The organism is Aquibium pacificum, assembly GCF_040839445.1.
Classification (GTDB): Bacteria; Pseudomonadota; Alphaproteobacteria; order Rhizobiales; family Rhizobiaceae; genus Aquibium; species Aquibium pacificus.
On the sequence record NZ_JBDPGJ010000002.1, the window covers coordinates 613,123 to 668,177 of the forward strand.

Annotated in this window: 58 protein-coding genes, 1 tRNA gene and 1 pseudogene (2 of these 60 only partly in view); 28 read left to right on the plus strand and 32 right to left on the minus strand. The window is 64.2% G+C overall.

From position 1 onward, the window contains the following. Window positions 1-746 carry the 3' portion of an endonuclease/exonuclease/phosphatase family protein gene (locus ABGN05_RS09340; protein WP_367953734.1) on the plus strand. Its footprint begins 124 nt before the window's first position, so the window shows 746 of its 870 coding nt (coding positions 125-870); the start codon falls outside the window, past its left edge; its stop codon occupies window positions 744-746. Window positions 747-783: 37 nt separating this feature from the next. On the opposite strand, the gene ABGN05_RS09345 is transcribed toward ABGN05_RS09340, so the two are convergent. From ABGN05_RS09345 to ABGN05_RS09355, 3 genes are all read right to left on the minus strand, one after another. Next, window positions 784-1,374: a GNAT family N-acetyltransferase gene (locus tag ABGN05_RS09345; RefSeq protein ID WP_367953735.1), complete on the minus strand. Its 591-nt coding sequence runs from the start codon at window positions 1,372-1,374 to the stop codon at window positions 784-786. A gap of 124 nt (window positions 1,375-1,498) precedes the next feature. Continuing rightward, the gene (gene rpmA / locus ABGN05_RS09350) at window positions 1,499-1,768 is read right to left on the minus strand and encodes a 50S ribosomal protein L27 (RefSeq protein WP_367953736.1); all 270 of its coding nucleotides are present in this window, start codon (window positions 1,766-1,768) and stop codon (window positions 1,499-1,501) included. A gap of 80 nt (window positions 1,769-1,848) precedes the next feature. Then, the gene (locus ABGN05_RS09355; protein ID WP_367953737.1) at window positions 1,849-2,469 is read right to left on the minus strand and encodes a 50S ribosomal protein L21; all 621 of its coding nucleotides are present in this window, start codon (window positions 2,467-2,469) and stop codon (window positions 1,849-1,851) included. Between the two features lie 258 nt (window positions 2,470-2,727). On the opposite strand from ABGN05_RS09355, the gene ABGN05_RS09360 reads away from it, so the two are divergent. Then, window positions 2,728-2,817, plus strand: a tRNA-Ser gene (locus ABGN05_RS09360). Window positions 2,818-3,042: 225 nt separating this feature from the next. Here ABGN05_RS09360 and ABGN05_RS09365 read toward each other — a convergent pair. The 4 genes and pseudogenes from ABGN05_RS09365 to ABGN05_RS09380 form a co-directional block, all read right to left on the minus strand. Beyond that, window positions 3,043-3,303 (minus strand): annotated as a pseudogene (locus tag ABGN05_RS09365) (transposase); the annotation flags it as partial. 220 nt (window positions 3,304-3,523) lie between these two features. Then, window positions 3,524-4,192, minus strand: a complete 669-nt coding sequence (locus tag ABGN05_RS09370) for a hypothetical protein (protein WP_367953738.1) — start codon at window positions 4,190-4,192, stop codon at window positions 3,524-3,526. A 297-nt stretch (window positions 4,193-4,489) separates the two neighbouring features. Continuing rightward, window positions 4,490-5,857, minus strand: coding sequence for a hypothetical protein (locus ABGN05_RS09375; protein ID WP_367953739.1), 1,368 nt, complete (start codon window positions 5,855-5,857; stop codon window positions 4,490-4,492). Between the two features lie 89 nt (window positions 5,858-5,946). Next, a complete protein-coding gene (locus ABGN05_RS09380; RefSeq protein ID WP_367953740.1) occupies window positions 5,947-6,648 on the minus strand; it encodes a hypothetical protein in 702 nt (233 codons plus the stop codon). Between the two features lie 125 nt (window positions 6,649-6,773). On the opposite strand from ABGN05_RS09380, the gene ABGN05_RS09385 reads away from it, so the two are divergent. Both ABGN05_RS09385 and ABGN05_RS09390 read left to right on the plus strand, forming a co-directional pair. Beyond that, window positions 6,774-7,151, plus strand: coding sequence for a hypothetical protein (locus ABGN05_RS09385; RefSeq protein WP_367953741.1), 378 nt, complete (start codon window positions 6,774-6,776; stop codon window positions 7,149-7,151). Then, window positions 7,145-7,690 (plus strand): DUF4760 domain-containing protein, encoded by a 546-nt coding sequence (locus tag ABGN05_RS09390; RefSeq protein WP_367953742.1) that lies wholly within the window; start codon window positions 7,145-7,147, stop codon window positions 7,688-7,690. The genes ABGN05_RS09385 and ABGN05_RS09390 overlap by 7 nt, the downstream gene beginning before the upstream one ends. Here ABGN05_RS09390 and ABGN05_RS09395 read toward each other — a convergent pair. Further along, window positions 7,687-8,088 (minus strand): transposase, encoded by a 402-nt coding sequence (locus ABGN05_RS09395; RefSeq protein WP_367954354.1) that lies wholly within the window; start codon window positions 8,086-8,088, stop codon window positions 7,687-7,689. The two genes, ABGN05_RS09390 and ABGN05_RS09395, sit on opposite strands and share 4 nt — an antisense overlap. A gap of 127 nt (window positions 8,089-8,215) precedes the next feature. Here ABGN05_RS09395 and ABGN05_RS09400 point away from each other — a divergent pair, with 127 nt between their 5' ends. Then, on the plus strand, window positions 8,216-9,235 hold the full coding sequence (locus tag ABGN05_RS09400) for an IS110 family RNA-guided transposase (RefSeq protein WP_367953743.1): 1,020 nt from the start codon (window positions 8,216-8,218) through the stop codon (window positions 9,233-9,235). Between the two features lie 209 nt (window positions 9,236-9,444). On the opposite strand, the gene ABGN05_RS09405 is transcribed toward ABGN05_RS09400, so the two are convergent. After that, on the minus strand, window positions 9,445-9,648 hold the full coding sequence (locus tag ABGN05_RS09405; protein WP_367953744.1) for a hypothetical protein: 204 nt from the start codon (window positions 9,646-9,648) through the stop codon (window positions 9,445-9,447). A 242-nt stretch (window positions 9,649-9,890) separates the two neighbouring features. Between ABGN05_RS09405 and ABGN05_RS09410 the strand changes: the two genes are divergently transcribed. The 5 genes from ABGN05_RS09410 to ABGN05_RS09430 all read left to right on the plus strand — a co-directional run bounded on the left by ABGN05_RS09410 (window position 9,891) and on the right by ABGN05_RS09430 (window position 14,750). Then, complete coding sequence (locus tag ABGN05_RS09410) at window positions 9,891-10,712, plus strand: shikimate dehydrogenase family protein (RefSeq protein ID WP_367953745.1); 822 nt, start codon at window positions 9,891-9,893, stop codon at window positions 10,710-10,712. Between the two features lie 77 nt (window positions 10,713-10,789). Further along, window positions 10,790-11,515: a sugar phosphate isomerase/epimerase family protein gene (locus ABGN05_RS09415; protein ID WP_367953746.1), complete on the plus strand. Its 726-nt coding sequence runs from the start codon at window positions 10,790-10,792 to the stop codon at window positions 11,513-11,515. A gap of 173 nt (window positions 11,516-11,688) precedes the next feature. Then, window positions 11,689-12,678 carry a Bug family tripartite tricarboxylate transporter substrate binding protein gene (locus ABGN05_RS09420; RefSeq protein ID WP_367953747.1) on the plus strand — a complete coding sequence of 330 codons (990 nt, stop codon included), beginning with the start codon at window positions 11,689-11,691 and terminating at the stop codon, window positions 12,676-12,678. 83 nt (window positions 12,679-12,761) lie between these two features. After that, entirely contained in the window at window positions 12,762-13,229 is a 468-nt protein-coding gene (locus ABGN05_RS09425) for a tripartite tricarboxylate transporter TctB family protein (protein ID WP_367953748.1), read from the plus strand. 15 nt (window positions 13,230-13,244) lie between these two features. Further along, on the plus strand, window positions 13,245-14,750 hold the full coding sequence (locus ABGN05_RS09430) for a tripartite tricarboxylate transporter permease (RefSeq protein ID WP_367953749.1): 1,506 nt from the start codon (window positions 13,245-13,247) through the stop codon (window positions 14,748-14,750). Between the two features lie 5 nt (window positions 14,751-14,755). Here ABGN05_RS09430 and ABGN05_RS09435 read toward each other — a convergent pair whose 3' ends face one another. From ABGN05_RS09435 to ABGN05_RS09455, 5 genes are all read right to left on the minus strand, one after another. Then, window positions 14,756-15,505: an SDR family NAD(P)-dependent oxidoreductase gene (locus ABGN05_RS09435; RefSeq protein WP_367954355.1), complete on the minus strand. Its 750-nt coding sequence runs from the start codon at window positions 15,503-15,505 to the stop codon at window positions 14,756-14,758. After that, window positions 15,502-16,587 carry an ABC transporter permease gene (locus ABGN05_RS09440; protein ID WP_367953750.1) on the minus strand — a complete coding sequence of 362 codons (1,086 nt, stop codon included), beginning with the start codon at window positions 16,585-16,587 and terminating at the stop codon, window positions 15,502-15,504. The genes ABGN05_RS09435 and ABGN05_RS09440 overlap by 4 nt, the downstream gene beginning before the upstream one ends. After that, window positions 16,584-17,396 (minus strand): ABC transporter ATP-binding protein, encoded by an 813-nt coding sequence (locus ABGN05_RS09445; protein WP_367953751.1) that lies wholly within the window; start codon window positions 17,394-17,396, stop codon window positions 16,584-16,586. Before ABGN05_RS09445 ends, ABGN05_RS09440 begins: the two co-directional genes overlap by 4 nt. Before the next feature lie 76 nt (window positions 17,397-17,472). Beyond that, window positions 17,473-18,513, minus strand: coding sequence for an ABC transporter substrate-binding protein (locus ABGN05_RS09450; protein WP_367953752.1), 1,041 nt, complete (start codon window positions 18,511-18,513; stop codon window positions 17,473-17,475). Window positions 18,514-18,617: 104 nt separating this feature from the next. Continuing rightward, window positions 18,618-20,045 (minus strand): FAD-dependent oxidoreductase, encoded by a 1,428-nt coding sequence (locus ABGN05_RS09455; RefSeq protein WP_367953753.1) that lies wholly within the window; start codon window positions 20,043-20,045, stop codon window positions 18,618-18,620. 130 nt (window positions 20,046-20,175) lie between these two features. Here ABGN05_RS09455 and ABGN05_RS09460 point away from each other — a divergent pair, with 130 nt between their 5' ends. Further along, window positions 20,176-21,063, plus strand: a complete 888-nt coding sequence (locus ABGN05_RS09460; protein ID WP_367953754.1) for a LysR family transcriptional regulator — start codon at window positions 20,176-20,178, stop codon at window positions 21,061-21,063. Between the two features lie 247 nt (window positions 21,064-21,310). Continuing rightward, a complete protein-coding gene (locus ABGN05_RS09465; protein ID WP_367953755.1) occupies window positions 21,311-21,994 on the plus strand; it encodes a hypothetical protein in 684 nt (227 codons plus the stop codon). On the opposite strand, the gene ABGN05_RS09470 is transcribed toward ABGN05_RS09465, so the two are convergent. Further along, complete coding sequence (locus ABGN05_RS09470; RefSeq protein ID WP_367953756.1) at window positions 21,879-22,694, minus strand: IclR family transcriptional regulator; 816 nt, start codon at window positions 22,692-22,694, stop codon at window positions 21,879-21,881. The genes ABGN05_RS09465 and ABGN05_RS09470 overlap by 116 nt on opposite strands. Before the next feature lie 12 nt (window positions 22,695-22,706). After that, window positions 22,707-23,531 (minus strand): sugar phosphate isomerase/epimerase family protein, encoded by an 825-nt coding sequence (locus ABGN05_RS09475; protein ID WP_367953757.1) that lies wholly within the window; start codon window positions 23,529-23,531, stop codon window positions 22,707-22,709. Between the two features lie 131 nt (window positions 23,532-23,662). Between ABGN05_RS09475 and ABGN05_RS09480 the strand changes: the two genes are divergently transcribed. From ABGN05_RS09480 to ABGN05_RS09495, 4 genes are read left to right on the plus strand one after another with little or no spacing between them, the layout of a single operon-like run. Beyond that, window positions 23,663-24,259: a nuclear transport factor 2 family protein gene (locus ABGN05_RS09480; RefSeq protein ID WP_367953758.1), complete on the plus strand. Its 597-nt coding sequence runs from the start codon at window positions 23,663-23,665 to the stop codon at window positions 24,257-24,259. Then, a complete protein-coding gene (locus ABGN05_RS09485) occupies window positions 24,256-26,016 on the plus strand; it encodes an FAD-dependent oxidoreductase (protein ID WP_367953759.1) in 1,761 nt (586 codons plus the stop codon). Before ABGN05_RS09480 ends, ABGN05_RS09485 begins: the two co-directional genes overlap by 4 nt. A 12-nt stretch (window positions 26,017-26,028) precedes the next feature. Further along, window positions 26,029-26,412: a 5-carboxymethyl-2-hydroxymuconate isomerase gene (locus ABGN05_RS09490; protein ID WP_367953760.1), complete on the plus strand. Its 384-nt coding sequence runs from the start codon at window positions 26,029-26,031 to the stop codon at window positions 26,410-26,412. A 55-nt stretch (window positions 26,413-26,467) separates the two neighbouring features. After that, window positions 26,468-27,295: an inositol monophosphatase family protein gene (locus tag ABGN05_RS09495; RefSeq protein WP_367953761.1), complete on the plus strand. Its 828-nt coding sequence runs from the start codon at window positions 26,468-26,470 to the stop codon at window positions 27,293-27,295. A 12-nt stretch (window positions 27,296-27,307) separates the two neighbouring features. On the opposite strand, the gene ABGN05_RS09500 is transcribed toward ABGN05_RS09495, so the two are convergent. Genes ABGN05_RS09500 through ABGN05_RS09520 form a run of 5 tightly spaced genes read right to left on the minus strand, consistent with a single transcriptional unit; the run spans window position 27,308 to window position 32,052 of the window. Further along, window positions 27,308-28,348: a Gfo/Idh/MocA family protein gene (locus ABGN05_RS09500; RefSeq protein ID WP_367953762.1), complete on the minus strand. Its 1,041-nt coding sequence runs from the start codon at window positions 28,346-28,348 to the stop codon at window positions 27,308-27,310. 12 nt (window positions 28,349-28,360) lie between these two features. Further along, window positions 28,361-29,224, minus strand: coding sequence for a shikimate dehydrogenase (gene aroE, locus ABGN05_RS09505; protein ID WP_367953763.1), 864 nt, complete (start codon window positions 29,222-29,224; stop codon window positions 28,361-28,363). Beyond that, a complete protein-coding gene (locus ABGN05_RS09510; RefSeq protein WP_367953764.1) occupies window positions 29,221-30,396 on the minus strand; it encodes an acyl-CoA dehydrogenase family protein in 1,176 nt (391 codons plus the stop codon). The genes aroE and ABGN05_RS09510 overlap by 4 nt, the downstream gene beginning before the upstream one ends. A gap of 12 nt (window positions 30,397-30,408) precedes the next feature. Continuing rightward, window positions 30,409-31,203, minus strand: coding sequence for an enoyl-CoA hydratase-related protein (locus ABGN05_RS09515; RefSeq protein ID WP_367953765.1), 795 nt, complete (start codon window positions 31,201-31,203; stop codon window positions 30,409-30,411). Window positions 31,204-31,212: 9 nt separating this feature from the next. Further along, window positions 31,213-32,052 carry a 2-keto-4-pentenoate hydratase gene (locus ABGN05_RS09520; RefSeq protein WP_367953766.1) on the minus strand — a complete coding sequence of 280 codons (840 nt, stop codon included), beginning with the start codon at window positions 32,050-32,052 and terminating at the stop codon, window positions 31,213-31,215. A gap of 152 nt (window positions 32,053-32,204) precedes the next feature. Between ABGN05_RS09520 and ABGN05_RS09525 the strand changes: the two genes are divergently transcribed. Beyond that, a complete protein-coding gene (locus ABGN05_RS09525) occupies window positions 32,205-33,269 on the plus strand; it encodes a LacI family DNA-binding transcriptional regulator (protein WP_367953767.1) in 1,065 nt (354 codons plus the stop codon). A gap of 6 nt (window positions 33,270-33,275) precedes the next feature. Here ABGN05_RS09525 and ABGN05_RS09530 read toward each other — a convergent pair whose 3' ends face one another. Beyond that, window positions 33,276-34,088 (minus strand): sugar phosphate isomerase/epimerase family protein, encoded by an 813-nt coding sequence (locus tag ABGN05_RS09530; RefSeq protein ID WP_367953768.1) that lies wholly within the window; start codon window positions 34,086-34,088, stop codon window positions 33,276-33,278. A gap of 280 nt (window positions 34,089-34,368) precedes the next feature. On the opposite strand from ABGN05_RS09530, the gene ABGN05_RS09535 reads away from it, so the two are divergent. From ABGN05_RS09535 to ABGN05_RS09585, 11 genes are all read left to right on the plus strand, one after another. Next, window positions 34,369-35,499 carry an ABC transporter substrate-binding protein gene (locus tag ABGN05_RS09535; RefSeq protein ID WP_367953769.1) on the plus strand — a complete coding sequence of 377 codons (1,131 nt, stop codon included), beginning with the start codon at window positions 34,369-34,371 and terminating at the stop codon, window positions 35,497-35,499. 97 nt (window positions 35,500-35,596) lie between these two features. Further along, window positions 35,597-36,475, plus strand: coding sequence for a branched-chain amino acid ABC transporter permease (locus tag ABGN05_RS09540; protein WP_367953770.1), 879 nt, complete (start codon window positions 35,597-35,599; stop codon window positions 36,473-36,475). Continuing rightward, entirely contained in the window at window positions 36,475-37,449 is a 975-nt protein-coding gene (locus ABGN05_RS09545; protein ID WP_367953771.1) for a branched-chain amino acid ABC transporter permease, read from the plus strand. The genes ABGN05_RS09540 and ABGN05_RS09545 overlap by 1 nt, the downstream gene beginning before the upstream one ends. Further along, window positions 37,446-38,201, plus strand: coding sequence for an ABC transporter ATP-binding protein (locus tag ABGN05_RS09550; RefSeq protein WP_367953772.1), 756 nt, complete (start codon window positions 37,446-37,448; stop codon window positions 38,199-38,201). The genes ABGN05_RS09545 and ABGN05_RS09550 overlap by 4 nt, the downstream gene beginning before the upstream one ends. Before the next feature lie 2 nt (window positions 38,202-38,203). After that, complete coding sequence (locus ABGN05_RS09555; RefSeq protein WP_367953773.1) at window positions 38,204-38,923, plus strand: ABC transporter ATP-binding protein; 720 nt, start codon at window positions 38,204-38,206, stop codon at window positions 38,921-38,923. Between the two features lie 34 nt (window positions 38,924-38,957). Beyond that, window positions 38,958-39,683, plus strand: a complete 726-nt coding sequence (locus ABGN05_RS09560; RefSeq protein ID WP_367953774.1) for an SDR family NAD(P)-dependent oxidoreductase — start codon at window positions 38,958-38,960, stop codon at window positions 39,681-39,683. A gap of 32 nt (window positions 39,684-39,715) precedes the next feature. Next, window positions 39,716-40,654, plus strand: coding sequence for a ketopantoate reductase family protein (locus ABGN05_RS09565; protein ID WP_367953775.1), 939 nt, complete (start codon window positions 39,716-39,718; stop codon window positions 40,652-40,654). 41 nt (window positions 40,655-40,695) lie between these two features. After that, window positions 40,696-41,154 (plus strand): MaoC family dehydratase, encoded by a 459-nt coding sequence (locus tag ABGN05_RS09570; protein ID WP_367953776.1) that lies wholly within the window; start codon window positions 40,696-40,698, stop codon window positions 41,152-41,154. A gap of 26 nt (window positions 41,155-41,180) precedes the next feature. Next, the gene (locus tag ABGN05_RS09575; RefSeq protein WP_367953777.1) at window positions 41,181-42,392 is read left to right on the plus strand and encodes a CaiB/BaiF CoA transferase family protein; all 1,212 of its coding nucleotides are present in this window, start codon (window positions 41,181-41,183) and stop codon (window positions 42,390-42,392) included. Between the two features lie 24 nt (window positions 42,393-42,416). Continuing rightward, a complete protein-coding gene (locus ABGN05_RS09580) occupies window positions 42,417-44,309 on the plus strand; it encodes a bifunctional sugar phosphate isomerase/epimerase/4-hydroxyphenylpyruvate dioxygenase family protein (RefSeq protein ID WP_367953778.1) in 1,893 nt (630 codons plus the stop codon). A gap of 356 nt (window positions 44,310-44,665) precedes the next feature. Then, window positions 44,666-45,463: an NAD-dependent epimerase/dehydratase family protein gene (locus ABGN05_RS09585; protein ID WP_367953779.1), complete on the plus strand. Its 798-nt coding sequence runs from the start codon at window positions 44,666-44,668 to the stop codon at window positions 45,461-45,463. Here the strand turns inward: ABGN05_RS09585 and ABGN05_RS09590 are convergent. The 10 genes from ABGN05_RS09590 to ABGN05_RS09635 form a co-directional block, all read right to left on the minus strand. Then, window positions 45,447-46,760 (minus strand): nucleotidyltransferase family protein, encoded by a 1,314-nt coding sequence (locus ABGN05_RS09590; protein WP_367953780.1) that lies wholly within the window; start codon window positions 46,758-46,760, stop codon window positions 45,447-45,449. The genes ABGN05_RS09585 and ABGN05_RS09590 overlap by 17 nt on opposite strands. Window positions 46,761-46,773: 13 nt before the next feature. Further along, entirely contained in the window at window positions 46,774-47,472 is a 699-nt protein-coding gene (locus ABGN05_RS09595) for a glycosyltransferase family 2 protein (RefSeq protein WP_367953781.1), read from the minus strand. Next, the gene (locus ABGN05_RS09600; RefSeq protein WP_367953782.1) at window positions 47,469-48,209 is read right to left on the minus strand and encodes a glycosyltransferase family 2 protein; all 741 of its coding nucleotides are present in this window, start codon (window positions 48,207-48,209) and stop codon (window positions 47,469-47,471) included. The genes ABGN05_RS09595 and ABGN05_RS09600 overlap by 4 nt, the downstream gene beginning before the upstream one ends. Continuing rightward, window positions 48,206-49,267 carry a hypothetical protein gene (locus tag ABGN05_RS09605; RefSeq protein ID WP_367953783.1) on the minus strand — a complete coding sequence of 354 codons (1,062 nt, stop codon included), beginning with the start codon at window positions 49,265-49,267 and terminating at the stop codon, window positions 48,206-48,208. The genes ABGN05_RS09600 and ABGN05_RS09605 overlap by 4 nt, the downstream gene beginning before the upstream one ends. Further along, window positions 49,257-49,706: a PqqD family protein gene (locus tag ABGN05_RS09610; RefSeq protein WP_367953784.1), complete on the minus strand. Its 450-nt coding sequence runs from the start codon at window positions 49,704-49,706 to the stop codon at window positions 49,257-49,259. Before ABGN05_RS09610 ends, ABGN05_RS09605 begins: the two co-directional genes overlap by 11 nt. A gap of 468 nt (window positions 49,707-50,174) precedes the next feature. Then, a complete protein-coding gene (locus ABGN05_RS09615; protein ID WP_367953785.1) occupies window positions 50,175-51,368 on the minus strand; it encodes a tyrosine-type recombinase/integrase in 1,194 nt (397 codons plus the stop codon). 481 nt (window positions 51,369-51,849) lie between these two features. Continuing rightward, a complete protein-coding gene (locus ABGN05_RS09620) occupies window positions 51,850-53,031 on the minus strand; it encodes an MFS transporter (RefSeq protein ID WP_367953786.1) in 1,182 nt (393 codons plus the stop codon). Window positions 53,032-53,065: 34 nt separating this feature from the next. Beyond that, on the minus strand, window positions 53,066-53,956 hold the full coding sequence (locus ABGN05_RS09625) for a polysaccharide deacetylase family protein (protein WP_367953787.1): 891 nt from the start codon (window positions 53,954-53,956) through the stop codon (window positions 53,066-53,068). Between the two features lie 15 nt (window positions 53,957-53,971). Next, window positions 53,972-54,460, minus strand: coding sequence for a (2Fe-2S)-binding protein (locus ABGN05_RS09630; protein ID WP_367953788.1), 489 nt, complete (start codon window positions 54,458-54,460; stop codon window positions 53,972-53,974). Window positions 54,461-54,470: 10 nt separating this feature from the next. Continuing rightward, window positions 54,471-55,055 carry the 3' portion of an FAD binding domain-containing protein gene (locus tag ABGN05_RS09635; protein WP_367953789.1) on the minus strand. Its footprint extends 294 nt past the window's final position, so 585 of the gene's 879 nt are visible here — the last part of the coding sequence; the start codon falls outside the window, past its right edge; its stop codon occupies window positions 54,471-54,473.

The window sequence follows — 55,055 nt, forward strand, 5'->3', positions numbered from 1 at the left end:
ACCCGCAGAACGCCGGCCGCGACATGGTGGCGGAGTTGCGCCACCTTCTGCCGGACTATTTCTCCATCTATGGCGCGCCCTATTCCGTGGACATGGGATCGGCTCTCGAGAACGGACGCGCCGTCGACCGGCATTTCGAGTTCGGCAACATGATCCTGTCGAAGACGCCGGTGCTTTCCTCGCGCAACCTGCTCCTGCCGCGCAGCCGCACCTTCGACCGGCTCAACCTGCAGCGCGGCGCGCTCGAAGCCCTCGTCGCCACGCCGTCCGGCGCGGTGCGCTTCTATTCGGTCCATCTCGATCACACCAGCCCAAGCGAGCGCATCGACCAGATCCGGTACCTCGTCGCCAAGGTCCTCGCCTATCCGAGCGAGGGCGGCGCCGTGACCGGCACGTCCGAAATGGGATTTCCCGAGCCGCCGCGCCCGGAAGAGTTCGTCCTCATGGGCGACTTCAACCTGGAGCCCGGCGGCTCGGAGTATCTGGAGATGACCGGCATTCCGGACGTGGAGTTCGGCATCGCCCGCCGCGCCGGTCATCCGGTGGACGCCGCGACGCTCGGCGCGTCCGACCCGGCCGGCCGCATCACATGGATCGACCCGAAGCGGCCGGACGACCCGGCCCGCCGCCGCTGCCTCGACTACCATTTCATCCACGCTTCTCTGGCTCCACGTGTAAAGCGCTGCTGGATCGACGAGACGGCGGTCGGCTCCGACCACCGCCCGGTCTGGCTCGAACTCGGCTGACGGCCGGCTCCGGCAGGCGTCGCGCCAGGGGCGGCGCTCACGCTTGCCCCCAGCTTCTCAGGCTCACCCAGGTGCGCCGGTCGAGCTGGTAGCGCTCCACCGGCACCTGGCCGGCGACCAGCGAGTTCAGCATCCCCTGCCCGGCGTACTGGAAGCCGCATTTGTGGATGACGCGCCGGGAGGCCGCGTTGATCACCCGGCAGGTGACGTGCAGCACGTCGATCGCGGTCGCCCGGAAGGCGAGATCGACCAGCGCATGCGCCGCCTCGGTCGCATAGCCTCGGCCCCAGTAGGGCTCGCCGATCCAGTAGCCGAGTTCCAGGCCGTGCGGCCTGGCGTCGAGGCCGGCGCAGCCGACGAAAGCGCCGCTGTCGGAATTGGTGATGGCGTAGACGCAGCCGCCCTTCTCGCGCCGCCTGGAATTCTGGATGAAGGATTTCGCTTCGACCTCGCCATAGGGATGCGGCATGCGGCCGAGCATCTCGGCGATGCGACGGCTGTTGGCGAGTTCGGCGAGTTCGGCAATGTCGTCCACGTGCGGCGGGCGCAGCACCAAGCGCTCGGTGACGACCACCGGGCAGTCTATCCGCAGACTTTCGTCTTCGACGTCTTCCTTCTCGGCAACCATGTCTTCCGTCCTTCCAGACAAAGAAAAAGGGGCGATGGCGGCCCATCTCCCCTGATCCCTATTCTGGACTGTCCAGACACCGGTTCCCGAGATGGGCTGCCGGTGTTGGTAAGTGCGGAACCGGCTACTCCGCGGCCTCGGTCATCGGGTTCACCGATACGTAGGTGCGACCATTGGCTTTCTTCTGGAACGCGACAGCGCCTTCCTGGAGCGCGAACAGCGTGTGGTCCTTGCCAAGGCCGACATTGGACCCCGGGTGCCACTTCGTTCCGCGCTGACGAATAATGATGTTGCCGGCGATGACCTTCTCGCCGCCGAACTTCTTCACGCCAAGGCGCTTGGATTCCGAATCGCGACCGTTGCGCGACGAACCGCCAGCTTTCTTGTGTGCCATTTTCCTGCTCCTTCGCGCTCGCCGAGCGCCTCGTATTCTCTATGGGCGCGAATGCGCCGGGTTTCAACCTCGGAGGCGGATTACTTCGCCAGTTCCTTGGCCTGCTCGCGCCAGTCCGAGATCTGGTCGGCACTGAACGGCATGTTCTCGTCGATGCGCGCGACGTCCTCGTCGGAGAGCGCGGCGATCTGGGCGAAGGTCGTGATGCCTTGCTCCTTCAGCTGACCGGCCGCGACCGGGCCGATGCCCTTGATCGTGGTCAGGTCGTCGCCCTCGCCTTCCGGCGCGGAAAACAGCGGCGCGGCCGCTGCCTGCGGCTTGGCCTCCTCTGCGGCGGCCTTCTTTTTCGCGGCCGGCTTTTCAGCGGCCTTCTTCGACGGCTCGGCACCGCCCGTCAGGATCTCGGAGATCCGCACCGTGGTGAGCAGCTGGCGATGGCCGCGCTTGCGGCGCGAATTCTGCCGGCGGCGCTTCTTGAAGGCGATGACGGTGTCGGCGCGGCCCTGCTCGACGACCTCGGCCGCCACCGAAACGCCGTCCACGAAGGGAACGCCGATGGTCACGTCGTCGCCTTCGCCATGGGCCAGCACCTGGCCGATGCGCACGATCTCGCCGACTTCGCCGGCAATTCTCTCGATCTTGATGGTATCGTTGGCGGCAACGCGGTACTGCTTGCCTCCGGTCTTGATGACTGCGAACATTTTTTGCCTTTCGCTGTTCGGTCCGGCTCGGGACTGGCGCACGTGACTGGCGCACGTGCCGCCCGGCCGTCTTTTTGTCAGTCTGTTCAGGGTTCAAACGACAACCGGCGCGGAAGGTCCCACGCCGGAAGCCACGCCCCGTTAGCGGAAGGGTGGGATCGAGTCAAGATGCGAGACGGCGTCGAGACAGAATAGGCCTTGTCTCGCGTGTAACCCTTCGCTATCTAGCAGCCCGCGCCAAGGCGCCCACGGCCCCGCGGAGAGGTGGCAGAGTGGTCGAATGCACCGCACTCGAAATGCGGCATACTCGCAAGGGTATCGGGGGTTCGAATCCCCCCCTCTCCGCCACGTGCCTATGCTAAGGCATTGATGTCGAAAATAATTTCCCTTTCAGCCGAAGGCGTTCCCCACTGGTTTCCCCACTCTGTTCATTTTCGGCGATGATTTTAGTTCAGCAAGTCGGGCAATTTTGCCTTCCACTCGCTCATGAGCACAAGAGCGCATTCGACCGTCGTGCCGTCATCTTGGACTAGCAGGCTGTTGAAGAACTCAATCGCGTTCGCAGACGAAGCGATCGTATTCCAGCCGCTCCATAAGGAGACGCTCCGAGCGGATCGAGTAGAACGCCTGCAACAGCATCGCCCGCAGCAACTTCTCCGGCGGAATCGACGGTCGCCCGATCGTCGAATACAGCGCCGCGAACTCTCGCTCCAGCGAGCCGAGCGCCTCGTTCACGATCGTCCGGATCGCCCGCAACGGATGGTCGCACCGAACCCGCGCCTCAAGATCGACGTAGCTGAACAGTTCGCCAGTTCGTTTGTCGTCACCGCGCATGCACCGGTCTCCGAATCCCTTCGGAGACAATGAATCACGCCGAATGCCTCGCCGCGAGCGGCTTTTTCAACGGCCTGTTAGTGGACGAAACTACACGGAAAGGTGATGATTGTAGACAAATTCCTTGTCCTTGAAGGTCAGTTCCGTCACGCGACACACTCCCGCATTTGTGGCGCGATAGAATCAGCAAGGGTCGGCCAAGGCAAGCGCCAATGCCTCTTCAAGTCGGCCTGTTTGCGTCCAGCAGTGCCTGCAAAGCGGCATGGGCTTCAGGGGTCAAGGGCGGGCCTTTCGCGGCTTCCTTTTCGAACGAACGCATGATTTCTGCCTGCCTATCGCTGGCGACGTTTCCGTAGCTCGTGAAGGTGGTCAGGACCTGTTCATAGCCCAGATTCTGGCTCCATGCCTTGAACTCTTCCGGCGTCGTGCAACGCCTTTCCCCGAGCCGTGCCAGTGTCTTGCGGAAGGAATGGGGATTAGAATAGGGCAAGCCGGCCGCCGCGAACGCGTCCTTGAAGATACGGCGGATAGGTCCCGCATTACTCCAGTGGGACCGGGAGAGACCAGTGGCGGCAAACTTGCCATTGACCAAGCCCATGTCGGTTGCCGGAAAGAGCGGATCATCCGGGCCGAACAGACATTCGGTTTCCAACGTTTCAAGCCGGCCTTCCACGATGGCGCGCGGTTTTTCGCCGACAGGGAAGAACCATGTGGAGAATGTCTTTCGGTTTTTCGTGCGCACGTCACGCGCGTCCTGTTCGATCTTTCCAGCGTTGATGTCCACGTGCTTCAGGGACATGGAGGCGATAGCGTCGTCGCGCCCGCCGGTCAGGATGGCAAAGGCAAGCAGCGCTCGATTGCGCCTTTCGATCAGCGTGCGTGCCGGCATCCGTTCCAGCGTCCTAGTGATATGCTGCAATGTCGGTGCGGGCCTTTCGCGTTTCGGCGCGTTCGGTGCCGTATCTGGAAGGGCTTTTCGTGGTTACTAAAATCAGAAAGCGGGTCAAGCGGCCGCACACCGCAAAGGCCTTCGTCGAGGGGCTGCCCGCAACCACGGACCGGAAGGAGGACAAAAAGCCAGCCAGAAAAGCCCCCTGACACCGCCCGCTCAACGCGCGACTGTCAGCCGATTTCCCTCTCTGTACACGCTGAAGTCGGCAACGACGACGCCTCACTCTATGCAACGCTATTGATCAATACCCTCGAATACCAAATTCGCATTTGAACTATTCGGGTCGTAGCCAATCACTTTGCACTCTCCCTTGGCCCGCCTCGGTGCAGCTCCGTTGAGTTCTATACGATCCCTACCCCAAGTGCCGGAGACATCATATTGCGCAGGCAAACAGTCCTTCCTGAATGTTCGAGCTGTTCCCTCTATACGCGACTTCTCGCGTCGACCATCGAACAGTAGATTACCATGTGGAACAATATTTGAGAGAGAATCTTTAGTTTGGAAATATTGTATTTTGACGGCTGCTTGGTCTTCGCCAGCCCGAATGGCTGTCAGGAGCATTTTTGAGCCGTTGTGATCGTAGAACCGTTCCGAAATGAGGGCAGCATCTCCTTCGTATTCCTCCATTTCCGCTATCTTGATGAATGAGGGGAGTAGATGCCAGGTGAACAAGCCGTTCAGCATAGGTCGCGAGATTTGATATTCATTTTCGTATCGATAAACGATTGGCGACATTTCATCGTTGGTGACTTGGTGGTCCAGAATTACGCCGTCCAAATCGGTGTCGATCACACATCTATCGGCCATTCCTTCCGTGCCGAGACGGCGACCACCATCGTTCTCGTAGGCGAAGGCCGTATCATTGAGCGCGGAGGATATCCAATCCTCAAGGAGTTGGGCGTCCGTTCGCACATCAACTGGCGTCCCATTCGGGAGAAAGCTCGCATAAATCTTTGATGGATAGGTAGCGGCAATAGGATCGAGTCCACCGTCCGACGTCCAATTATGTAAGTTCGAGCAGAGCAAGTCGGCTGCCAGCGAACCGTGCAGGCGCAGTTCCTTCTCGGCATCGAGACGTATGAACCACCTTCCTGCATCCCCAATCGTGTTCACGTATACGAGGTCCCTTTCCTCGCGTGCATTTAGTGCCGCCCTCACCAGGCTCGGTTGCCAGCCGTGACGAACTGTCAATTCGGAGAACTGAAACGCGGCTGCGAGTATCTGCCGTTCGAGCATGGCAGCGATCGGGACAGGAGAACTTCCGTCTGAGCCAAAAACACGCTCCGGCAGCACAGGTGCATGAAACCCCAATCTGCCAGTGGGGTGTAGCATGCGATCGGGTACGGTTTGTTCGCCGACACGCCGCGCTCCTCCCATGAATCCGATCGCACACGCGGAAACGCACGAGACATTTGGACCGACATAAGTGGCAACATGGTTTTGATGGATCAAATCGGCCATCTTCAAGCCTTCGATCAGGCTGCCGCCGGGGCTGTCGAGCGACACAACGACGGAGCCCGAATCCGTGATCACCTCTTTCAGCACCGCTTCCAGCTTCGCGGCATCGCCCGCGTCAATCTTCCCTCTAACAGAGACCGTCACGACCTCAGCGGACCGGGAATGGGAGAACTCAGCCGCGGCGGCAGGCGCTACGAACATCGGGAGCATGCAGATGAGAACAGTTAATCGTGTCATTCTTCGAGCCACTGTCTGTAGGGCTGGCAGTTTTCGCCTTGCTTGAGCTGATTTGCTTCGGCGACTTGCGGTTCCGTGAGATCCACCGCGTGACCCGGTCCATCCTCGACAAGTCTGCGAATTAGTTCCGACGACCACTCCCGATCCCCAGCCAGCAGCAAGATCTCGACGAAAAGTTGAAGGGTAAGGTTGCGGGTCTGTTGAGATACCTCGCGTTCGCTACCCCCTTCCTTTCGTGCGACATCGGCGAACGACGGCATGGTCAGTTGTATCTCAGCGCCGAGAACGAACCGTCGGTCGGGCGGGAAATAACCTTCCATCCCGATGCCGGTGCCTCCCATGAATGCGATTGCACAGGCTCCGGTGCAGCGAGCATCTGCGGAAACATAGCTCTGGATGTTGTATCCTCGAAGCAAATGTGAGATTTTTACCGCCTCAAAGTAGTCTCCGCCTGCGCTGTCGAATGACAACCTCCCGATTTCGACATAGTGCTCACTGTTGCTCGCTTGTCCTGGCGTAAGCAGTTCGTGCAGACGTTCAAAATCCCCTTCCTCAATGTCTCCAACGAGTTCGATGGTCTTTAGCGACGGGCAGCTACCTATCGCATCTCCATCATCGTACACATTGAATTGAGCCGCGCTGGCGCCACCGCCCAGCAGCGCGACTACTCCCAAGGCTATTGACAGGCGAAATGCCAACACACCCTCCAAGGACGGATAGACGATCCTTCCCTCTGTTGCTCGGTAGGTCAACAGCCGTATTGACGTGAAAGCAGCTTCGTGTTGCCATAGGCGGGCCGGAAACGGAGGCAGGGAAAGGGCGGATGACAGTCGTTCTGTGGCGGCCCTTGCTATGCGCACTCTGTGTCTGCGCCGCAACTGAAACTGTTCGCGGACAAGAGGACGCCTGGAACGTCAAGAACGAGCTGGCAAGATGCGTGATTGAAAACGCCGAAAAGTACATCAGCGGCAATTCGGATGATCCCGTCGTCATTTATGTGGAAGCTTGCCCTGAGCCCTCTACGGAGAAATCACTGGCATTGCTTCTGGAGAACTCCATCGTTCCCGAACTAAAGGCCGATGCAGATGCCGACATAGACGCGATAGTGGTGTTCACACGCTCCGAACTGGCATGCCTCGCAAAAATTCGGATCGAATCCACGGACGAGATTGTTAGTCTCCCCAAGAAGCCCCGATGCTGAAATGGCCTAGCGAGCAGTTCACTCCTTGGGCAGTCGCGTGGACGACAATTATTTCCAATATCACCCTGATAGCGGCGCTCGTCATAGCGTACTGGACATATGTGCAAAGCGCAGAGAACAGCCAGAAGGACAAATCACTCGAGTATGTCGCCGACTTCAATAGGGACGACATGCTGGAGGCGAGGAATGTAGTCTACCGGGTTTGGAAAGATTTCGACTTCAAGAAGAAAGCGCCCGGCGGTTCACGAGAGGTCATTTATGCGATTGTCGAGCGGGTGACGGCAGACCATGATCAACACGGGCCTGAGAAATCGATAAAAACCGCCATCATCAACATCTCCACATTCTTCGATAGCGCTTCGGTGTGCGCCAGGACGGAGGTCTGCGATGGGGGGATACTTCAGACGCAGCTCGGTCCCTATGCAAGATCATTCTATTGTCTCTATGCCGAGTGGATTGCCGCGGAACAGGCTCAATACAACCTTCCGGCCCTCGGTAGCGGTATGATAGAACTCGCTGAAAACGAGGGGAGTTGTTAGGCCGTGTGGACGGAATTGATCAAGATGAAGCCGGCGGAGAGGGCGACGAAGGATGCGAAATTTCGCCTTGCCTTCTCGCAGCGTAGGGCGACGCGCTTGAAGCGCTTGATCTTGCCGACGGCCTGCTCGATGCGGGCGCGGCCTTTGTAGAGCGTCCTGGCGAAGAAGGCCGGCTTGTCCTTCTCGTTGGCCTTGTGTGGAATGACGAGAATGATGCCGCGATCCCGCGCCGCCCGGCGGTTGGCCTTGCTGGCGTAGCCCTTGTCGCCGATCGCCGCGCGCGGCTCGACCTCGGGACCGAGCCCGAGCAGGATCGGGAAGTGCGGCGCGTCGCCCTTCTCGCCGCCGGTCAGGTCGAATGCGATGGGATGGCCGTCGAAGTCTGTCTTCAGGTGGATTTTGGTGGAGAAGCCACCGCGCGAGCGGCCGAGCGCCTGACCGTGCTGCCCCCTTTATGGATGGCCCGCCCCTCCCGCCGAAGCCTGTGTGTAGGATGTCGGTGTTCAAGAGAGGAAGGAGCGGACCATGAGCATTGTGATCCTTGGCATCGACCTAGGCAAGAACAGCTGCAGTGTCGTCGGCCTGGACGAAAGCGGAAAGGTCGTCATTCGACGGCGAATGCGACGCGAGGGGGTGATCGCGTTCGCTACAAAGCTGTCGCCCTGCATCATGGCGATGGAAGCCTGCTGCGGTGCACATCACATGGGGCGATCGCTGGCGGCACTGGGCCATCAGGTCCGTTTAATGTCTCCGGAATATGTGCGCCCTTATGTGAAGGCTCAAAAGAACGATGACCGCGATGCTGAGGCGATCGCCGAATCGGCGACGCGACCCACCATGCGCTTCGTCGAGCTCAAGAGCGAAGAGCAGTTCGACGTTCAAGCCCTGAATCGAGTGCGTGACCGCCTGGTCAGTGAACGCACCTCGTTGACCAATCAGATCAGGAGCCTGCTTTTGGAGCGCGGGCACGTCGTGGCCCAGGGTCACGCCCGGCTGCGTCTTTCGCTGAGTGAACTGCTTGACAACGGCGGCGACGCGCTGAGCCGACGGATGGCGTTCCTACTCGAGGACATGCGTTCGCGCTGGGAAGAGCTGGACCGCCGCATCGCGGCCTTTGACGCCGAGTTCGCAACCATGGCGCGGACCGACGACCGCGCCCGGCGACTGACAGGCATTCCCGGCATCGGAGCGCTGAATGCCACCGCACTGGTAGCCGCAGTTGGCAGCGCGGCAACATTCGACAAGGGACGCGACCTCGCCGCGTGGTTAGGCCTTGTGCCTCGGCAAGCCACAACTGGAAGAAGGCCGAAGCTCCTGGGTATCACGAAGCGCGGAAGCAGGTATCTGCGCAAGATGCTGATCCAGGGCGCACGGTCGGCTATGCCCTCGTTGACCAAGAGCAACACGGCGGTCGGATCGTGGCTGCGCGCACTCCTCGCTCGCACCCACCTCAATGTCGCCGTCGTCGCGCTGGCTGCGAAGATGGCCCGCACCGTCTGGGCGCTGCTCCACCACGGAAGGACTTATCAGGTCGCATCGAAGTAGGGATGAGGAACAAACGTACGGATAACCGCCGGACGTCACGAGCGGCGAGTGGTGAAAGGAAGATGGCCTGACAGTCGATCGGTGTTCCGAAAACCTCCGGCGTAAAATGGCCCAACGAGGCCGGCCCCTTTATGAGGATCGGAACGCGCGGATCTCCATCTTGGCGGCGGCCGCCAGGCCGACATGCCGGATACGTTTGTGCAGACTGTTCACACCATCCTCCAATTGTCGCTTGCAACCGGGGCGGGCCATACGTTTTTGGCCGCCGCCGACACATGGGCGCGGATCACCGTCGAATCGAACATCTGCACCAGGTGCGCCGCGGACGAGAGCGACGCGAGGTGGTCGAAGAAGGTCTCGAACACGCCGGCCTTGCTCAGCCATCCCGCCGCTACCGTGGTAGGTTTTCGCACCGCCGCGCTCAGATGTGCGGAACGAGGCTAGTTCGAAGTGACGAATGAGTTCATACATTTGCGTGTATCGAAATAACCGACTATGGGGGTCGAAAGTGAAGATGAAGCGTCAGGCTCTGTTCGGATCGCTAGCCTGTTGAGCTCCTGTATGTATGACAGATGAATGAATTGCGCCCTGTGGAGAGTCAGTCCTGCCGCTCTCTGCGGCACGGCGCATCGTATGATAGGAAAAGGATACGGTCTTGCTTGAAAGCTACAGCGGCGCCACACGCGTCTACTTCGTCCTCGGGCACCCGATCGCGCAGGTGAAGGCGCCGTCCGGCATGACGCGGATGTTCGAGCAGTCCGGCATCGACGCCATCGTCGTGCCGATCGACGTCCAGCCGGCAGATTTCCCCGCCTTCTTCAAGGCTGTTGCGCCGCTGCGCAATGTCGATGGTTTCGCTGTCACCATCCCGCACAAGTTCAGCGCCGCGGCGCAGTGCTCCAGCCTGTCGGAACGCAGCCGCCTACTCGGTTCCACCAACATAGTGCGTCGTAATGACGACCGAACCTGGCATGGCGACATGCTGGACGGTATCGGCGCCGTCGCCGCAATGCGCGCCAAGGGCTGCATCTTCGAAGGCGCACGGGCGCTGCTAGTCGGGGCTGGCGGCGCCGGGAGCGCAATCGGCCTCGATTTCCTAGCGGCCGGCGTTGACACACTTGCCATCCACGACATTGATACCGTACGCAGGGACAGTCTAATCGCGCGGCTTTCGCAGCGCTATCCCGGCAAGGCAGTCGTCGGTTCGGCCGACCCGTCCGGCTTTGCCATCATCGCCAATGTGACGCCGGCCGGCATGCGGCCAGACGATCCCCTGCCGGTCGATTTATCTAAGCTTCTCCCGGAGATGTTCGTCAGCGACGCCATCACTATGCCCGAGATCACGCCGTTGCTGGCGGCCGCCGGCCAGGCAGGCTGCCTCACCTCGACTGGCGTCGACATGTTCCAGGCTGAAAGGCAGATGATGCTGGATTTCTGGGTTGGTGACGCCGCGGCGCCAGTCGGCGCGGCCGCATGACGAAGGCTTTGCCAAGGATCGGCGGCAGCACCTTCTCCTTCGTCTGGCGCGATCAGGCGCTGCCAGCGATGCGCCGGATGGCCATGATCGGCCTCGACGATTTCGACGTTTTGCTTGCGCCCGGACATCTGTGGTTCGAGACGAGCAGTGCCGAGCGTGGTGCGCTGCGGCGCCAGATCGAGGCCGACGGGTTGCGAATCGAATCCCTCAACCTGCCCGCGCTCGACCACAATCTGTGCAGCGTCGTGCCGGAGGTGCGCGCGCGCACCGTGGAGGTCTACGCGGAGGCAATCCGCCTGGCCGCCGATCTCGGCGCGAAGGGCGTCGTCGTCGTGCCGGGACGGGTGTCGGGACTGCTCGCGCCGCCGCACAAGGAAAGCGTCGCCCACCTGACCGACGGCGCGGCAGCGCTTCTCGATGTCGCCCGGGCGAGCGGATGCCGCCTGTTCTTCGAAACGCACCCGCAGACGCCACTGCCCACCGCCGACGCACTCGGCGCCTGGGTCGAGCAGTTCGCGACGCCGCTCGCATCGATCGCCTACGACGTCGCCAACGCCGAATTCATCGGCGAGGACCAGGTCGCGGCGATCGCGCGCTGGGGCCGCCTGATCGGGCAGTATCACTTGTCCGACGCGACCCGGACGAGCTGGCGGCATGACGCGATCGGCAGCGGAACCGTGCGTTTCGGGCAAATCCTCGAAGCGATCGGCACCGGCGGCTTTCCCGGCGTGGCGATCCTCGAGATCATTTCGACCGACCCGATCAAGGACATGCGCGCCGGCCTCGGTGCGCTCGTCGGCTGATCCGGGCAACGCGCCAATGCCGCGACAAGCCGCGGCCCGCGACATCTCCCGTAAGCAATTTGTTCTTGTATATGGCCTTGTGCAACGTGTAGAACAGACCCGCCCGCCTATGGGAGAACGGACTTGTCGCGTCGAGCGCAGCCGATAGGTGCTTGTATCGAATTGGAGGAACCATGCTCAAGAAACTGATCGCCGTCGCGGCGTTGCTGATCGCCGGCCCGGCGCTGGCCCAGAGCTATCCCGACCGTGACATCCAGGGAACCATCATGTGGGGCGCCGGCGGCGCCACCGACAATCTGGCCCGCGTCATCGCGCCCGCCGTCGAGGAGGAACTCGGCCAGAAGATCGTGCTGGTGAACCGTCCCGGCGGGGTCGGCGCCATTGCCATGCAGTATGTCAATTCGCGGCCGTCGGACGGCTATACGCTGCTGTTCGGCGCAGAAAATCCGCAGCTTCATCGCGTGCTCGGCCTGGCGGATCTCGACTATGCCTCTTTCTACCCGGTGGCGATCGTCGGCCGCAACATCCAGGTCTTCGTCGTCAATCCTGATGCCAAGTGGAAGACACTGACCGAACTGGTCGACGACATCAAGGCCAATCCCGGCCAGATCCGCATGGGCGCCACGGGTCCGGGCGGATCGCCCGCTGTGGCGATGGGGATGCTGAACTCCGTCGTCAAGGGTGAGGTCACCCAGGTTCCCTTCGATGGCGAGGGTCCGGGGCTGACCGCGCTGCAGGGCAACCATGTCGACTTCATGCCCGTGAGCCTGCCCGCCGCGGCGGAACTGCTCCGCGCCGGACGCGTGCGCGGCCTGGCCGTTCTGGATGCGGAACCACTCGCCCAGTTTCCCGACATCCCGGCCATCACGGCCGAATATCCCGAACTCGGCAAGTATCTTCCCTGGGGATCATTTCAGGGCATGTTCGTCAAGCGCGATGCGCCCGATGAGGTGAAGAAGACGCTGACGGACGCTTTCGCGGCGGCGATGGCCAACGAGCGCGTCGATGACTTCATCCAGAAGTCCGGCATGGTCAAGATGGCGATCAGCGGCGCGGAAGCCGACGAGTTCATGAAGCGCTGGCAGTCGGTGACGAGCTGGATCCTGCATGACACCGGCGACGCCAAGGTCTCGCCCGAGGAACTCGGGATTCCGAGACTCTGATCCGCGATCCGTTCCGACGGAACACTGGCGGAATCCGGCGGCGAGGGCTACTCCTCGCCGCAACGTCATCGGAGCACGTCACCATGATCGAACCGCAATCGCCCGCCCCGGGGCAGACCGTGTTCTACGGCGTGCTTTTGGCCGGATCGGGGCTCCTCCTGTGGGAAGCCTGGAAAATCGAGGGTTTCGGCTCGCTGAGCGGGCCGGGCATGTTTCCGATGATCGCGGCGGGGCTGATGGTCGTCACCGTGCTCATCATGATGGTCAAGGTGCGGCGGAACCGCGCTCCGTCGGTCGACGAAGCCGAAACGCGAGCGACCCGTCTCGCGCGCATCGTTACCCTGCCGATCCTCGGCTACATGGCGCTCTGCGCCGTCTATGTCGCGGCGCTCGAACTTGCCGGCTTCTGGGTGGCGTCCGCCGTTTTCCTATTCGTCTCGTTCGTCTTCCTCTACCGTAAGGGCGTGATCGCCGCCGGCCTCGTCACCGCGGCCTCGCTTGCCTTCGTCTTCGCCGTCTTCAGCTTCATCTTCCAGGTCTATCTGCCGTGACGGGAAGCCTCCGCCATGCCTGAGTCCCTCGGCTATTTTCTCATGTCATGGCTCGATCCGAGCCTGTTCGGCCTGGTGCTCGTGGGCACCTGGGCCGGCGTCTATGTCGGCGCCATTCCGGGCATCTCGGTCACGATGGCCGCTTCGGTGCTGATCTCATTTACGTTTTCGTGGGACGTGAACGCGGCGCTCGCCATGATGGTGGGCGTCTATTGCGGCGGCGTCTACGGCGGCAGCCGCACGGCCATCCTGCTCAACATTCCCGGCACCCCCGCGGCGGTCGCCACCGCCTTCGACGGGTATCCCCTGGCCAAGCTGGGCGAGGCCGGCAAGGTGATCGGTATCTCGACGGTGGTCTCGGTTATCGGCGGCTACTTCGGCATCGCCATCCTCGCCATCGCGGCGCCCTCGGTCTCCTCGCTGGCGCTGCAGTTCGCCCCGCGCGACTTCCTGCTGCTCGCCCTGATCGGGCTTCTCCTGGTGGGAGGCCTGTCCGGCGGATCGCTCGCCAAGGGCATCTTCGCGGCGGCGCTCGGCGTGCTGATCGGCCTCGTCGGGCTCGACAATCTCACCGCGCAGCCGCGCCTGACCTTCGGCAACGTCTCGATGCTGGGCGGAATCTCCTACATCGCGGCGATGATCGGCTTCTTCGGTCTCTCCGAAGCGCTGTTCCAGCTTCGCAGCCTCGATATCGAGCCGGTCAAACAGCACTTGTCGAAGATCATTCCCGCCTGGAAGGAGGTCAGGAAGTACCTGCCGCTTGCGCTGCGCAGTTCGGCCATCGGCGTTACCATCGGAGCGCTGCCGGGGGCCGGCGGCGACATCGCCTCGCTCATTGCCTATGACCAGGCCAAGCGTACGGTCAAGAATCCGAGCCGTCCGTTCGGCGAAGGCGCCTATGAGGGCGTGGTCGCGCCGGAATCCGCCAACAACGCCGTCATCGGCGGCGCCTTCGTGCCGATGCTGACGCTCGGAATCCCCGGCGATGCGGTGACGGCGCTGTTCATCGGAGCGCTCTACATCCACGGCCTGCGGCCGGGTCCGCTGCTAATGGTGGAGACGCCGCATCTGTTCTGGTTCATCGTCGGCGCGCTAGTGCTGGCGAATTCGCTGCTGCTGGTCATCGGGCTCACCGGCATCCGTGTGTTCACGAAGATCATGATGATGCCGCGGGGGGTGCTTATCCCGCTAATCGTGCTTCTGTCGGTGGTGGGCACCTACACGATCCAGAACAGCATGACCGACGTCTACTGGATGCTGGCCTTCGGCATCTTCGGCTATTTTCTTAAGGTCTACGGCTTCCAGCCCGGGCCGATCATCCTCGGCGTCATTCTCGGGCCACTGATGGACGTGTCCTTCCGGCGCGCCATGCTGTCCTCGCGCAGCGACCCGCTCGATTTCGCGACCTCTTTCTTCCTGAACCCCATCTCGCTGGCCCTGACCATGGGCTTCCTGCTCCTGATCCTGAACCAGACCCCGCTGTGGGGAAAAATCTTCCGCCGTCGGCAAAAGTCGGCCTAGACGCTTCAGACGGGCTGCGGCGCCAGTTGCGCGCCGCCGCAGACGTGGATCACGTCGCCGGTGATGAAAGAGGCGCGGTCGGAGGCGAGGAAGGCGATCGCACCGGCGACGTCGTCGGGCGTGCCCAGACGATCGAGCGGCGTCAGCTTGCGAAACGAATCCGCCATCGCGGCATTGGCCGCCACGAGCTTCTTGTTGAACGGCGAGTTCAGGAAGCTCGGCGCCACCGCGTTGACGCGGATGCGATCCTTGCCGAGCTGGACGGCGAGCGCACGCGTCAGGCCGATCAGGCCGGACTTGCTTGACGTGTAGCCGATGCCCGTGCCGCTCAGATAGACGCGTGACGCGACGTTGACGATGCTGCCGCTGCCGGCTGGCCGCATCAGGGGCGCGGCCGCCTGGCACAAGAGCATGGGCGCCGTCAGGTTGATGGTCATGATGGCGTTCCAGACGTCGAGATCGACGTCGCCGATCGTCGGCGCGCCGGTTCGGCCGGCATTGTTGACCAGGCAGTCCAGCCGTCCGAAATGCGCCTCGACCGTCGCCATCATCGGCTTGATTGCTTCGAGGTCGGAGAGATCGACGTCGAGCGCCAGCGTCTCGACGCCGAAATCGCGGCCGATCTCGTCGCAGACCGCCGTCGCCGCCTCGATGGCGATGTCGGCGAGCACGATGTGGAAGCCGTCGGCGGCCAGCATGCGGGCCGTGGCGGAGCCGACGGCACCGGCGCCGCCGGTGATCAAGGCGGTCCTCATCGCTGCCACGGCATCATCCGCCGCTGCAGGGCCTGCAGCCCGTAGGTCAGTAAGACGCCCAGCATCATCACCACGAGCAGCCCGGCATACATCTTTTCCGGGTTCAGCACTTCCCAGTAGTAGAAGGTGATGAAGCCGACGCCCTGCTTGGCGCGCAGGAACTCGACCGAGATGATCACGATCATGGCGGTTCCGAGCGCGATCCGCAGCCCGGCGAAGATGACCGGCATGGCTCCGGGGATGATGACATGGCGCATCATTTGCCAGCCATTGGCGCCGTAGTTGCGGCCGGCCATGAGATAGACCTTCTCGATGCCGCGCACTCCGGCCATGGTGTTGATGGTCATCAGGATGAACACGGCCAGCGCCACAACCAGGATCTTCGGCCCCTCGCCGAACGGGTTGGCGAAGATCAGCATGACGATCGGGAAGATGGCGATCTTGGGCAGCACGTAGACGGCCGACAGCGTGGTGTCGAGCATCAGGCGCACCGTCTGGTTGATTCCCATCACGACGCCCAGAAGGATGCCCGGTATCGCGCCGAGCACGAAGCCGACAAAGACCCGGCCGAGCGTCGCCAGGACGTGGCTTTCCGAAAGCAGGTTCCAGACGCCGGCCCAGCCGTCGCGGGCCAAATATTCGGGGATCAGCCATGGGCGCCCGATTAGGCTGGTTTCGGAAAAGCGATCGTAGCGCACCGTCATGTCCCACAGACCGGCCGCGATGCGGCTCGGCTGCGGAAACCAGGTCGGATTGATCAGCCCGTAGTCGCCGGCAAACTGCCACAGCAGCAGCACGAGCGCGGGAAAGCCGAAGGCGAGCGTGCGCTCGTAGGCGGCGCGGCCCCGCAGCGGCACCATGCGCCCGATGCGCTCGCAGACGATGACGAGGATGACGAAGCTGCCGACGATGGCCAGCCACGCCAGTGGCCGCCACAACCCGGTCACCGCCAGCAGCACGTGCAATGCCACTGCCGCTGCGAGGAGCATAAGGATTGCGCGGCGGTCGGCGGCGTGATGATCTTTGGCGTCGGGCGGCGCGCCATTGTGTTCGGAGAGCTTGCCGCTGGAAATTTCGGTCATTGCTGCATCTCCATCGCGCGCGTGACCTCGCTCGACAGCCGCTCCCAGATCTCGGCGCGATGCTCGGCGAAGCGGGGCATGTTCATGGCGTCGATCGTGCGCGGCCGCGGTAGGTCGATCTCGAAGATGGCGAGCCGGCGTCCCGGCTGGGCGCTCATCAGGATCACCCGGTCGCCGAGCAGCACCGCCTCATCGAGGCTGTGGGTGATGTAGACGACGGTCTTGCGCGTCTCCTCCCAGATCCGCAGCAACTCGTCCTGGAGCACCACGCGCGTCTGCGCATCGAGCGCGCCCAGCGGCTCGTCCATCAGCAAAACCTCGGGATCGTTGGCGAGCGCGCGGATGATCGAGACGCGCTGCTTCATGCCGCCGGAGATCTGGTGCGGATAATAATCCGCGAATTTTGCCAGCCCGACGCGGTCGAGCCAGGCGCGCGCCGTCTCGCGCCGCTCGCACGCCGAAACGCCGCGCATCTGCAGCCCGAAGGCGACGTTATCGATCACGGTCTTCCACGGGAAGATCGCGTATTCCTGGAACACCACGCTGTTCAGCGGCTTGCCTGGCTCGGCGCCGGGACGGATGTCGATGGTGCCGAAGGAGATGTCCTCCAGCCCCGCGAGCATGCGCAGGAAGGTCGACTTGCCGCATCCCGACGGCCCGACGATGCAGACGAACTCGCCTTCGGCGACGTCGAGGCTGAAATCGTCCAGCGCCGTGATCGACCCGGCGAGCGTCGGGTAGGTTTTGGTGACGTTGCGCGCGACGATTTTCGGCGCGCGGGGCGCGCCACTCGGAGCCATGCTGTTCATGCGGTTTCCTCACCGGAGGGTCGGCGCATGGGACGGGCCCATGCGCCGGGTCGACGGTCGGCGACGAAAGGGCCGCCTAATGGGCGCCGAGGGTCTCGATCGCCTTTTTCGTGAAGGTTTCGTCGATGGCCTTCGTCAAGTCCAGCGGCTTGTCGTATTCGGTGCGGCCGTTCTCGCGATGCACGCGCTCGATGTCGGCGAGGCCGTCGACGGGGATGGCCACGTTCGGATCGTAGATCACCGGGCTGCCGGTGCGGATCGCCTCCTCGGTCGAGGCCGTGTAGGCGAGATAGGCGTCGATGTTCTCCTGGGCCAGGTAGTCGTCGCCTTGCATCATGCGGGCCGCTTCTGCGAGCGCGAGCACGAAACGCTCGGCCACGTCCGGCCGCTCGTTGATGAACTTGCCGGAGCCGACGAAGGCGATGGTCATCAGGCCGGGCGTGATGTCCTGCGCCAGCACCACGGCGTTGCCCGAGGCGATCGCCTGGTCGGAGAAGGGCGAGCTCAGCAGCGCGGCGTCAATCGACTTGCCGTCAATGGCGGCCGGCATGTCGGCATTGCCGATGTTCATCAGCTCGACGTCTCGAATGGTCAGGTCCGCCTGCTCGAGCGCCTTGGCGACGAAGTACTCGCCGCCGCTGCCGGGACCGCCGGCCGCGCCGATGCGCTTGCCCTTCAGGTCGGCGATGGTCTTGACGGCGCCGCTGTCGGCCAGGTCCTTGCGCACCAGGAGCTTGGTGGGTCCGTTCTCCATCGGATCGAGCGCGCCCGGCGCGATGATGCGGATGTCGAGACCGCGATCCCAAGCCGACCACAGCGAGGAGACGATGGCGATGCCGCCAACGTCGACGCTGCCCTGGTCGAGGAAGGCGATCGCCTCGGTGCCCGACTTGACGCGCTCGAATTCGACGTCGAGCCCGTATTTGTCGAAGATGCCGCGACCTTCGGCTACATAGGCGGTCGCAAACTTCATGATCGGCACATAGGCGACTTTCACCGCCTGCGGCGGGTCGAGCGGCGCGACGTCCGCGGCGTTCGCGGCCCCGATCGACAGCGCGCTCCCAAACGCAATCGCGGTCGCGACGGCTCGGGCTTTCCAGTCAGTCATGTTCAGCATTGTCTCTCTCCCTTTATGGATTTTCTTTTCGGATATCGGCCCGGGCTCTTCACGGCGCCGGTCTTTCAATCGTAAACGGGCGGCACGCAAGCATGTCGCCTTCCTCAAGCCTCCGCCATCGCCCTCGTGGGGCTGAGATAGGCGCCCTGCGCGGCAAGATTACGCCTCAGTTCGGAAATGGGAACCTCGGCAGGCTCGATTCCGCGGTTGGCGGCGATCGCGGCGGCGATACCGGCCGCGTGGCCGGTCAGCCAGCACTGCGGGATCTCGCGCATGAAGGAATGGCTGGTCGCGTCGCAGGACAGGTGCCGTCCCGGCGCCAGCAGCCCGCCGATGTCGGCGGGGACGATGCTGAAATAGGGCACCGATATGTTGGCGAATTTCGGCGACAGCGGCGGCGACACGCCGATCTCGTCGGGGGCGGTGCGACCGTCCCACATCTCGCGCGTCAGCTTGCCCCTGCCCACGAGCCGGCGGCCGTGGCGCACGCCAAGCTGGGGCGCGGAGACCATCAGATAGGCGTCCGAGAAGCCGGGGGCGTGCTCGCGGTAGAAGGCGAGGTGCCGGATCATGAGCTGGTGGCTCTTGATCTCGACCTCGGACAGATCCTCGACCTTCAGCGCCGAATAGCCCGACAGGCGCGGCCCCATGAAAACGGCGACGTCGTTGCGCCAGGACACAACCGGCCGTTCGAAGAAGCGCATCGCCTCGCGGCCGCGTGCCATGAACTGCGAATACTGCTCGGGCGTCTCGGCGCGGAAACGCAGGAAGGCGTCCATGTCGACGCCGGCCAACATCCAGGCGGTGTTCATGCAGCCGTGGATGTCGCGCTGGTCGACTTCGGTATCGAACCCGGAACCCGCCCTTGCATAGAGGTCGCCGTCGCCGGTGGCGTCGACCGTCGCCCGCGCGAGCACCGCGCGGCGGCCCTCCTTGCTTTCGAAGATGCAGCCGGCGACGCGATTGCCCTCCATCACCGGGCGCGCGCCCCAGGCGTGGAAGATCGGATGCACGCCGGCTTCCAGCACCATCGCCAGCGATTCGGCCTTCAGCCATTCCGGATCGAGCGTCGGCGAATGGGTGACGGTGTCGTGGTAGGCAGCGGTGCGCAGGGCCCAGTAGGCCACCTTTTCCGGATCGTGCGATCCCCAGTCGGCCCTGTCCGGCCCGGCGATCATGTCGCGCGTCAGGCGCGATAGTGCCTCCTCGGCAAAGCCGCGGATGACGTGCCTTCCGGACCAGTCGGTCATGCGGTCGATCCAGATCACCAGGCCGCCTGTCGAAAGCCCGCCGAGATGGTTGTAGCGCTCCATCAGCACCACATCGGCGCCGAGACGCGCAGCCGCCACCGCCGCCGCGGTTCCGGCCGGGCCGCCGCCGACCACGAGTACGTCGCACTCGGTATGGACGGCAACGGGCTGTGCCGGCTCATCGATCACGCGCGAGGACAGCCTGCGCCGTTCCTGCCGCTGCGTCTCGAAGGTTTCCGCCTGAAAGAACAGGCGACCGCCCTCCGGTTCCATGGAGCCCATACGGATTTTCCTCCTGCCCGGCCCTCCTCGGCCAGCATTGGGGTTCAGACTATGGAGGCCAAATTGCTTGATCAAACGAATTTCGTGGGTCTATTGATGAAGCAGATTAATCAATCGCGGCATTTCTGGCATGGATATTCTCGGCCTCGAAGCCTTCATCCGCATCGCGGAGTCCGGCAGCTTCAAGAGCGCGGCCTCAGCGATGAACCTGTCGCAGACGGCCCTCAGCCATCGCATCCGCAAGCTCGAGCAGGATGTGGGCCTGATGCTCTTGCAGCGGACGACGCGGTCGCTGGCGCTCACGCGGGCCGGCCAGGATTTCTTCCCGAAGGCGCGCGACATGATGCTGCGCCTCGACCGGCTCTACGAGGATCTGCGCATCGAGGGGCGGCGCGCGCACGAACGGGTCGCGATCGGCTGCCTGAGTTCGCTCGGCGAACGCTACCTGCCCAGCGCCCTGCGCACGTTCCGGGAGCGGAACCCGACCGTCGACATCGTCATCCATGACGAGCACGCGGCGGTCCTGGCCGACCGGGTGCTGGCCGGCCAGATCCAGTTCGCGCTCACCATCCTCGGCGCGCAGCACTGGGCGCAGAAGTCGCGCGTGCTGTTCGAGGAGGATTTCGTCGCCGCTGTGCCGATCGACCACCCGCTTGCCGACAGGCCACAACTAACCTGGGCCGATCTGGTCGGCTATCCGCTGGCGCGCGTTTCCACCACCACGAGCCACGGCTTCATCCTGAGCGAAAGCCTCAACACCTTCGCCCACGAACTCGACTGGCGCTACGAGGTGCAGCGCACGCACATGGCGGGCAGCCTCGTCATCGCCGGCCTTGCCATCACCGTCCTGCCGCGCGCGGCGATCCCGAAGCATGAGCGCGTGAGGGTGATCCCGATCACCGAGCCCTCGATCCGCCGCACCGTCGGCATCATCTCGCTCAGCGGCGTGCCCCTGTCGCCGCCCGCCATGCAATTGCAGCGCATGCTGCTGCGCGAGATCGCGAAGGAATGGGGCTGATCGCTCCGAGAAGCCTGGTCCACCATCGCCCGCCTGAACCGCGGCGGGTGAACCCGCAGGGTTGCTCCACGGGTGGAACTCTTTCATGTGGATGGCCGAACGCACGGCGACGGGGAGCAATCGATGGTGGATGTGGATGGCGATGGGGTGCTTGCGCTCTGGAACGGGGTCGATCCGTCGCACCGGCGCGAATACGACGCCGGGCACAGCCGCGAGCACGTGCCGGAGCGGATTTCCGTCCCCGGGCATGCTCGGCGCGCGGCGCTATGTCCGGCTGGCCGGGGCGCTGCCCGAATTCCTGAGGCTCTATGCGATGTGCGACACGGACGTGCTGCAGAGCGCGCCCTACCGCAGGCTCCTCGATCACCCGACGGAGTGGTCGATAAAGATGCGGCTGGCCTTTCGCGGCTTTAAGCGCCTGTGCTGCCGGCGCATCGCGTCCTTCGGCGGCGGTGCGGCCGGGGTGCTGTGCGCCATTCCGGTCGACGACCGCGTCGACCTGCGGTCGGCGGAGCTGCACCGGGCGCTGCTCGGCCTGCTGTCGCACCGGCCCTTCGTCGCCGTCCATGCGATCGAGCGCGACAGGGCGGTGGCCGACGTGCTGTTCCGCATCGGCGGCGATGCGCCCGACTTCCCCGATCATGGCGCGATCCTGATCGAGGGGTACGACGAAGCGATGGTCGCGGAAGGGATTGCGGACACGGTGACCGCGCTCGGCGCGGTACATGTCGATGCCGGTGCGACCCTCACCACCTATCGGCTGGCCTATGCCCCTCGACGCCGCATCGCTGCAGCGCGTGGTGACGATCGGTCCCTCAGCGCACGCCGCCGCGCAGCCTCTGATCGATCGTCGCTGACGCCCGCGTCAGCACGGCGATGCAGTGCGTGCGCGCCGCCTCGTCGAAGCGTGAGATCGGCAGCGCGATGTTGATCGAGCCCAGTGGATAGCCCGACGCGCCGAGGATCGGCCGCGCGACGCCGGCGATGCCGGGCGTGAACTCCTCGACCACGAAGGCCAGGCCGGTCCGCTTCACCTCCGCGAGTTCGCTGCGCAGGGCCGCGACGCTGTCGATCGTGTTGGGCGTGATCTTTTCGAACACCACCCGCGCCAGGTAGTCCTCCAGCATCTCCGGGGGCAGGTGCGCGAGCAGCGCCTTGCCGCCAGAGGTGGCGTAGAGCGGCGCGGTGTCGCCCAGGCGCATGTGATAGAGCAGCCGGCGCGGGCTCATCACGCAGGCCACGACCTCCGACTTGTCGCCCTTGATGAAGTTGAGCGCGCAGGATTCCTGCGTCTCCGACGCGATCCACGTCAGCACGCTCTCGGCAACGGCGACGATGTCGTTCCCGTCCTTGATCCGGCGGGCGAGCTTGGCGATGGCGGGCCCGAGCTCGTATCCCTTCGAGAGCGGCACGTAGGTCAGGTATTCGCGCCTGACCAGCGTCTTCAGCAGTTGCGTCAGGCTGCTCTTCGGGATCGCGAGTTCCTCGGCGATCTCGGTATGGGTCTTTTCCGCATCCCAGCGCCCGAGGAACTCGAACAGGTCGAGCACCCGGGTCGCTGACTTGACCGATCCCTGCTCCGCCGCCGGCGCCCGGTCGGCGAGGTGCAGCACATTGTCCTCGTTCGCCAAATGCAGCCTCCCTCAGGTCCCGACCGGGATTTTCCGGTCCGCCCGGTCTATCACAGCCCGGGCCATCGTGGCGGCCAATTTCGCCTGCTCGGCATGGCCGAGATGGGCGTGGCGCGCCGCCGGGGCCTCGATCGCGACCGGCGTTCCCTCGGGAAACGCCGCGACAAATTCCTCCAGCCACAACGCTCCCTCGCCCGGGTAGAGCCGCTCGTTGCGCGCCTCGTTGCGAAGATTTTCGATCGCCGGGATCTCTGCCAAAGCATCGCACAAATGGACATAGCGGAAAAGCGCCGGATCGTAGGCGGCGAGATCGGCCGGCGATCCGCCGGAGCGGCTGAGATGCAGCGAATCGACCAGCAAGCCCGCATTGGCGGCGTCCGACTCCTTGAGCAGCAATGCCGCCTCGGCCAGGGACCGCACCTGGCTGTAGGGGATGAACTCCAGCATCGGTATCACGCCGCAGGCCTTCGCCCGCTCGCAGAAGCGCGCGAAGCGCTCGACGAGCCGCGCCCGTTCCGGGTCATTGCCGACCACCAGCACGTGCTTGGCGCCCAGTTCGGCGCCGGTCTTGATCCCGGCGAAGAAGGTTTCCATGTCGGTCTCGGGCATCAGCCAGAACGCCTCGACGTCGAGGAGGGCCAAACCTGTGTCGCGCAGCTTTTCCGCCACCGCGCGCTGCATGGCAGCGTCGCCCACCACCGGCACGATCGTGTCGCCCGGCAGCGGCGGCTGGAGGCGCAGGCCGACCGCGTCATAGCCGGCACGCGCCGCGCATTCGATCAGTTCGACGGGACCGGCCTTGATGATCGTGAAATGAGCGAGGGAAAGCAGGGGCATGGACGGTTCCTCGGATTCAATCTGGCAGAAGCGGAGACGACAGCGGCAGCGCCACTCCAGCTTTACATACTGAACTCGTTCACATAAGAAAACACCTCACGGCCCGCCGACATTCGAAAACAGGATTCCCGATGTCAGACTTCAGCGAACGCCTCGCCATCCGCGACCTTCTGGAAAACTGGGTCGTCTGGCGCGACGCGGGCGACTGGGAGCGATTCCGGACCGTCTGGCACGACGACGGGCGGATGATGGCGACCTGGTTCCAGGGCACCGCCGACGAATTCATCGCAGTCAGCCGCAAGGGTTTTGAGAACGGCGTGCGGATCCTGCATTTCCTCGGCGGGACCTCCATCGACTTGGCCGGCGACCGCGCCATCGCGCAGACCAAGATGACCATCAGCCAGCGCGCCGAGGTGGAGAGCGTCGCCTGCGACGTCGTCTGCACCGGGCGCTTCTACGATTTCCTCGAGAAGCGTGACGGAAAATGGGGTGTGGTCCTGCGCCAGCCGATCTACGAGAAGGACCGCCTCGATCCGATCGATCCGGCCAGGATCCCGAAGCTCGATCGTGACGTGCTCGACGGCTTTCCGGAAGGCTACCGTCACCTCGCCTATCTCCAGACCGGCATCGGCTACACCGTCAAGCGCGACATGCCCGGCCTCACGGGTCCGGCAGTGACAGCGCTCTACGGGCGCGGCAAGGCATGGCTGGCCGGCGGCGCGCTTTGACACGCGGCGTGGGCAGCCTTGTGCGGGGCGGCATGCTGACCGCTACGCCGCGGGCCCGCGACGGTCGCGATGCGGAGCGATTCGACATCGCCGTGCTCGGGGCAGGGGCGGCGGGGCTCGCCGCGGCGATCTTCGCCGCGCTCGACGGCCGCCGCGTCCTGGTCGTCGAGCGGACGCCGTTCGTCGGCGGCACCACGGCACTTTCCGCGGGCACGGTCTGGATTCCGGGAACGCATCTGGCCGTCGAGGCCGGGCTCGACGCCGATGTCGAGAGCGCCGCGCGCTATCTCGACGCCGCGGTCGGCAACCAGTCGTCCAGGGCGATGCGCGACGCGTTTCTCGTGCACGGGCCAAAGGCCGTGGCGACACTTGTCGACAGGACCGAAACCAAACTGCGCGTCCGTCCGGTGCATCCGGACTATCTTTCCGAACTCGAAGGCGCGGTCGCCGGCGGCCGGGCGCTGGAGCCGCTGCCGTTCGACGGCAGTCTGCTCGGCGACGATTTCCGCCTGCTGCGGCCGCCGATTCCCGAATTCACCGTACTGGGCGGGATGATGGTCGACCGCGACGACGTCCGTCATCTGCAGGCAATCGGCAAGTCGGTCGAATCGACGCTGCATGGCACGCGCCGGATCGGCCGCTACGTGTGGGATCGCCTGCGCCATCCGCGCGGCACGCGCCTGGTGATGGGCAATGCGCTGGTGGCACGGCTGCTCCATTCGGCGCGCAAGCTCGGGGTGACCTTGCGCGTCGGAGTCGAGACGGTCGCCGTCGAGCCCCTGCCGGGGCAAGGCTGGATATTGGACCTGCGCCAGGACGGCGGGACAAGCCGCGTGACCGCCGCCTGCATCATCCTGGCCACGGGCGGCTTCAGCCGGCATCCGGGCATGCGCGAAAGGATGCTGCCGAAGCCCGTTCCGCAACACAGCCCATCCGCGCCCGGCCATACGGGCGCGCTGCACGACATGGCGATCGCGCTCGGCGCCTATCATGGCGAGAGCGCCGCCAATCCCTGCTACTGGGCGCCGGTGTCGATCCGCACGCGCAGCGACGGCAGCGTCGCGACCTTTCCGCACTTCTTCCTCGACCGCGGCAAGCCCGGCATCTTCGCCGTCGGGCGCAACGGCCGCAGGTTCGTCAACGAGACGGTCTCCTACCACCAGTTCGCCGAAGCGATGTACGCCTCGAACCAGGATGGCGGGACCATTCCCGCCTATCTCGTCACCGATGCAAGGGGCCTGCGGACCTACGGGCTGGGCATGGTCCGCCCCGGCGGACGCGGCATCGCGCGCCAAGTCGCGGAAGGCTATCTGGTGGAAGGCGCCACGCTCGATGAACTCGCCGGCAAGCTCGGCATCGACGCCGCGGGCCTTACAGACACGGTCGCCCGCCTCAACCGCTATGCCGCCACCGGCGTGGACGAGGATTTCGGCCGCGGCTCGACCTTTTACCAGCGCAACAACGGCGATGCGGCGCATGGTCCCAACCCGACGATCGGCCCGGTCGGCACCGCGCCCTTCTATGCGCTGAGGCTCTTTCCCGGCGACATCGGATCGGCCACCGGTCTGGTCACCAACGAGAACGCGCGGGTCCTGCGCCGCGACGGCACGCCGATCCACGGGCTCTATGCCTGCGGCAACGACATGCAGTCGGTGATGGGCGGCGCCTATCCCGGTCCCGGGATCACGCTGGGGCCGGCGATCGCCTTCGCCTATGCGGCGGCGAATCATGCGGCTTCGATGATCGAGACAGCCTGACGGACCCCGCTCTTGCCCCACATCACGATCGACTACAACGCCGGCATCGACCAGATGCTCGACATCTCCGCCCTGACAGACGCGGTCCACGCCGCCGCGTGCGGCACCGGCGCGTTTCCGATCGGCGGCGTGCGCACGCTGTCGCGGCCGGCGCTCCACTCCCGCGTCGCCGACCGCGGTCCTAAGGGCGGGTTCGTGCAGATCACGGTGCGCATCGCGCCCGGCAGAAGCGACGCGCTGAAGACGGAGATCGTCGAGACGCTGTTCGCCGCGGCGAATGCCGCCATGTCGGAGCTTTTCGAAAGCCGGAGCGACGTCGCGCTGCAGCTCGAGGTCACAGAGTTCGATCCGCGGTTGACGCGCAGCCGCAATCCGATGATCAAGGCCGCCGGCTGAGCCGGTCGGGCTGCCGCTGGCGGCCGGCGTGACGCGCAACTTTCGGAGGCGGGACTTGAGCCCATTCGGACGCGACGAACTGGCGGCGGTCGCCGGCCTGATGAGGCAGGCGAGCCTGGCGGAGATCCTGCCACGGTTCCATGCGGGCGACCGCGGCGACGTGCGGCAGAAGACCTCCCTGCTCGACCTCGTCACCGACACCGACCTCGCGGCCGAGCGGATGCTGACCGAGGGCCTGCAGCGGCTGTTCCCGGGCGTCCCTGTGATCGGCGAGGAGGCGTGCAGCGCGGATCCGTCGCTGCTCGAAGGCCTCGACCGGATGCCCAGCTACTTCCTCGTCGATCCCATCGACGGCACCAAGAATTTTGCGTCGGGGTTGCCGCTTTTCGGCACCATGATCGCCTTTGTGGAGGACGATGCGGTGATGGCGGGGATCATCCTCGACCCGATCGGGGATGACTTCGTCATGGCGCTGCGCGGAAAGGGCGCGTGGTTCCAGGCCAGGGACGCCAGTGAAACACGTCTGACCGTCGCCGAGGCACGGCCGGTCGCTGAGATGGTCGGCCTCGTCTCGTGGATGTTCCTGGCGGAGCCGCTGCGGTCGCGGGTGTCGGCGGGCATGACGGCCACACTCGGAGCGGCCGAATACCGCGCCGCGGCGCATCACTACAGGCTGCTCGCCCGCAAGGCCTATGACTTCGCGTTGTGGGGCAAGCTGATGCCGTGGGACCATGCCGCCGGTTCGCTGATCCACGCCGAGGCCGGCGGTTACAATGCCCGTTTCGACGGATCAGCCTACCGCCCGTCGCTCACGGCCGGCGGACTGCTGGCCGCCCCCGACGAGGCAAGCTGGCGCGCGCTCCACGCGACGCTGCTTGCCTGACGTCGCGGAGACCTAGGCTTCGATTGCCACCGGCGCGCCGATGGCCGCCGATCGCTTAACAGCCTCGACGACGCGAAGCGCCTGCAGACCGTCGCGGCCGGAGACGAGCGGCGCTTCCTCTCCGCGGACCACGGCGACGAACTGGCGGATCTGACGCCTGAGCGGATCCTCGAACCCGAACGGCAGCTGCGTCGCGTCGATGGGCTCCCACCAGCTTCGCTTGTCCCGGTTGCGCCACAGCCGCAGTCCCGGCAGTTCCAGCGAGCCGTGCGTTCCGCCGATGAGATAGCAGTGCTGGGTCGTCGGCGGATAGGACGGGTTTTCCCGCGCCGTCAGCTCCCAGCTCCACGGGGCGACGATGGCGTCGGACACGTTGATGGTGCCGAGCATGCCGCTGCGGAACTTCATGCTGACGACCGCGGTCTCCTCCACTGCATTGCCGCGCACGATGTTCGATTCCCAGGCATGGACCGATTCGATGGCGCCGCAGAGATAGTGCACCAGGTCGATGTCGTGGATCATGTTGAGATAGACCGGTCCGGCGCCCGGCATGCGCCGCCAGTCGGCTTCGAAATACTCGTCCGGCTTGCAGAACCAGGTGACGCCGCTGAACGAGACGAGATCGCCTATTGCGCCACTCTCCAACTCCGCCCTGGCGCGCTGGATGAGGGGGTTGTGGCGGCGATGGTGGCCCACCAGCACCGGCGTGCCATTGGCGTCGGCGGCGCTTATGATCGCGGCGGCGGCTTCGGAATCGGTCGCGATCGGCTTTTCGATCAGGATCGGCAGCCCGGCCGCGATGCACTCGAGGCTGTTTTGCGCATGCAGTTGGTTGGGGGTGGCGATGATGACCGCGTCGGCGATCCCCCTCGCGATCAGATCGCCCAGCGCGGAAAAGTGCGGCACGCCAAGACCGGCCGCATAGTCACTGGCGCCGGGCGCGGGATCGACGATCGCCGCCAGCGCCGCGTCGGCGGTCTCGGCAATGACTTCCACGTGCCTGCGGCCGATCTGGCCGGCGCCGGCGACTGCTATCCTGATCTTCTGCCGCATCGGTTCTGCCCTTCATGTCTCAAGGATCTGCGGCAGCGAAGCCCGCAGGGACTGGATCACGGATCCCGTTTCGGGGCGGACGCCGCGCCACCACCCGAACGCTTCGGCCGCCTGTTCCACCAGCATGCCGACCCCGTCGACCGTGCGGCCGGCGCCGCTTTCGCGCGCGAAGGCCATGAACGGCGTCAGGCCCCTGCCGTAGACCAGTTCGTAGGCGAGCGTCCGGTCATGGAACAGCCGCACCGGTATGGCGGGCAGTTCGCCGAAGAGGCTCGCCGAGGTGGCGTTCACCACCAGGTCGAAGGGCGCGCCTTCGATGTCGTCGAGCCCAGACGCGTCGAGGGCGCCATGGCGGGCGAAGGCCGACTGGAGCAGCCGGGCCTCGTCGGCGCTGCGATTGGCTACGGCAAGACGCGTCGGCCGCGCCTCGAGGAAAGGCAGGATCGCGCCTCGCACCGCGCCGCCGGCGCCGAGTAGCAGCACGCGGCGGCCGGCGATATCGTAGCCGAGGTTACGCTGTATGTCGTTGACAAGGCCCGTCCCGTCAAAATTCTCGGCGATTATCCGGCCCGCCTCGAACTTCAGGCAGTTCGCCGCGCCGGCCGTCGCCGCGTAGGGGCGTTGCTCGTCGGCGATGGCAAGTGCCTGGAGCTTGAAGGGCGTGGTGACGTTGCAGCCCCTGCCTCCGCCGGCCAGAAAGGCGCGAACCGCGGGCGCAAACCCCTCCACCGGCGGCTCGACGGTGCCGTATTCGATGTTCTCGCCCGTCACCCGGGCAAAGCCCGCATGAATGCCGGGCGAGCGCGAATGCGCGATCGGACTGCCGAAGACCGCGTACCGATCCGGCTCGCGGCCATGTGCTAGCTGGCTCGTCATTGCGCGTACGGATCGAACGTCGCGGTCGATCCCTTCATCAGGCTGCGCGCGATCACGGTGCGATGGATTTCCGAGGCGCCGTCGAAGATGCGGTAGATGCGGGCATCGCGGAAATAGCGCTCGATCGGCAGGTCCTTGCAGTAGCCCATGCCGCCGAAGATCTGCACCGCGCGGTCGGCGACCCGCCCGAGCGTTTCGGACGCCTGCACCTTGACCAGGGAGATGCGCTCGCGCGGATCGATGCCGCGGTCGATCTCCATCGCGGTCTGCCACAGCGCGAGCCGGGCTGCGTTGATCTCGATGGCGCTGTCGGCGAGCATCTGTTGGACCATCTGGAACTCGCCGAGCGCCTTGGAGAACTGCCGTCGCTCGCGGGCATGGTCGAGCGTCAATCCCAGGATCCGCGTGGCCTTGCCGACCGAGCGGGCCCCCACCTGGGCGAGCCGGACGCGCCCGAGCACGGAGAGCGCGAGCTTGAGGCCTTCGCCTTCCGAGCCGAGGAGGTGCACATCCTCCAGTTCGACGTCGCTGAACGACAGTCCGACATGGCTCGTGCCGCGCAGACCCATCATCTTCTGGTCGCGGCCAATGGTGAAGCCGGTTAGCCCCTTGTCGACCAGGAATAGGGATATACCGCGATGGCCGGCGGCCGGATCGGTGACGGCCGTGACCACGAAGAAGTCGGAGAAGAGGCCGTCGGAGATGAAGTGCTTGCCGCCGTTGAGGACCCAGCGGTCGCCCTTGCGCACCGCGCGCGTGCGGATCGCGGCCGCGTCGGAGCCGGCCTCCGGTTCGGTGAAGGCGATCGAGCAGGTCCGCTCGCCCGCCGCGCAGGGTTTCAGCCAACGGTCGATCTGCGCGCCCCGGCATGAAAGCAGGACCTCGTAGACATTGCCGAAGGCCCGCCGCACCAGGATGTCGCTGGTGTGGCCGAACTGTTCCTCGACCAGCATGGTGTCTAGCGCCGAGAGGCCGCCGCCGCCGAATTCTTCCGGCACGTTCATGGCGTAGAGTCCGAGCGCCCTGGATTTCTCGAAGATGCGCTGCGCGTCGTCGCGCGCCAGCACGCCATTGGCCTCGACGATGCCTTCCAGCGGGTGAAGCTCGTTGGCGATGAAATTCCTCACCGTCGTGACGAGGAGTTTCTGCTCGTGGCTGAGTTCAAGATCCATGCGTTCGCGTCCCTATCTGCCCTGCCACCGGGGCTTGCGTTTCTGAGAGAAGGCGAGGGGTCCCTCCAGCGCATCCTGCGATCGGAGCATGGCGTGATAGGCGGGATAGTCGCCCCCGAACGCAGCCGCCAGGGTCGGCTGGTCCAGACCGGCGAGCATCATCTGCTTGGTCGCGCGCAGCGCCAGCGGCGCGCACAGGGACAGCGCCTCGACCAGCGCGTCGACGGCCTGCGTCAACGCGCCTGCCGGCACGACCTGGTTGACCAGGCCCTTGGCCTGGGCTTCCGCGGCCGGGAACAGCCGTCCGCTGAGCGCGATGTCCATCGCGTGTTTCATCGGGATCTGCCGGGCCAGCCGGTGCAGGCCGCCGCTGGCCGCCAATCCCACCCGCGGCTCCGGCAGGCCGAAGCGCGCAGTCTCCACGGCGATGGCCAGGTCGCATGCCAGCACGATCTCAAGCCCGCCGCCGATGGCGTCGCCATTGACCGCAGCGATCACCGGCTTACTCAAGCCGTAGCGCTCGGCGAGCCCGCCAAATCCCGATTCGGGGATGAAGGCATCGCCGGTCGCAGCGCGATATTTGAGATCCGAGCCGGTGCAGAAGGCCTTCTCGCCCGCGCCGGTGATGACGGCGCAGTGCAGGGCGTCGTCGGCCTCGAAGGCATCGAGCGCGCTCGACAGTTCGCGATGCGCCGGCGGATGCAGCGCGTTGCGCACCTCGGGCCGGTCGATCGTCAGGTAGAGCGCATGGCCGCGGACATCGGCGCGGATGAACTCGAATGCCGGGAATTCCGAGGAAGGGCTCATCGACGCCTCTCAGCCGGCCGGCCGACCGTCCGCCTTGACCTGAGGCGAACCGGAGAAGTCGAGGGTGATGCGGCCAAGCGGGCCGAAATCGGCAACCGTCCGCGTGCCGCCGATCACGGCGACGGTCTCTGTCGCCGACCCGGTGGTGACGTAGGTTCCCGCCTCGAGCGGGATGCCGCGCGCCGAAAGGTGGTTCGCGACGTCGACGAGGGCGTCGAGCGGGCTGCAGCGGATGTCGGGCGGACTGTTTCGCGCGGGCTCGCCGCCATCTACCGACAGGTTGATCGGGTGGCTGTGGAAATCGACCGCGTCCGGATCTGCGATCACGTCGCCGATGATCAGGCCGACGCCGTTGCCGTTGTCGGCGATCGCCGTCAGCGTGGTGAGGTCGGCCTGCGGCGTGTCGGTCCGGTAGCGGCTCCCGATCAATTCGATCGCGATGTGGGCGGTGACGCGCGGTGCGATCTCGGCCGCAGTCCATGACTGCCGGCGCACGGGAATCGGCTCGTCGATGCGATAGGCGAATTCCGGCTCGATGCGGGCGCCCTTGACCAGTTCTTCCGGAATGGCGTGGTCGGAGCCGACGAAGAAGCAGGTGGCGAAGGCGCGCCCCGGCACGATGTCGTCGTGGCCGTCGCGCCTGCGCATGCCGTCGCTGGTCGCGCCGGCCTTCCATCCGATGACGGGCGCGCCGATGAGCGCGGCCATGCGATCCTGGACGAGATAGGCCTCCGAACGGTCCTTCGGGCGGTCCCGTGGGTCGGGAAGGGCAATCTTGGCCCCGGTGCGCCATGCCTCGGCGAGCGAGGCGGCAAACGCCTCGAGCGCGTCCTGTCTTTCGCGGGACATTGATCCTCCATCCCTGTGATCGCCGCCACCGGCAGCCGGCGGGTTTTCCGCTCTTGAATGGCAGATGGTCTACATCCCCGATCCCCGCCTGTCACCGCGGCTTCCGCGTTGATGCATCTTGACAGACACCGAAATGAGGAGAAATTGTCCTCATGAACAAAAATGATGCATCAGGACCTTCGTCCGTCGGAGCCAAGCCGCGCATCGTCGACATCGCGCTGCAGGCCGGCGTGAGCACGGCGACGGTGGACCGGGTGCTGAACGGGCGCCCGGGCGTGAAGGGCAAGACGGTCAGCAAGGTGCGCGACGCGGCCGAATGGCTGGCCAAGAGCGGTGGCCGGCCGACGGTGGTGGCGTCGTCGCTGAAGGCGCTCACCATCGACATCCTGCTTGCCGGTGGTCCCGGCTTCGCCAACGAGATCCTGATGCGGGAATTCCATCGCGCCAGCCGCCTGGCGGGCGTGAAGCTGAATGCGCGGTTTGCGCCGCGCGCCAATGTCGCCGCGCTCAAGGAAGCCCTCGAGGAGTGCGCGGCGCGCCGCTCGGACGGCGTCATAGTCCAGCCGATCGAACACCGCCTCATCCGCGACGCCGTGCTCGACATCGTCAGCAGGGGCGTGCCTGTGGTTTGCGCGCTGACCACGCTCCCGGGCGTCGACAGCCTGGCCTATTGCGGGCTCGACAATCGCGCCGCGGGCCGGGCAGGGGCACTCCTGCTCGGCCATCTGTGCGCGCGCAGGGGCAAGGTCGCCGTCTTCATGAGCGACATGCTGTATCGCAGCCACGAGGAGCGCGAGAGCGGCGCGCGCAGCGTGTTGCGCACGGATTTTCCGCAGATCGAGGTGCTGCCCAGCATCAACACGCGCGACAATCCCGACACCTGCTATCTCGAAACCCATGAATTGCTGAAGCGGCATCCGGACCTGGCCGGCATGATCAATCTCGGCGGCGGCAACAGGGGCATCGAGAAGGCGCTGTTGGAAGCAGGCAAGGGCGGTGACGTCGCCTATGTCGCGTTCAACCTCACCCCGCTCACCCGCAAGGCGCTGCTCGACGGCACGATCGATGCGGTGGTGCACCAGGACATGGGCAGGCTCAGCCGCCGGGCCGTGGACGCCATCGTCGGCCATCATGCCGGACAACCGCCGGAAAGCGGCTATATCCCGGCCGAAATCATCATGCGCGAGAACATTCGCGACACCGACCGCGGTGAGTAGAGAGCCCTAGCGGCCGGCAGCGGCCAGCACGTTGCGGGCCGACCGGTAGGCCGTGGCGATGAAGGCTTCCAGCCCCAGTTCGGCAAGCAGGCGGTCGTTGGGAACCTCGACGCTGAAGACGAAGTCCTTCGGCATGGCGCGAACCAGGCCCACGAGATCGGCATCGCCATCCCCCGGCATCAGCCGGTCATGGCGCGCCGCATAGAGCATCGCCGCGTCGTCGCGGGCGAAATCGGCCGGGCCGTCGCAAAGCTGCATGTAGTTGAGCATCCCGGCCGGCAGCGCCTCCACCTCGTCCAGCGCGGAACCGCATTTCTGGTAGTGCAGCCCGTCGACCAGCACGGCCCCGTTGGAACACCCGGCCTGCTCGACGACGGCGCGGGCGTCTCGGACATCGGGCACGGCGGTCCATGGCATAAATTCGAGATCGATGGTCATGCCGTATTCGGTGGCCAGTCGGCACAATCCGCCAAAATTGTCGATCAGCCGCGACCGGTCGGTATCGTCTCCGGCGACCAGCACATGACGGCCGCCGAGAAGGGACGCCCTGTCGAAGAACGGGCGCAGATCGCCGATTTTGGTTCGATCGCCTAGACGAATCATCTCGATGTCGGAAATCGCCAGGCCGAAATCGCGCGCGCGGCGCACCACCTCCCTGCCGAGGTCCTCGTCCTGTCCCAGCACAGGCTGGGGCTGGCCGGGTCCGGAGGGAAGGATCCGCAAACCCACTTCGTCGAAGCCGGCGGCCGCAGCCAGCGGCAGCATCGTCAGCGGATTGCATTCCCCGTAGGTCAGATACGAGAGCGATAGGCGGTCCATGAAAAATTCCCTGCGCGTTTCGAAGGCACCTGCATCGAACAGGTGGGCGTTTTGATGCATCAAATTGCGATGATAGTTCATCATGATGCATAATGCAGTCATTTTTGGGCATCATGCGTCGGAAAGTTTTTGAGCCAGGCGCAAACTGTGCCTATGGTCCTCCCCGTCCGGTCCTGCAGCGGAGCGATTTCGCTGGCGGAGGAAGCAGCCGGCTGCCGGCGCGATCGATCCAGCGGGTCGCCGCGCGGGGAAAAAACGAAGATACTCTAGGAGGAGCATCATGATCAGGAATTTCGCGCTCGCAGCCCTCGTGGCGGCGGGCCTCGGCGTTACCGCGGCCTCTGCCGAAACCATCAAGCTCGGTAACGTCGCCGAACTGTCCGGCTCGGGCGCCACCGTGGGCAAGGCATGGACCGACGCCATTACGATGGGCGTGGAGGAAATCAACGCGGCCGGCGGCGTGCTCGGCAACCAGCTCGAACTGTCGAGCTATGACAGCCAGACCGACGCGCAGACCTCGCGCGCCCTGGTGCAGAAGGCGATCGACGACGGCGCCTTCCTGATCCTCGGCACTGTCTATTCGGGTTCCACCATCGTGAACATGCTGGTGACCCAGCAGCAGGGCATTCCGCAGATCGTCGGTTCCGAAGCCCCCGCGATCACCCAGAAGGGCAACCCATTTATCTTCCGTTCGTCCTTCGGCGCGCATAAATCCATGCCGAAGATCGCCGACTACCTGAAGAACGGTCTTGGGGTCTCCAAGGTCGCAGTGTCGTGGGTCAACAACGAGTTCGGAAAGGGCGGCCATGACGCCTTCGTCAAGGAAGTGACGGATCGCGGCATCGAAGTCGTCGCGGACGTGTCCAGCGAAGTCGCCCAGGCGGATTTCGCCGCCGACGTGGCGAAGCTGAAGGGCTCCGGCGCCGAGGCCATCTTCGTCTACCTGCACGAGGAGGAGAGCGCCCGCATCCTGCGTGAACTGAACAAGCAGGGCGTGGACGTTCCGATCGTCGGCGAGACGACGCTGCTCAACCAGAAGGTTGTAGAACTGGCCGGCGAAGCCGCCAACGGCATTATGGGCCATGTCGGCCTGACCGTCGACGCGCCGAACCCGGAAATCCAGGAATTCGGCAAGAGGTTCAGCGAGAAGTACGGCTACAAGGCCGACCACAACGCCATGAAGGGCTACGTCGCCATCTACGCAGCCAAGACGGCGATCGAACGCGCCGGCGAACTCGACAGGCAGAAGGTCGCTGACACGCTGCACTCGATGACGGTCAAGGTGTCGGAAGTGCCCAACATCCTGCTCGACGTGAGCTGGGACGAGACGGGCGAGGTCTCGCGCGAGAGCTTCCTGGTCGAGATCCAGGACGGAAAGAGCGTCGTGAAGGACACTCTGCCGGCCAACTGATCGCGCCTTTCGACCGAACCCGAAGTCCGGCGCAACGCCGGACTTCCCCATCTCGCGCTCACCTCGCGCGCCCTGGCGGCGCGGGAACAGAGGCTCCATGTCCGAGTTCATGCAAGTCCTGATATCCGGCCTTGCGACCGGGTCGATCTATGCGCTCGCCGCGATCGGCTTCACCCTGCTGTGGCAGGCGTCGCAGACCATCAATTTCGCCCAGGGCGAGTTCGTCATGCTGCCCGCCTTCTTCGTGCTGATCGGCATGCACGTGCTAGGCCTAGCGCTCCTTCCGGCCATCGCCCTGGCGCTGGTCGTGTCCGTGGTCCTGCTCGGCATGGTGTTCAAGCGCGTCATCATCCAACCGATGCTGCCGCACGGCGTGCTGCCGATCGTGATGGCGACCATCGGGCTGGCGATCCTGATGCGCGAGATGGTCAAGGAATTCTACAGCGCCGAGGCGCAGCCCTTTCCGTCGATGTTCTCGGAATCGACCTTCAACGTGCTGGGGGCAACCGTCTCCTACCAGGACGTTGGCAACCTCATCGTCTCGGCGATCGCGATCGTGGCGCTGCAGCTTTTCCTGGGCCGCACCCGCACCGGGCGCTGCATGCAGGCGACCGCGCAGAACCCGGCGGTCGCCGAGATCCTCGGCGTCAACATCCAGCGCATGGTGCTCTACACCTTCATGATCAACGCCGCGCTGGCCACCATCGCATCGGTGCTGATCTCGCCGATCTATCTGGCGAAATTCTCGATCGGCGAGCCTATCGGCCTCGTCGCGTTCCTCGCCGCGATCGTCGGCGGCTTCAACCAGGTGCGCGGGGCGCTGGCGGGCGGACTGCTGATCGGCGTCATCGACAACATGTCCGCAGCCTATCTCTCCTCGGAATACCGCATCGCCGGCCCGATGATCCTGCTGATCGTCATCATCCTCCTGCGTCCCCAGGGCCTGCTCGGGACTTCGGAAGGGAGGACCGTCTGATGGCGCTCTGGAGAAATCTCGCGCTCGTCGCGGGACTGGTCGTTCTCGTGCTCGCGCCGTTCACGCAGGCCACCTACGGCACCTACGTGCTCTGCTCCTGGCTGATCTTCGCGATCGCCGCCATGGGCCTCAACCTCACGCTCGGCTATGCCGGTCAGATCTCGCTGGCGCAGGCCTCCTTCATGGGCATCGGCGCCTACACGACCGCCCTGATGACCATGGCCGGCATCCACTGGATTTTTTCCGTCTTCGCCGGCATGGGTCTCTGCTTCGTCGTCGGCCTGGTGCTCGGCTATCCCGCGCTCAGGGTCCAGCATCATTTCCTGGCCTTCATCACGCTGGCCTTCGCGACGCTCGCCTTCCTGGTCATGCGCAACGAGGACTGGCTGACGGGCGGCGTCTACGGACTGGTCGGCATTCCCCGGCCGGATTTCGGCCCGATCTCGACGATGAGCCAGCGCAGCTACTACTATTTCACGCTGGTCGTCTTCCTGTTCGCGTTTGCCGGCTTCCGCTGGATCGTGCGTTCGCCCTGGGGCCGCGCCTTCAAGGCGCTGCGGGAAAATCCCATTCGCGCCAACAGCCTCGGCGTCGACACGCGCCTGATCACGCTGCTCGCCTTTGCCATCGGCGCCGCCTATGGCGGGCTGTCGGGATCACTGATGGCGCCGCTGGTGCAGTACATCGACCCGATGTCGTTCACGCTGATCATCTCGCTGAAGATCCTGCTGATGGTGGTCGTCGGCGGCTCGGGATATCTGTTCGGGCCGCTGCTCGGCGCCGGGCTGGTCATCATGCTGCCGGAGTTTTTGCGCTTCGCCGAGAGCTACTACCTGATGATCTATGCCGGGCTGGTCGTCATCCTGATGGTCTATTGCCCGACGGGGCTGATCGGCCTCATCGACAAGACCGCGGCGGCGTTCAAGGCCAAGCGGGTGGCGCGCGGCGACCTCGGGCAGGGGGCGCAGCTATGACCGCCGAAGCCCCCGTTCTCGACGTCCGCAACATCAGCAAGTCGTTCGGCGGTATCAAGGCCGTCGACGATGTCAGCTTCACCGTCAACCGCGGCGAGATCCTCGGCCTGATCGGGCCGAACGGCAGCGGCAAGTCGACGCTGTTCAACTGCATCCTCGGCCAGTCGCGGCCCGACAAGGGCAAGGTCGAGGTGAACGGCAAGCCGGTCTTGGGCATGCGCCCCTGCGACCTCAGCAAGCGGCTCGGCGTCGCACGGACCTTCCAGATGCTGCAGGTCTTCCCGCAGATGACCGTGCTGGACAACATCATCCTGGCCGGACAGGAGCACAGCGGCACCATGCTCGGGCGGCTGATGGGCGCGTCGGACGCGGGCCTCACCGAAAGCGCCGACAGACTGATCGCGTTCTTCCGTCTCGGCCATCTGCGCGACGAACTGGCCGGTTCGCTATCCTACGGCCAGCAGAAGCTGCTCGACGCCGCCATGGCGTTCATGGCCGGGCCGCAACTCGTTTTGCTCGACGAGCCGGCGGGTGGCGTCAACCTGACGATGCTGGAGCATCTTAAGGACCGGCTCTCGACCTACAACCGCGAGAACGGCTCCACCTTCGTCGTCATCGAGCACAACATGGAGTTCGTCATGTCGCTGTGCACGCGCATCCTCGTGCTGGCCAACGGCGCCATCATCGCCGAAGGCAGCCCCGAGGAGGTGCGCGCCAATCCCATCGTCATCGAAGCCTATCTGGGGAGCTGACCATGCTCGAACTCCAGAACCTCTATGGCGGCTATGGCCGCAAGACGATCCTGAACGGCGTCTCCTTCACCATCCCGAAGGGATCGATCACCACGATGATCGGGCCCAACGGCGCGGGAAAGTCGACCGTGTTCAAGGCGATCTTCGGCCTGCTCAACATCCATTCCGGCTCCATCCGCTTCAACGGCGAGGACATCACCGGTCTGAAGCCGGCGCAGTTGATCGCCAAGGGGATCAGCTACGTGCCGCAGGGGCGCAACATCGTCCCGCAGCTTTCGGTCGAGCACAATCTCGAACTAGGCGGCATCACCGCCGCGGACCAGTCTATGGTCAAGCGGCGCATCGACGAGGTGTTCACGCAGTTTCCGATGCTGCGCGAGAAGCGCAAGCAGCAGGCGATCACGCTGTCCGGCGGACAGCAGAAGCAACTCGAGGTCGCCCGTTCGCTGCTGCTCGACCCGCAACTGATCCTGATCGACGAACCGTCGATAGGGCTGTCGCCTCAGCTCGTGCAGGAGGTGTTCCGCACGCTGATCCGCCTGCGCGACAGCGGCGTCACCATCCTGATGGTGGAACAAAACGCCCGCAGCGCGCTCGGCATTTCCGATTTCGGCATCGTGCTCGAACTCGGCCAGATGCGCATGCAGGACAAGGCCTCGGAACTGCTCGCCGATCCGCGGGTCGGTCAGCTGTTCCTCGGCGGATCGATGCAGAAGGCCTGACATGCTCACAACCCCACAAACCGAGGTCCAACCGATGGCGGCAATTCTCGAAGGCCAGGTGGCGGTCGTCGTCGGCGGGCTAGGCGGCATCGGCCGCGCCTTTGCCGAGAAGGCCAAGGCCGCCGGCGCGATCGTCTCGTGCTGGGACGTTCCCGAGGCGGCACGCGGCGACCACATGGACCACTACGCCCGCTGCGACGTGACCGAAGAGCAGTCCGTCGCCGCGGCCGCGCAGGCGACGCTCGCCGAATTCGGCCGCATCGACATCCTGGTGAACTCGGCCGGCGTGACCGGACTGACCGCCAGGGTCGAGAATTGCGACCTGTCGGAATGGGAGCGGGTGATGGCGATCAACCTCACCGGCACCTTCCTCACCTGCAAGATCGTGCTGCCCGCCATGCGCAAGCGTGGCTATGGCCGCATCGTCAACGTCTCTTCGATCGCCGGCAAGGAAGGCAATCCCAACCAGGCGGCCTATTCGGCGTCGAAGGCGGGCGTCATCGGCCTGACCAAGAGCCTCGCCCGGGAAAACGCCGACACCGGGATCCGCGCAAACTGCATCACGCCCGCCATCACCGCCACCGACCTGGTGTTGCAGATGACCGAGGCGCAGCGACAGCTCGTGCTGGCCAAGATCCCGATCGGTCGTCCGGGAGAACCCGGCGAGATCGCCGAGATGATGCTGTTCATGGCGTCGCCTGCCTGCTCCTTCTCCACCGGCGCGGTCTTCGACGCGTCCGGCGGCCGGGCGACCTACTGAGGATGACGGGGATGGCGGCCAGCGGACACAGCATGAGGATCTGCATACTCGGCGCCGGCTCGCTCGGCTGCGTCTTCGGCGGGCTGCTCACGGCGGCCGGCCATGACGTGCTGCTGGTCAACCGGTCGGCCGACCTGGTCGAGCGCCTGAACCGCGACGGCCTCACCCTCGCCTTCAAGCCTGGCGACCGCGTGATCCCGGTGAGGGCGGCGACCGACTGCCGGGGCCAGGCGCCCTTCGACCTGATCGTCGTGCTGGTGAAGTCGTTCCACACGCGCGAGGCGCTGGAGCAGGCGCGCAACGCCATCGACCCCGATACGGCGGTGCTGTCGTTGCAGAACGGGCTCGGCCACGAGGACGTCATCGCCGACATCGCCGGGCCGGCGAGCGTGCTCGTGGGCAAGACCTATGTCGGCGGCATCATGACCAGCCCCGGGCGCGTCGTCGCCGGCGTCGACGGCAAGGCGACCCATATCGGCGAACCCGACGGCACGCTGTCGGAAAGGGTCCGCAGGATCGCCGACGCGTTCTCTGCCGCCGGGCTCGACACCACCGCCAGCGACCGGATCATGGGCGTGGTGTGGGACAAGCTGCTGGTCAATGTCGCGACCGGCGCGCTCAGCGGCATCACGCGGCTCGCCTATGGCGACCTCTACGACGTGCCGGAAGTCGCCGACTGCGCGCGCGCCGCCGTCCGCGAAGCGATGGCGGTGGCGGCGGCCGCCGGCATCGCCGTGTCCTTCGACGATCCCGACCGCCCGTGGCGGATCGCCGGCGAGGGCCTGCCGCCGGCCTTCAAGGCGTCGATCTTGCAGAGCCTGGAAAAGGGCTCGATCACCGAGATCGACTTCATCAACGGCGCCGTGGTGCGCTGGGGCGAACGCCACGGCGTGGCGACGCCGGTCAACCGCACGCTGGTCGCCGCCATCAAGGGCATCGAGCGCGCGCTGTCGCCGATCCACACACCGTGAACGCGAATTTCAATTCAGACCGCTGCACCGAGGCCAACGACATGACACAGGAACTCTTCTTCGACGAGATCGAGACCGGCGCGACCGGCGTCAGCCCGAAAGTGACGATGACGTCGGCGATGATCATGGCTTATGCCGATCTCACCGGCGACCACACGCCGGTCCACACCGACGAGGACTACGCCCGCAAATCCTCCTTCGGCGAACGCGTGGCGCACGGGCTGTTCGGGCTGTCGCTCGCCGACGGGCTGAAGACGCGCGCCGACCTGCGCTTCCAGCCCGGTATGTCGCTCGGCTGGAACTGGGATTTCCGGCTGCCGATTCGCATCGGCGACGAACTGCATGTCGAGTTCCATGTGGCGAGCAAGCGCGAGACGCGCCGCAAGGGCTGGGGCATCGTCGTCCTGCCCTCGAAACTGATCAACCAGAACGGCGAGATCGTCCAGGAAGGCGAACACAAGCTGATGCTGCCGATGCGCAGCCAGGCCGTCGCCGCCTGAACCGCCAGATCCCGGGAACACATGACATGACCAAGCAACCATTGCCCCTGACGGGAATACGCGTCGTCGACTACAGCCATTTTCTGGCCGGACCTTTCCTGTCGCGCTCGCTCGCCGCGATGGGTGCGGAGGTCATCAAGGTCGAGCGCCCGACGCTCGGCGATGCCGGCCGCCGCCACGGCTATTTCACCGGCGACCACAGCGGCTATTTCCTGCAGCAGAACATGGGCAAGGAAGGGCTTTGCGTCGACCTGCGCCAGAAGCAGGGCGTCGACCTGATGCAGCGGCTGGTGAAGTCGGCCGACGTGTTCGTGGAAAATTACCGGCCCGGCGCGCTGACGAAGCTCGGCCTCGGCTACGATTCTCTGTCCAAGGACAATCCGGGCCTCGTCTACTGCTCGATCTCGGCCTACGGGCAGACGGGGCCCTATTCCAGCCGCCCCGGCTTCGGCCTGATCGCCGAGGCGATGAGCGGCGCGATGTCGATCATCGGCGTGCCCGGCGAGCCGCCGCCGCTGTTCCGTATGCCGCTTGCCGACATGTACACCGGCATCCACGGCGTGGCCGCCGTGTGCGCGGCGCTCTACGGCCGGCACGCGAGCGGCAGGGGCCAGCACATCGATCTGGCGCTCTACGACTGCATGGTGTCGATGCACGATTTCGCCGTCCAGGCCTATACGATGAGCGGCGGCGTCGAGCTTCCGGTGCAGACCGGCCACGACATGCCGGATTCGACCGTCTACGGCATCTTTTCGGCCAAGGACGGCTATCTTGTCATCGCCGCCCAGGTGGACGAAGCCTGGATCAAGCTGGCGAAACTCATCGGCGGCGACGCGCTTGCCGCCGACAAGCGCTTTCATCACGCGGCCGGCCGCAACGCCAACCGCGCCGAGATCCTGCCGCTGGTGCGCGACTGGGCGATGGCGCAGGAGAGCGTCGCGGCTTGCACGCGTGCGCTCGACGAGGCCGGCGTGCCGTCCGCGCCGATCCAGACCATCGACCAGGTGGTGAACGATCCCCAGATCGCGGCGCGCGGCATGATCGTCGAGCAGGACCACCCGGTGCTGGGCAAGATCCGCCTGCCCAACCTTCCCTTCAACTTTTCCGATTCCGAGCCGCTCGCGCCGCGGGTTGCTCCCGAACTCGGGCAGCATAACCACAAGATCGCGGCCGATCTGGGCTTTAGCAAGGCCGAGATCGACGCAATGGTGGCCAATGGCACACTCTACTCGGCGTGAGCCCATAGATGAGATGAACGAGTCATGAAGACCTCGATTGCGACCGTGTCGATCAGCGGCGACTTGCCTGAGAAGCTCGCCGCAATAGCCGCCGCCGGCTTCGACGGGGTGGAGATCTTCGAGAACGACTTCCTCGCATTCGACGGGTCGCCGGCCGACGTCGGTCGGATGGTGCGCGACCATGGGCTGGAGATTACGCTGTTTCAGCCGTTCCGTGACTTCGAAGGCATGCCGGAGCCGCAGCGCAGCCGCACCTTTAGCCGCGCCGAGCGCAAGTTCGACCTGATGACCGAATTGGGCACCGACCTGATGCTCGTCTGCTCCAACGTTTCGCCCCTGTCGCTCGGCGGCATTGATCGTGCCGCCGCCGACTTTCGCGAACTCGGCGAACGGGCGGCCAGGCGCGGCCTGCGCGTCGGCTACGAGGCGCTGGCCTGGGGCAGGCATGTCAGCGACCACCGGGATGCTTGGGAGATCGTACGCCGCGCCGATCATAAGAACATCGGACTGATTCTCGATTCCTTCCACACTCTCGCCCGCAGGATAGACCCCGACACGATCCGATCCATACCAGGTGACCGCATCTTCATCGTCCAACTCGCCGACGCTCCTCTGATCGAGATGGACCTGCTCTACTGGAGCCGCCATTTCCGCAACATGCCGGGCGAAGGCGATCTACCGGTGGCGGCGTTCATGCGGGCGGTCGCGGCGACCGGCTACTCCGGCACGCTGTCGCTCGAGATCTTCAACGATCAGTTTCGCGGCGGATCGCCAAAAACCGTTTCGGTCGACGGATATCGCTCGCTTGTGTACCTGATGGATCGGGTCAAGCGGGCCGAACCAGATGTGTCCATCGCCGTTCCGGACATGCCCGACCGGATCGAAGTGCTGGGTGTCGAGTTCGTCGAGTTCACCGCTGACGAGGAAGAAGCGGCTGAGCTCTCCTCGATGCTGACAGCGATGGGTTTCCGGGAAACCGCGCGGCACAAGTCAAAAGACGTCGCGCTATTCCGGCAAGGCGACATCAACCTCGTACTGAACACCGAGCGGAAAGGCTTTGCGCACTCCGCCCACCTTGTCCATGGCATGTCGGCATATGCGCTGGGACTGAAGGTGCAGGATGCCAATGCGACCGTCGAGCGGGCGGAGGCGCTCGGCGCGGAAGTATTCGAGCAGGCGCCTGGGCCTGGGGAAATCGCAATTCCTGCCATCCGCGGCGTGGGCGGCGGTGTCATCTACTTCATCGACGCGAAGTCGGACCTCGCAAAGGTGTGGGATATCGAATTCGAGCCTTTGAAAGACGTCGTGCCGGAGACGGGCGCGGGGCTGAAGGCGATCGACCACGTCGCGCAGACCATGGCTTACGACGAGATGCTGAGCTGGGTGCTCTTCTACACCTCGATCTTCCGGACCCGGAAGACACCGGTGGTTGATATCGTCGATCCCGCCGGTCTGGTTCGCAGCCAGGTGATCGGGAACGAGGACGGTTCGCTCAGGCTGACGCTCAACGGTGCGGAGAACCGGCGCACGCTGGCCGGCCACTTCATCGCCGAGAGCTTCGGATCGGGAATCCAGCACCTGGCATTCGCTACCAGCGACATCTTCGCGGCAGCCGCCGCCCTCAGGCGCAACAGCCTGGAGCCGCTGTCGATCTCGCGCAACTACTACGATGACCTGGAGGCGCGTTTCGGCCTGGAACCGAAATTCTCCGATCGGCTGCGCGCGGAAAACATCCTCTACGACCGCGACTCAACGTCCGAATATTTCCAGATCTATACGCCCATGTTTGGCGAAGGCTTCTTCTTCGAGATCGTCGAGCGCCGCGGTGGATACGCCGGCTATGGCGGCCCCAATGCACCATTCCGCATCGCAGCCCAGAAACGACGCATGGGACCCAAGGGCATGCCGAAGATGTAGGTCTTAGTAAAGACTTCCACAACCGAACTTACGCTGCGTATCAGTATCAGTACGGCATGGATGGAATGCCTGCCGGGCCCGGTTCAAGCGTTTCGTGAAGGAAGTAGCTCCGCTAGACCGTGGCGGCCAACCCGAATGTCTTCAGCGGGGCCGACAGTCGACCGTCTGCTTTCAATTTTTAGGCTGAGTTATCAGACATCCAAGAGCTCGCGCCTAGAAGGAACACAGGAAATCTGGGCTCCCGACAGTTTAGGGTGGATTTCTGTTGAAGCACCCTTTTGACGTGTGTTTGGGAAAGGGTTGTTGTCAGTTTTGCGCGTGTTCCACATGCGGATCGGCTGGTGTAGCAATTCGCCATGTCCCATGCTTCGGCCGACTCTTTGAAGACCTCAAAAGCAGCCCGCCCGCGTGTGCTCATAACCGGAGCGGAGGGCATTATCGGCCGCAAGCTGATCAAGTATCTATCTGCGGCAGGATACGAACTCGTTCTGCTCGACAGGTCGCGAGATGTCGGTGGTACTATCTTTGCCGATCTGGGTTACGATACCGGCTGGGACGTTGCATTCCGGGATGTCGACACAGTCATCCACCTTGCTGCCGCAGCCGGCGCCGAGGCAACGCAAGCAGACTGCCTCCATTCCAATATCGTCGCCACGCGCGCCGTGGTCGATGCGTGTCTCGCCCGTGGCGTTCGGCGTATCGTCTTCACCAGTTCCAGTTGGGTCATGAAGGACTATGAGGGAAAAGACATCGCGATCGTGGAAGACTTGCCGCCGCTTCCGCAGACCCCATACGGACACTCGAAAGCCTGGTGCGAAGAAGAGCTCAAGCGCTTCCCATCCGTCGTCTGTCTTCGCATCGGATGGGTGCAGCCGCGCAATGAGAAATCCAGCGCTTTGTCGGCACCGCCTTTGCTCCGCTCGCTGTGGCTCAGCGACGGCGACCTATGCAGGATAATCGAATGCGCGGTGCTTGCGCCTGAGATCGACTATCTCGTCTGCAACGCCACATCTCGAAACGCCGGTTCCCGCTGGCCGATCGAGCGGGCCCGCAAGATCCTGCGTTACGAGCCCCGCGACGGCATTGGCGGTCTCGACGTTCTCGGCTGGCGGATAAGCAGGCGCTTTCGAAAGCTCTTCAATTTGCCGCGCTGATGTAGAAATTGCCTGCGATATCATCCCTCAGGGTCACCTTTGTGCGCCAGCGGCCGTGCAGGGATGGTTGGCCGAAGTGGGGTCGCTTTATCTTCAGACGGGCGATCCAGACCTCGCCGCGCCACAGGTCGAAATCGCGTCGGTCCTTGGCGGTCACCGGCAGTTCGATTATCAGATCGACCTGTCTCTTCGCCTGAACAGTGCCGAAATGGTATTCTTCACCAACCCCGAACGGCTCGGTCTGATCGGATACCTTTGCCATCCTGACTCCGAAATCCGTCTTGAACTCGACCCGGCGCCCGAACGATCTGCTCCGCGCGAATTCCGCCAACGCCATATCCACGCGACCGCGAATGCCGCGCTGCTCGCGCGATGCCGCTATTGCGTCAAGTTCCGCGCTGAAAAGGAAGTCCAGCGCATTCGGTTTCAACTGCTGGCGCTGCGCCTCGCCGAAGCCGACTCCGAAAACGCTCTGCAGATAGTCCAACACCCGTAACGCATGCTGCTCCAACTTTCTGCGGCGGATCTCGGTCAAGAAATCCGACCAGGAGAATTTTGGGTCGCGCAAGGCCCTAACCGCGTCGACCACCCAGACGAAGGTGCTGTCCACGTCGTAGATCAACCCCTGCATCGACGCGATCAGGGCGCGGCTGGTTGCGCCGGGGAACTGGACGGCGCGGCCCATCAGATTTCCCTGGTCGGCCCTGTCCCACATCTTTTTGTCGAAATCGCCGTAGCGGCCGAAATGAAGCGCCGAGCGATGAAGGTCAATCTCCGCGCGGTTCTGGCCATGCGGGTTGTTGGCGATAACCTTGTCGAAGGGCTGCGCCCGCACGCTGCCTGGAATGCGGCCTGTCGAGGCGCGCCAGCCGTCGGCAAAAAGCGCTTCCGCCGCCTTCGGTATATCCGGTTCATGGACCATGATGTCGAGGTCGCGGATGAAGCGGCGGTGCAGCGCGTCCGGGGTGGAGGCGATGACGCCGCCACCCTTCAGCAGCAGCGTAGGCACGCCAGCGGTCGTCAGCCGGTCGAGACCGGGCAGGCACAGTCGCAGCACATGAATGTTGTTCGACCAGACATATTTCGTTAGCCCCATCAGCCGCGAGCGATAGGGGTAGTCCGGCGCCAACGTATCTATCACGGCGGCCAGTTCCCCCATTTGACGGAAATGCGAAGGCGGAATGTCGTCGAAGCTGCCGTGTCCAACCCATTCGGCAAATGCTTGCCGCGCCTGCTCGCCCCTGCACAGGAACGATTGCAGCAACCGTTCGAGATAAGGATCCGGTTTGAAGCTCAAGAGAAAACGCCGTTCAATTGCCGGCGGCGCGACGGCGTATCGCCTCGCGGGCAATTTGCAGGAAGTCCTTGGACAGTCGGTCTGTGCCGCCCGTCGCGTCGCTGGCCGATCGTCGTCCGAGGCTTGCCGGGCGGATGCGCCGCAGCAAAATGCAGTCGGGGATCGTCTCGAGCCTTTGGCCGGCATGGCGGAACCGGCCCATGAATTCGACGAAATGGCCGGTGCGAAAGCGTTCGTCGAATCCGCCCAGGCTCCTGAACCCGCTCGAGCGCACCAGAAGAGCGCCGACTACTGCCCCCTGCGTGACGCCTTCGACATAGCGTAAGCCGGCAAACGCTTCAGGTGGCGTATCAGGGTCCCGAAAGGCAAGCATCGAACCCATGACCGCGTCGCAGCCGCTCGAATGGGCCTTATCCAGGGCAAGCCTGAGGCGTTCGGGCATCCACAGATCGTCGGCGTCGAGAAAGGCCAACCATTTTCCTCGGCTAAGCCCGACACCCGTGTTGGCCGCCGCAGCGGGCCCGCGGTTCACACTTCTCACGACATGGACGCGAGCGGGGTGCCGTTCTGCGATGTCGGCTGTCTCATCGATCGACCCATCGTCGACAAGGATTATTTCTAGCGGTGCGGCCGTCTGAGCGGCAATGCTATCCAGCGTCTCACCGATTGTGCGCGCCGCGTCCCTTGCCGAGATGATCACCGAGGCGGTCACGTACCGCACCTGACCAGGAAATGCTCGAGCGGCTTGCCTGGCCGTACGGCGCCGCCGATGCGCCGACGCTTTAGCGAAGCCAGCAGCGACCGATTCAGATCGGCCTTCTCACGCGGCGTCCTGATATGCGTCATCGTGCCTGCGTGGCGCCTGTAGTGCAGCATCGGCTCGTCCAAAATGGCGAAGGCGACATCGCTATCCACCATGCGCAACAACAGGTCGACATCCTCGGAATAGAGCAATCCCTCGTCGAGCAGGCCGATTTTGTCGAACAGGCCACGCCTGTAGACGAACGCGCCGAGGTTGACATGGACGACATTTAGATCGTCGCCGGCCGGCACCGGACGGCCTCGACCATCCCACTGCGAAAACCAGTGAATGCGGCCGCCGACCGCTTCCAATTCGCTGTCCTGCGCAAGCATCCCGCATTGCTTGCGCAGCTTGCCATCAGGCCAAAGATCGTCGTCGTCGATGAAGGCAATGACGGTCCCAGTTGCCGCCCTAAGTCCCACGTTGCGGGCGGCAGCCGGTCCACTTCGCGGTCCTCGCAGGATTTTGACGTCGCCGAATTCATTGGCCAACGGAGCGATCGCGTCGAAGGCCTTCTGTGTCATGCCGTCGTCGACCACCAGCAATTCCGCGATCGACACGCCCTGCACAGCCACGGATTCCAGCGCCTGCCCCAAAAATGGTCCGTCGCCACGAACCGGTATGATCAGGCTTATTTCAAATGTCATTCCAGGCTTCCGGCAAACCTCCCCAGCACGTCGATAGCTTCGCGTGGGTCGGCCCCAAGCGTGATATGAAAAACAGGTAGCCGGTCAATCAGTTTTCGAAGCACGGACACGGTTTCCATCGCGCTGGTGCGCATTAGAAACAACGTCGAGGGTGCCACGAGCTGGAAAGCGACGGCCTTACTGCACGGGCGGATCGTCGTCTTCGACGCAAAGGCGCCCGATAGGCAGAAGATGCCCTTCATCCGTTCGGCGGCGGTTCTCGCGACGTCGCCGTCGAGATAAACCAACGTCTTCTCGAATTCTTCATGGTCGTGGCCGCGCACGATCTCGTCGACGAAGGCGAAGGAAGAACGAGACTGCGCCGCGACTTTCAGGCTGGAATAGGTGCAGCGGACGGTGATGCCCGCGCCACTGGCATCAGCCCAGCACAGATCCTCGCTAAGGATTTTCCATCCGGCCGCCAGCGCGGCGACACTGGTCGTCGACTTGCCAGACCCGCCCGGCCCGGACAACAGGATCCCGCCGCCCGGCGACAGAAACGCCGCTGCATGCACCAGGCTTGCTCCGCTCTGCAGCGCCACCCAGTGGAGATGGTGCCGCAGCGGCGCGCCATACTCCCAGCTTGGTATTAGTCGCGGGTCTGCAATCCACAACAGCCCGATATGTTCGCGAAGGTCCATCAGGTTCCAAACGCCGGTCTGTTCGTCAGATGTCAGCGCGACGCCGTCTTGCGGCGACCAGACCGTGCGTTGGAAGGATGCGCGGCTGTCGATGGAGAAAGGCCAGGTGGCTGGCGGCGGGCCGAGTGGGCTATCCGTGCCGACGCTGACGATGAGAGTCATTCGGGCCGCCGGTACGCCTGCCTCCGGCGCCTTCGCGGCTCGGAGTATCCGGTCTACGAGATCATTGCCGCCGCCGCTGATCTCGTGCAGGCGTGTGGCAACCGGGCCCAGACGTAAAGACCTGCCGGCGCTTGCCTTGGCGGCGTCAGCGGCCCTTTTCAGAATTGCCCGGATGAAGTCGACAGGGGCTCGCTCCTGCAACGGGTCAACCGTCAACGGCTGCATCTCTGACGACGGGCCAACCGAATTGCTCGTTCACGTCGTGCACTGGATCGAGCAGGATGAGGTCTGCCAGATCGTCGAAGACCTGGACGTCCGGCCGTTCATACGCGGTCAAGTGCGGCACGGCCGGAGCGGTGAAGGCGGTACGCTCGCCCAGCCGCTCGGCCACCAGACGATGTTCGCGCAGCAAATCGAGGAAATGCTCTATCTGTGCCGTCAGCTCGTCCGCTTCCGGCGTGCCGGAAAGTCCGTAGGACTTGATGCTCGCGCCGATCTCAGCGGAAGTCGCGCCATCGCCCAGCGAAAGCCAGATTAAGTCACCCAGCGGGTTGAGCGAAAAATAGCGGCCGGTCAGGAAATTGATCATGACGGTGCCGTCTTCAAAACTCTCGACGGCGATCTCCGGACTGTTGGCAACAAAGGCGGTAGCCATAGCAAATCTCCGAGTGCACGCTCTTGTATTGGCTCGTTCCGAGTCGGGCAACTGCGTGTCCTGGCATCGCGGCTGCATTGCCACAAAACGAATGCGGACGTTATGCTTGAGCCCCTCACTTCATGCCGCGCAACGCGCTTCGTTTGAGCGGTCCCATTCGGCTAGTGCGGGCGAGAGCTGCTTCTGGGAATTTCTTATTCTCCGACGAATGCACAAAATTCTCGTTTTTGTGAAGCCTCCAAGTCAAGAACGAGGTCTCGCCGGACACGAGGTGTTTCTCAAATCTGGAGGGCAGCTTTGAGAATTTACTGTGAGACTAAGGAACGACCGACATGGGGGCGCGTTGCAGTCGAAGTGCAGCAGCCAATTGAATGGCCGCTTTCCTAGTTCTGCACCCGTAAGCGGTCAGGCGGAAATCCCCACGGGAGCGGACTTCCACGTCAGGCACCAAGCGTCAGGCGTTCACCACTATGCGCGAAGCGGTACCACTTTACTCACCTCCTTTGGCAACAGGTAGCGTTCCCAAGCTTCCATCAACTTGTGCCGCTTTTCCAGCGCATCACCGCGCCGGTACGCCCGTTCAACCGCATTGCCGATTTGGTGGGCAAGAGCGGCTTCTGCTACCTCGCGCGGGAACTGCGTTTCCTCGCCAACCCAATCCCGAAAAGCGCTTCGGAAGCCATGCACCGTATATCGGTCGGCCTTCATCCTCCGCATGAGCATGGTCATTGCCATTACCGAAAGCGGTCCGTTTTCCTTATGGCCCGGGAAGACATAGTCCGACACACGGGCCTCATAGAGCGGCTTCAGGATTTCTATGGCACGGGATGACAGTGGAACGCGGTGTTCGGTCTTTGCTTTCATACGAACAGCCGGAACCGTCCACACCCGCTTTTCAAAGTCGAGTTCATCCCACTTTGCACCTAGTACTTCGCCGGAACGCGCGGCAGTCAGGATCAAGAGTTCCAGAGCCCGTGCCGCCATCGCCTCCGATACTTGCAACCGCACAACGAAAGCCGGAACAGCGTCAAAGGGCATTGCAGCATGGTGCCCGCGCTGCAATTTCTGACGAGCGGGAAGAACGTTCTTCAGATTGCCGCGCCACAGGGCCGGATTCTCTCCCGATCGCCAGCCCTTCACCTTCGCAAAGTCCAGAACGCGCTCGATGCGGCCCCGCAGCCGGGAAGCCGTTTCCTGCTTTTCTTGCCAGATCGGATTGAGAATTCGCAGTACGTCTGCTGTTTCGATTTCGGATACCCGCTTGGCTTCAATCGGCCTGCAATAGTCGGTGAGCGTCATGCGCCATTGCGCCTTGTGCTTTGCGTTGCGCCACTGGCCTTCGAATTTGTCTAGGAACTGATCGACACACTCGGCAAACGTCGGCTCTGCTTCCTTCCTGCGATCTTCGATCGGGTCGCGGCCATTTGCGATGGTTTGGCGATTGGTTTCAGCACGCTTGCGCGCCATGGCCAATGATACGGCGGGATAAGAACCCAAGCCCATTTCCCGACGTGAGCCACCACTCGGGGTCCACATGAACACCCAGGATTTGGAGTTGTTGCGGGCGATGTTGAGATAAAGACCGCCGCCGTCGCTATGCCGGCCCGTGCCCTTCGCCGCTCTAACTGCCGCATCGGTCAGCTTGTGGATTGCCCGAGCCATCACCTTCCCCACTTTTCTCCCCACTTCAAAGTGGGGACAGCCACACACAGCGGCGGACACGTGAGGACGTGTATATAGAAAAATGCCATATATTACAATGATATCTGGAACGGCCAGGCTCGTGGAAGGACACTAGTATAGCGGACCCCCTCTCCGCCAGTCTTCCGTGCTAAGATATTAACTAGCAAAGCAAATCTCGCTCCACCTCGCCCTTATCCCACTCCATACATTCTCGGCGAAGGATCTAATTCCACAGGTCGGGCAATTTGGCCTGCCGCGCGCTTGTAGCTTGTATCGAGGTTGTCGAGATGGTCGCCCTTGGTTCCCAGCGCGATAATTCGGCTGCCTTTGTCGACATGCTGAAAGGCAAAGACAAATCGGGATAGATCTTTTCCCGCTTCCGACCCTGAAGACCTTTGTTGGGAACGTGCCGCGTTTCGGTGCCATCATTTCCACGCTTCCGCTTCAGGTTTCGCGTTCCTCACCAAGCTGGACCGGAGCGGTCCGATTTGGCTGAACGAGCGGCGAGCAGCGCGACCAATGCCAGTAGCGCCAGCAGGGCGCCGCCGACGACCCAGAAGGAACCGCCGACGCCGCTCACCTGCGCGACCAGCCCCATCGCCACCGGGAGCACGAAGGCGGCGAGCCGGTTGATCGTTCCGCGCAGCCCGGCCGCAATGCCTTGCTCCTGTGGAACGATGCCGCGGGATAGCATGGTCAGAAGAAGCGGCAGACTGACACCCAGTGCAAAACCGAAACAGGTCATCGACAGCCCGAGGAGCCAGACCGAGCCAAGGACCGGCACCACGGTCACAGATACAATGAGGATGGCCAGCGAGGCGACCAGGGCGTTCCTCTCGGACCGGCAGACGCGCACCCACCAGCCCGCGACCAGCGCCGCAGGAGAGCTCGCCAAATTGGCCAATGCCACGAGCGCCCCGATAAGCACCGGGCTATGCCCGTTCTGCTGGAGTAGAACCGGGTAAAATGACTCCACGATCCCGAACGCGGCGAGCCGCAGGAAGCTGCATGCCATGATGAATGCGGCGACGGGCTCCAGCAGCAGTGCACAACCACGTCGATAGACAGCGGGGCTCGGTATGAAATCGCCCAGGCGCAGCCCACGGCCCGCCGTGGCACTGCGCGGCACGAAGAGCAGGGCGGAGCAGGTGAGCAGAAGCCCCCACAGCCCCATAAGCCCATAGCCGCCCCAGATGCCGCCGGCCTGCCAGACGAAACCCAGCAACAAGGGAGCGAGGACCGTTCCGATGACGGTGATGAAAGAGAAGCGGCTGGTATAGCGCGTATCGCCGTTGCTCACACGCGCGATCGCGGTCTGGGCCGCCATCCAGACAATCGCCGAGGCCAGTCCAAGCAGGAGCTGGAGAGCCACCAGAATGGGGATGGAGCTCGTCAGTGGATAAAGCGGCGGCAGCAGGGCGCAAAGAACCGAGAAGATCAGGATGATCCGCCTGACACCGACCACATCCATCAACGCACCGATGTGGATGGAGTAGGCCAGCGGCAGCAGGGATCTGGCTCCGGCCATGATCCCGAGCGTCGCGGCGGAGATCCCGATTGCTCCGCCAAGCAGCGGGGTCGCGAGGGCCGCCATTTGCAGGAGGCTCAGACTGAAAAAGCCGCACAGATATGTGGCCGTCATCGCTCGCCTTGATGGTGCCGGCATTGCTTCGGCTTCAGCCGCTCGGGCGCACGGTCGCGAAGTGACGGGCGATCTGTCCGGGGGTCGTGATCCATACGTCGTCACGCGACGCCGCGATGTGTTCGAGAGCCCGACGCAGTGCCCGAAGACGAAAAGGTTGGCCGATCACGAACGGATGGAGAACAATCGTGTAGACCAAAGGCCACTTGCGCGACTGGAGCAGCATCTCGTCGAATTGGTCGATCATTGTGCGCTCGAAGCTGGACGCACCTTCCTGGCGGAAGACCATAGTGGGCGAGTCGTTGACCTCGATGGAATAGGGTACGGAGAGGATCGGACCGGCGCGGGTCCGCATCCAGAACGGCTGGTCGTCGGCCGGCCAGTCGAGGACGTAGTCGTAGCCGGCTTCCTTGAGGAGATCGAGCGTGACCGGCGTCTGCGTCAGATACGGACCGAGCCATCCGGCCGGCTGGATGCCGGTGCGCGCCTTCATCATCTCCGTGGCTTCGGCTATGAGTTGGCGCTCTTCGTCCTCCGGGAGAACGTCCTGCCTTTCGGCGTTGGTGCGCCCGTGTCCGACAAACTCGTCGCCGCGGGCGATGATACGTTCGGCGATCTGCGGGCAGGTCTCGAAGAGCAGCGCGTTGACGTTGTGCGCGGCCGGCATTCCATATTCGTCGAGTAGGTCGAAAAGATACCACTGGCCGACGCGGTTGCCGTAGTCGCGCCAGGCGTAGTTTCGTGTGGTCTGAGGGGCGGTCACCGAGGCGCTGTCGCTCCCGAGGCCCGACAGAAAGCTGAACACCTCGATATTGTTGCAGATCGCCACGGCGAGCCGCTTTCCTCCCGGCCAGCTGAAATCGGGGCGCTCCGTTATGGGCTCATAGGCGTAGCGATCGTGGTGGCTTAACTGGATCAGCGGCATCGTAGCCTCCTTCGATCAGGTCTGGTTCGGCGAAACGCGCAGCTTTCCAGCGACCGACCGCACGGCCTTGATGATGTTTTGGTAGCCGGTGCAGCGGCACAGATTCGACGACAGGATCTCTATCAGTTCCGCGTCAGCGATGTCGGGGTCCCTCTCGAAAGCGCCGACTACCAGCATCAGAAAACCCGGCGTGCAGAACCCGCATTGCAGCGCGTGGTGCTCCATGAAGGCTTCCTGCAGCACATGCAGTTTCTCACCCTCGGCCAGTCCTTCGACGGTGCGTACCGCCAGACCTTGCGCCTGATGGGCGAACATAAGGCAGGAGCGGACCGTTTCCCCGTCGACGATGACGGTACAGGCACCGCAGACGCCGTGCTCGCAGCCCACATGCGTGCCGGTCAGGCCGCAATCCTCGCGCAGCGTGTCAGCCAGCGTCTTGCGGTGCGCCACGGCGACGGAATGGCGACGGCCGTTGACCGTCAGTTGGAGCGGATGCTTGTCCATCGAAGTCTCCTCAGGCCAACTGGCTTTGGTGGCGGGCAAGGGCCGCACCGAGGGCACGCCGGATCACCACGCCGGTCAGGTCGCGCCTGTACTGAGCCGATGTGGTTGCATCATCCATGGGATCCACATTGCCTTGTGCCACGGCCGCCGCTTCGGCAAACATCTCGGTGCCCGGCGCCTGTCCCTCCAGCACCGCCTCGGCCGCCTTCATGCGGTGAGAGATCTCTTCGATTCCGCCAAGCCCGATCCGGACGTCGCGCATCCTGCCGGCATCGATCCGGTAGGAGACCAGGCTCATCCCGATCGCGAAATCGCCGGCGCGGCGACTGAACTCGTAGAAACCGAAGGTCGAACTGGGCGGCAGGAGAGGAAGACGCACCTCAAGCAGAATCTCGTCAGATTCGCGAGCTGTACTCATGGCCCCGACAAGATAGTCGGCTGCGTCCAGCGTCCTTCGTCCGCCAGTACTTGCGAGGGCCAACTCCGCTCCCAGCGTAACCGCGACAAGGCACCATTCGGAGGCAGGGTCCGCATGGGCCAGGCTTCCGCAGAAGGTTCCCCGCTTGCGGATGGGATAGTGCGCGATACTGCGGGA

What these genes read in the sequence shown, in the direction of transcription:
- ABGN05_RS09515 (WP_367953765.1), bottom strand. Translation starts at nt 31,203, where the DNA reads ATGAGCCCTTCCTCGGAATTCCCGGCATTCGAGTTCATCCGCGCCGAT.
- ABGN05_RS09520 (WP_367953766.1), bottom strand. Translation starts at nt 32,052, where the DNA reads ATGTCCCGCGAAAGACAGGACGCGCTCGAGGCGTTTGCCGCCTCGCTC.
- ABGN05_RS09355 (WP_367953737.1), bottom strand. Translation starts at nt 2,469, where the DNA reads ATGTTCGCAGTCATCAAGACCGGAGGCAAGCAGTACCGCGTTGCCGCC.
- ABGN05_RS09480 (WP_367953758.1), top strand. Translation starts at nt 23,663, where the DNA reads ATGTCAGACTTCAGCGAACGCCTCGCCATCCGCGACCTTCTGGAAAAC.
- rpmA (WP_367953736.1), bottom strand. Translation starts at nt 1,768, where the DNA reads ATGGCACACAAGAAAGCTGGCGGTTCGTCGCGCAACGGTCGCGATTCG.
- ABGN05_RS09400 (WP_367953743.1), top strand. Translation starts at nt 8,216, where the DNA reads ATGAGCATTGTGATCCTTGGCATCGACCTAGGCAAGAACAGCTGCAGT.
- ABGN05_RS09615 (WP_367953785.1), bottom strand. Translation starts at nt 51,368, where the DNA reads ATGGCTCGGGCAATCCACAAGCTGACCGATGCGGCAGTTAGAGCGGCG.
- ABGN05_RS09415 (WP_367953746.1), top strand. Translation starts at nt 10,790, where the DNA reads ATGGCCATGATCGGCCTCGACGATTTCGACGTTTTGCTTGCGCCCGGA.
- ABGN05_RS09535 (WP_367953769.1), top strand. Translation starts at nt 34,369, where the DNA reads ATGATCAGGAATTTCGCGCTCGCAGCCCTCGTGGCGGCGGGCCTCGGC.
- ABGN05_RS09570 (WP_367953776.1), top strand. Translation starts at nt 40,696, where the DNA reads ATGACACAGGAACTCTTCTTCGACGAGATCGAGACCGGCGCGACCGGC.
- ABGN05_RS09500 (WP_367953762.1), bottom strand. Translation starts at nt 28,348, where the DNA reads ATGCGGCAGAAGATCAGGATAGCAGTCGCCGGCGCCGGCCAGATCGGC.
- ABGN05_RS09510 (WP_367953764.1), bottom strand. Translation starts at nt 30,396, where the DNA reads ATGGATCTTGAACTCAGCCACGAGCAGAAACTCCTCGTCACGACGGTG.
- ABGN05_RS09585 (WP_367953779.1), top strand. Translation starts at nt 44,666, where the DNA reads ATGTCCCATGCTTCGGCCGACTCTTTGAAGACCTCAAAAGCAGCCCGC.
- ABGN05_RS09545 (WP_367953771.1), top strand. Translation starts at nt 36,475, where the DNA reads ATGGCGCTCTGGAGAAATCTCGCGCTCGTCGCGGGACTGGTCGTTCTC.
- ABGN05_RS09630 (WP_367953788.1), bottom strand. Translation starts at nt 54,460, where the DNA reads ATGGACAAGCATCCGCTCCAACTGACGGTCAACGGCCGTCGCCATTCC.
- ABGN05_RS09385 (WP_367953741.1), top strand. Translation starts at nt 6,774, where the DNA reads ATGACAGTCGTTCTGTGGCGGCCCTTGCTATGCGCACTCTGTGTCTGC.
- ABGN05_RS09445 (WP_367953751.1), bottom strand. Translation starts at nt 17,396, where the DNA reads ATGAACAGCATGGCTCCGAGTGGCGCGCCCCGCGCGCCGAAAATCGTC.
- ABGN05_RS09455 (WP_367953753.1), bottom strand. Translation starts at nt 20,045, where the DNA reads ATGGGCTCCATGGAACCGGAGGGCGGTCGCCTGTTCTTTCAGGCGGAA.
- ABGN05_RS09600 (WP_367953782.1), bottom strand. Translation starts at nt 48,209, where the DNA reads ATGACATTTGAAATAAGCCTGATCATACCGGTTCGTGGCGACGGACCA.
- ABGN05_RS09425 (WP_367953748.1), top strand. Translation starts at nt 12,762, where the DNA reads ATGATCGAACCGCAATCGCCCGCCCCGGGGCAGACCGTGTTCTACGGC.
- ABGN05_RS09610 (WP_367953784.1), bottom strand. Translation starts at nt 49,706, where the DNA reads ATGGCTACCGCCTTTGTTGCCAACAGTCCGGAGATCGCCGTCGAGAGT.
- ABGN05_RS09475 (WP_367953757.1), bottom strand. Translation starts at nt 23,531, where the DNA reads ATGCCCCTGCTTTCCCTCGCTCATTTCACGATCATCAAGGCCGGTCCC.
- ABGN05_RS09620 (WP_367953786.1), bottom strand. Translation starts at nt 53,031, where the DNA reads ATGACGGCCACATATCTGTGCGGCTTTTTCAGTCTGAGCCTCCTGCAA.
- ABGN05_RS09440 (WP_367953750.1), bottom strand. Translation starts at nt 16,587, where the DNA reads ATGACCGAAATTTCCAGCGGCAAGCTCTCCGAACACAATGGCGCGCCG.
- ABGN05_RS09370 (WP_367953738.1), bottom strand. Translation starts at nt 4,192, where the DNA reads ATGCCGGCACGCACGCTGATCGAAAGGCGCAATCGAGCGCTGCTTGCC.
- ABGN05_RS09465 (WP_367953755.1), top strand. Translation starts at nt 21,311, where the DNA reads ATGCTCGGCGCGCGGCGCTATGTCCGGCTGGCCGGGGCGCTGCCCGAA.
- ABGN05_RS09625 (WP_367953787.1), bottom strand. Translation starts at nt 53,956, where the DNA reads ATGCCGCTGATCCAGTTAAGCCACCACGATCGCTACGCCTATGAGCCC.
- ABGN05_RS09575 (WP_367953777.1), top strand. Translation starts at nt 41,181, where the DNA reads ATGACCAAGCAACCATTGCCCCTGACGGGAATACGCGTCGTCGACTAC.
- aroE (WP_367953763.1), bottom strand. Translation starts at nt 29,224, where the DNA reads ATGACGAGCCAGCTAGCACATGGCCGCGAGCCGGATCGGTACGCGGTC.
- ABGN05_RS09540 (WP_367953770.1), top strand. Translation starts at nt 35,597, where the DNA reads ATGTCCGAGTTCATGCAAGTCCTGATATCCGGCCTTGCGACCGGGTCG.
- ABGN05_RS09420 (WP_367953747.1), top strand. Translation starts at nt 11,689, where the DNA reads ATGCTCAAGAAACTGATCGCCGTCGCGGCGTTGCTGATCGCCGGCCCG.
- ABGN05_RS09525 (WP_367953767.1), top strand. Translation starts at nt 32,205, where the DNA reads ATGAACAAAAATGATGCATCAGGACCTTCGTCCGTCGGAGCCAAGCCG.
- ABGN05_RS09435 (WP_367954355.1), bottom strand. Translation starts at nt 15,505, where the DNA reads ATGAGGACCGCCTTGATCACCGGCGGCGCCGGTGCCGTCGGCTCCGCC.
- ABGN05_RS09555 (WP_367953773.1), top strand. Translation starts at nt 38,204, where the DNA reads ATGCTCGAACTCCAGAACCTCTATGGCGGCTATGGCCGCAAGACGATC.
- ABGN05_RS09550 (WP_367953772.1), top strand. Translation starts at nt 37,446, where the DNA reads ATGACCGCCGAAGCCCCCGTTCTCGACGTCCGCAACATCAGCAAGTCG.
- ABGN05_RS09560 (WP_367953774.1), top strand. Translation starts at nt 38,958, where the DNA reads ATGGCGGCAATTCTCGAAGGCCAGGTGGCGGTCGTCGTCGGCGGGCTA.
- ABGN05_RS09565 (WP_367953775.1), top strand. Translation starts at nt 39,716, where the DNA reads ATGAGGATCTGCATACTCGGCGCCGGCTCGCTCGGCTGCGTCTTCGGC.
- ABGN05_RS09530 (WP_367953768.1), bottom strand. Translation starts at nt 34,088, where the DNA reads ATGGACCGCCTATCGCTCTCGTATCTGACCTACGGGGAATGCAATCCG.
- ABGN05_RS09450 (WP_367953752.1), bottom strand. Translation starts at nt 18,513, where the DNA reads ATGCTGAACATGACTGACTGGAAAGCCCGAGCCGTCGCGACCGCGATT.
- ABGN05_RS09390 (WP_367953742.1), top strand. Translation starts at nt 7,145, where the DNA reads ATGCTGAAATGGCCTAGCGAGCAGTTCACTCCTTGGGCAGTCGCGTGG.
- ABGN05_RS09430 (WP_367953749.1), top strand. Translation starts at nt 13,245, where the DNA reads ATGCCTGAGTCCCTCGGCTATTTTCTCATGTCATGGCTCGATCCGAGC.
- ABGN05_RS09580 (WP_367953778.1), top strand. Translation starts at nt 42,417, where the DNA reads ATGAAGACCTCGATTGCGACCGTGTCGATCAGCGGCGACTTGCCTGAG.
- ABGN05_RS09345 (WP_367953735.1), bottom strand. Translation starts at nt 1,374, where the DNA reads ATGGTTGCCGAGAAGGAAGACGTCGAAGACGAAAGTCTGCGGATAGAC.
- ABGN05_RS09460 (WP_367953754.1), top strand. Translation starts at nt 20,176, where the DNA reads ATGGATATTCTCGGCCTCGAAGCCTTCATCCGCATCGCGGAGTCCGGC.